Origin of the sequence: Corallococcus sp. AB018 (assembly GCF_003986945.1) — a bacterium.
In the GTDB taxonomy this organism is placed as follows: Bacteria; Myxococcota; Myxococcia; order Myxococcales; family Myxococcaceae; genus Corallococcus; species Corallococcus exiguus.
The window spans coordinates 1-55,520 of sequence record NZ_RAWR01000025.1 but is presented as its reverse complement, the minus strand read 5'-3'; the positions used below and the strand labels follow the sequence as shown (position 1 = coordinate 55,520).

Annotated in this window: 53 protein-coding genes, 1 other RNA gene and 1 pseudogene (1 of these 55 running past the window's edge); 26 read left to right on the top strand and 29 right to left on the bottom strand. The window is 68.1% G+C overall.

Translation table 11 applies throughout. From position 1 onward, the window contains the following. On the bottom strand, nucleotides 1–139 hold the start of the coding sequence (locus D7Y11_RS08390; protein ID WP_233607238.1) for a ferritin-like domain-containing protein. Its footprint begins 947 nt before the window's first position; only the first 139 of its 1,086 coding nucleotides appear in the window; its start codon is at nucleotides 137–139; its stop codon lies off the left edge, out of view. Between the two features lie 592 nt (nucleotides 140–731). Here D7Y11_RS08390 and D7Y11_RS08385 point away from each other — a divergent pair. Both D7Y11_RS08385 and D7Y11_RS08380 read left to right on the top strand, forming a co-directional pair. Further along, entirely contained in the window at nucleotides 732–2,243 is a 1,512-nt protein-coding gene (locus D7Y11_RS08385; protein ID WP_121751861.1) for an ABC transporter substrate-binding protein, read from the top strand. A gap of 249 nt (nucleotides 2,244–2,492) precedes the next feature. Then, the gene (locus tag D7Y11_RS08380) at nucleotides 2,493–4,634 is read left to right on the top strand and encodes a M28 family peptidase (protein ID WP_121751860.1); all 2,142 of its coding nucleotides are present in this window, start codon (nucleotides 2,493–2,495) and stop codon (nucleotides 4,632–4,634) included. Here D7Y11_RS08380 and D7Y11_RS08375 read toward each other — a convergent pair. Genes D7Y11_RS08375 through D7Y11_RS08365 form a run of 3 tightly spaced genes read right to left on the bottom strand, consistent with a single transcriptional unit; the run spans nucleotide 4,631 to nucleotide 8,704 of the window. Then, the gene (locus D7Y11_RS08375; protein ID WP_120574889.1) at nucleotides 4,631–6,829 is read right to left on the bottom strand and encodes a peptidase domain-containing ABC transporter; all 2,199 of its coding nucleotides are present in this window, start codon (nucleotides 6,827–6,829) and stop codon (nucleotides 4,631–4,633) included. The genes D7Y11_RS08380 and D7Y11_RS08375 overlap by 4 nt on opposite strands. Then, a complete protein-coding gene (locus D7Y11_RS08370; protein WP_126933416.1) occupies nucleotides 6,819–7,766 on the bottom strand; it encodes an HlyD family efflux transporter periplasmic adaptor subunit in 948 nt (315 codons plus the stop codon). The genes D7Y11_RS08375 and D7Y11_RS08370 overlap by 11 nt, the downstream gene beginning before the upstream one ends. Then, nucleotides 7,763–8,704 carry an efflux RND transporter periplasmic adaptor subunit gene (locus tag D7Y11_RS08365; RefSeq protein WP_126933415.1) on the bottom strand — a complete coding sequence of 314 codons (942 nt, stop codon included), beginning with the start codon at nucleotides 8,702–8,704 and terminating at the stop codon, nucleotides 7,763–7,765. Before D7Y11_RS08365 ends, D7Y11_RS08370 begins: the two co-directional genes overlap by 4 nt. A 402-nt stretch (nucleotides 8,705–9,106) precedes the next feature. Here D7Y11_RS08365 and D7Y11_RS08360 point away from each other — a divergent pair, with 402 nt between their 5' ends. Next, on the top strand, nucleotides 9,107–9,853 hold the full coding sequence (locus tag D7Y11_RS08360; protein ID WP_233607237.1) for a hypothetical protein: 747 nt from the start codon (nucleotides 9,107–9,109) through the stop codon (nucleotides 9,851–9,853). 19 nt (nucleotides 9,854–9,872) lie between these two features. Here the strand turns inward: D7Y11_RS08360 and D7Y11_RS08355 are convergent, their stop codons facing one another. Next, nucleotides 9,873–10,799 (bottom strand): RluA family pseudouridine synthase, encoded by a 927-nt coding sequence (locus D7Y11_RS08355; protein ID WP_126933413.1) that lies wholly within the window; start codon nucleotides 10,797–10,799, stop codon nucleotides 9,873–9,875. 104 nt (nucleotides 10,800–10,903) lie between these two features. On the opposite strand from D7Y11_RS08355, the gene D7Y11_RS08350 reads away from it, so the two are divergent. The 3 genes from D7Y11_RS08350 to D7Y11_RS08340 all read left to right on the top strand — a co-directional run bounded on the left by D7Y11_RS08350 (nucleotide 10,904) and on the right by D7Y11_RS08340 (nucleotide 15,212). Continuing rightward, a complete protein-coding gene (locus D7Y11_RS08350; protein ID WP_126933412.1) occupies nucleotides 10,904–11,467 on the top strand; it encodes a hypothetical protein in 564 nt (187 codons plus the stop codon). A 185-nt stretch (nucleotides 11,468–11,652) separates the two neighbouring features. Beyond that, on the top strand, nucleotides 11,653–11,880 hold the full coding sequence (locus tag D7Y11_RS08345; protein ID WP_199753706.1) for a mersacidin/lichenicidin family type 2 lantibiotic: 228 nt from the start codon (nucleotides 11,653–11,655) through the stop codon (nucleotides 11,878–11,880). Nucleotides 11,881–11,996: 116 nt separating this feature from the next. Further along, a complete protein-coding gene (locus tag D7Y11_RS08340) occupies nucleotides 11,997–15,212 on the top strand; it encodes a type 2 lanthipeptide synthetase LanM family protein (RefSeq protein ID WP_126933411.1) in 3,216 nt (1,071 codons plus the stop codon). Nucleotides 15,213–15,250: 38 nt separating this feature from the next. Here D7Y11_RS08340 and D7Y11_RS08335 read toward each other — a convergent pair whose 3' ends face one another. Then, nucleotides 15,251–15,568, bottom strand: coding sequence for a hypothetical protein (locus tag D7Y11_RS08335; RefSeq protein ID WP_121751856.1), 318 nt, complete (start codon nucleotides 15,566–15,568; stop codon nucleotides 15,251–15,253). A 78-nt stretch (nucleotides 15,569–15,646) separates the two neighbouring features. Further along, nucleotides 15,647–16,012, bottom strand: a complete 366-nt coding sequence (locus D7Y11_RS08330; protein ID WP_233607236.1) for a PaaI family thioesterase — start codon at nucleotides 16,010–16,012, stop codon at nucleotides 15,647–15,649. 83 nt (nucleotides 16,013–16,095) lie between these two features. On the opposite strand from D7Y11_RS08330, the gene D7Y11_RS44190 reads away from it, so the two are divergent. Further along, nucleotides 16,096–16,323, top strand: coding sequence for a helix-turn-helix domain-containing protein (locus D7Y11_RS44190; protein ID WP_233596667.1), 228 nt, complete (start codon nucleotides 16,096–16,098; stop codon nucleotides 16,321–16,323). Nucleotides 16,324–16,333: 10 nt separating this feature from the next. Here the strand turns inward: D7Y11_RS44190 and D7Y11_RS08320 are convergent, their stop codons facing one another. Together D7Y11_RS08320 and D7Y11_RS08315 are read right to left on the bottom strand one after the other, a co-directional pair. Next, nucleotides 16,334–16,690: a hypothetical protein gene (locus D7Y11_RS08320; RefSeq protein ID WP_121751854.1), complete on the bottom strand. Its 357-nt coding sequence runs from the start codon at nucleotides 16,688–16,690 to the stop codon at nucleotides 16,334–16,336. Continuing rightward, nucleotides 16,674–17,108 carry a hypothetical protein gene (locus D7Y11_RS08315; RefSeq protein ID WP_120574897.1) on the bottom strand — a complete coding sequence of 145 codons (435 nt, stop codon included), beginning with the start codon at nucleotides 17,106–17,108 and terminating at the stop codon, nucleotides 16,674–16,676. The genes D7Y11_RS08320 and D7Y11_RS08315 overlap by 17 nt, the downstream gene beginning before the upstream one ends. 125 nt (nucleotides 17,109–17,233) lie before the next feature. On the opposite strand from D7Y11_RS08315, the gene D7Y11_RS08310 reads away from it, so the two are divergent. The 5 genes from D7Y11_RS08310 (at nucleotide 17,234) to D7Y11_RS08290 (ending at nucleotide 23,498) form a co-directional block, all read left to right on the top strand. Further along, nucleotides 17,234–18,349, top strand: coding sequence for a sterol desaturase family protein (locus D7Y11_RS08310; protein ID WP_233596672.1), 1,116 nt, complete (start codon nucleotides 17,234–17,236; stop codon nucleotides 18,347–18,349). A 12-nt stretch (nucleotides 18,350–18,361) separates the two neighbouring features. Next, nucleotides 18,362–19,222: a hypothetical protein gene (locus D7Y11_RS08305; protein WP_120574899.1), complete on the top strand. Its 861-nt coding sequence runs from the start codon at nucleotides 18,362–18,364 to the stop codon at nucleotides 19,220–19,222. A 157-nt stretch (nucleotides 19,223–19,379) separates the two neighbouring features. Beyond that, nucleotides 19,380–20,531 (top strand): TIGR03118 family protein, encoded by a 1,152-nt coding sequence (locus D7Y11_RS08300; protein ID WP_121751852.1) that lies wholly within the window; start codon nucleotides 19,380–19,382, stop codon nucleotides 20,529–20,531. A gap of 104 nt (nucleotides 20,532–20,635) precedes the next feature. Next, nucleotides 20,636–22,492 (top strand): M9 family metallopeptidase, encoded by a 1,857-nt coding sequence (locus tag D7Y11_RS08295; RefSeq protein ID WP_120574901.1) that lies wholly within the window; start codon nucleotides 20,636–20,638, stop codon nucleotides 22,490–22,492. A 229-nt stretch (nucleotides 22,493–22,721) separates the two neighbouring features. After that, on the top strand, nucleotides 22,722–23,498 hold the full coding sequence (locus D7Y11_RS08290) for an endonuclease/exonuclease/phosphatase family protein (protein WP_120574902.1): 777 nt from the start codon (nucleotides 22,722–22,724) through the stop codon (nucleotides 23,496–23,498). Nucleotides 23,499–23,520: 22 nt separating this feature from the next. On the opposite strand, the gene D7Y11_RS08285 is transcribed toward D7Y11_RS08290, so the two are convergent. After that, the gene (locus tag D7Y11_RS08285; protein ID WP_126933410.1) at nucleotides 23,521–24,522 is read right to left on the bottom strand and encodes a GlxA family transcriptional regulator; all 1,002 of its coding nucleotides are present in this window, start codon (nucleotides 24,520–24,522) and stop codon (nucleotides 23,521–23,523) included. 75 nt (nucleotides 24,523–24,597) lie between these two features. On the opposite strand from D7Y11_RS08285, the gene D7Y11_RS08280 reads away from it, so the two are divergent. The 3 genes from D7Y11_RS08280 (at nucleotide 24,598) to D7Y11_RS08270 (ending at nucleotide 26,515) form a co-directional block, all read left to right on the top strand. Then, complete coding sequence (locus D7Y11_RS08280) at nucleotides 24,598–25,434, top strand: dienelactone hydrolase family protein (protein ID WP_120574904.1); 837 nt, start codon at nucleotides 24,598–24,600, stop codon at nucleotides 25,432–25,434. Nucleotides 25,435–25,569: 135 nt separating this feature from the next. Beyond that, nucleotides 25,570–25,980, top strand: a complete 411-nt coding sequence (locus D7Y11_RS08275) for a hypothetical protein (RefSeq protein WP_126933409.1) — start codon at nucleotides 25,570–25,572, stop codon at nucleotides 25,978–25,980. A gap of 73 nt (nucleotides 25,981–26,053) precedes the next feature. Then, on the top strand, nucleotides 26,054–26,515 hold the full coding sequence (locus D7Y11_RS08270; protein WP_120574906.1) for a nucleoside deaminase: 462 nt from the start codon (nucleotides 26,054–26,056) through the stop codon (nucleotides 26,513–26,515). Between the two features lie 96 nt (nucleotides 26,516–26,611). Here D7Y11_RS08270 and D7Y11_RS08265 read toward each other — a convergent pair whose 3' ends face one another. Beyond that, the gene (locus D7Y11_RS08265) at nucleotides 26,612–27,376 is read right to left on the bottom strand and encodes a hypothetical protein (RefSeq protein ID WP_126933408.1); all 765 of its coding nucleotides are present in this window, start codon (nucleotides 27,374–27,376) and stop codon (nucleotides 26,612–26,614) included. A 92-nt stretch (nucleotides 27,377–27,468) separates the two neighbouring features. Here D7Y11_RS08265 and D7Y11_RS08260 point away from each other — a divergent pair, with 92 nt between their 5' ends. Then, nucleotides 27,469–28,050 carry a hypothetical protein gene (locus D7Y11_RS08260; protein ID WP_126933407.1) on the top strand — a complete coding sequence of 194 codons (582 nt, stop codon included), beginning with the start codon at nucleotides 27,469–27,471 and terminating at the stop codon, nucleotides 28,048–28,050. A 126-nt stretch (nucleotides 28,051–28,176) separates the two neighbouring features. Here D7Y11_RS08260 and D7Y11_RS08255 read toward each other — a convergent pair whose 3' ends face one another. After that, on the bottom strand, nucleotides 28,177–28,932 hold the full coding sequence (locus D7Y11_RS08255) for a DNA alkylation repair protein (RefSeq protein ID WP_126933406.1): 756 nt from the start codon (nucleotides 28,930–28,932) through the stop codon (nucleotides 28,177–28,179). Nucleotides 28,933–29,056: 124 nt separating this feature from the next. Between D7Y11_RS08255 and D7Y11_RS08250 the strand changes: the two genes are divergently transcribed. Next, complete coding sequence (locus D7Y11_RS08250; RefSeq protein ID WP_233596668.1) at nucleotides 29,057–29,224, top strand: RtcB family protein; 168 nt, start codon at nucleotides 29,057–29,059, stop codon at nucleotides 29,222–29,224. 70 nt (nucleotides 29,225–29,294) lie between these two features. Here D7Y11_RS08250 and D7Y11_RS08245 read toward each other — a convergent pair whose 3' ends face one another. Continuing rightward, the gene (locus D7Y11_RS08245) at nucleotides 29,295–31,616 is read right to left on the bottom strand and encodes a kelch repeat-containing protein (protein ID WP_233596669.1); all 2,322 of its coding nucleotides are present in this window, start codon (nucleotides 31,614–31,616) and stop codon (nucleotides 29,295–29,297) included. A 452-nt stretch (nucleotides 31,617–32,068) separates the two neighbouring features. Further along, nucleotides 32,069–32,440, bottom strand: coding sequence for a hypothetical protein (locus D7Y11_RS08240; protein WP_120579498.1), 372 nt, complete (start codon nucleotides 32,438–32,440; stop codon nucleotides 32,069–32,071). A 308-nt stretch (nucleotides 32,441–32,748) separates the two neighbouring features. Here D7Y11_RS08240 and D7Y11_RS44180 point away from each other — a divergent pair, with 308 nt between their 5' ends. Next, complete coding sequence (locus tag D7Y11_RS44180; RefSeq protein ID WP_233597308.1) at nucleotides 32,749–32,937, top strand: DUF1615 family protein; 189 nt, start codon at nucleotides 32,749–32,751, stop codon at nucleotides 32,935–32,937. A 28-nt stretch (nucleotides 32,938–32,965) separates the two neighbouring features. On the opposite strand, the gene D7Y11_RS08230 is transcribed toward D7Y11_RS44180, so the two are convergent. Then, entirely contained in the window at nucleotides 32,966–34,606 is a 1,641-nt protein-coding gene (locus D7Y11_RS08230; protein ID WP_126933405.1) for a hypothetical protein, read from the bottom strand. A gap of 314 nt (nucleotides 34,607–34,920) precedes the next feature. Further along, entirely contained in the window at nucleotides 34,921–36,645 is a 1,725-nt protein-coding gene (locus D7Y11_RS08225; RefSeq protein ID WP_158624509.1) for an FG-GAP-like repeat-containing protein, read from the bottom strand. 222 nt (nucleotides 36,646–36,867) lie between these two features. Here D7Y11_RS08225 and D7Y11_RS44930 point away from each other — a divergent pair, with 222 nt between their 5' ends. From D7Y11_RS44930 to D7Y11_RS08215, 3 genes are all read left to right on the top strand, one after another. Beyond that, nucleotides 36,868–36,996: a hypothetical protein gene (locus D7Y11_RS44930; RefSeq protein WP_255431037.1), complete on the top strand. Its 129-nt coding sequence runs from the start codon at nucleotides 36,868–36,870 to the stop codon at nucleotides 36,994–36,996. A 1,065-nt stretch (nucleotides 36,997–38,061) separates the two neighbouring features. Then, nucleotides 38,062–38,391, top strand: a complete 330-nt coding sequence (locus D7Y11_RS08220; protein WP_233607234.1) for a hypothetical protein — start codon at nucleotides 38,062–38,064, stop codon at nucleotides 38,389–38,391. 97 nt (nucleotides 38,392–38,488) lie between these two features. Further along, nucleotides 38,489–38,857, top strand: coding sequence for a DUSAM domain-containing protein (locus tag D7Y11_RS08215; protein ID WP_120579501.1), 369 nt, complete (start codon nucleotides 38,489–38,491; stop codon nucleotides 38,855–38,857). Here the strand turns inward: D7Y11_RS08215 and D7Y11_RS08210 are convergent. From D7Y11_RS08210 to D7Y11_RS08195, 6 genes are all read right to left on the bottom strand, one after another. After that, nucleotides 38,815–39,144: a hypothetical protein gene (locus D7Y11_RS08210; RefSeq protein WP_233597302.1), complete on the bottom strand. Its 330-nt coding sequence runs from the start codon at nucleotides 39,142–39,144 to the stop codon at nucleotides 38,815–38,817. The genes D7Y11_RS08215 and D7Y11_RS08210 overlap by 43 nt on opposite strands. Beyond that, on the bottom strand, nucleotides 39,145–39,774 hold the full coding sequence (locus tag D7Y11_RS08205; RefSeq protein ID WP_120579502.1) for a hypothetical protein: 630 nt from the start codon (nucleotides 39,772–39,774) through the stop codon (nucleotides 39,145–39,147). It lies immediately after the preceding gene. Nucleotides 39,775–40,406: 632 nt separating this feature from the next. Further along, entirely contained in the window at nucleotides 40,407–40,544 is a 138-nt protein-coding gene (locus D7Y11_RS44175; protein ID WP_233604829.1) for a hypothetical protein, read from the bottom strand. Nucleotides 40,545–40,562: 18 nt separating this feature from the next. Continuing rightward, nucleotides 40,563–40,946, bottom strand: coding sequence for an NlpC/P60 family protein (locus D7Y11_RS44170; protein ID WP_233597304.1), 384 nt, complete (start codon nucleotides 40,944–40,946; stop codon nucleotides 40,563–40,565). A 548-nt stretch (nucleotides 40,947–41,494) separates the two neighbouring features. Next, complete coding sequence (locus D7Y11_RS43210) at nucleotides 41,495–41,641, bottom strand: hypothetical protein (RefSeq protein WP_158641905.1); 147 nt, start codon at nucleotides 41,639–41,641, stop codon at nucleotides 41,495–41,497. Between the two features lie 4 nt (nucleotides 41,642–41,645). Next, a complete protein-coding gene (locus D7Y11_RS08195) occupies nucleotides 41,646–42,095 on the bottom strand; it encodes a hypothetical protein (protein ID WP_233607233.1) in 450 nt (149 codons plus the stop codon). A 152-nt stretch (nucleotides 42,096–42,247) separates the two neighbouring features. Between D7Y11_RS08195 and D7Y11_RS08190 the strand changes: the two genes are divergently transcribed. Beyond that, complete coding sequence (locus tag D7Y11_RS08190; protein ID WP_158641904.1) at nucleotides 42,248–43,528, top strand: TcdA/TcdB catalytic glycosyltransferase domain-containing protein; 1,281 nt, start codon at nucleotides 42,248–42,250, stop codon at nucleotides 43,526–43,528. A gap of 381 nt (nucleotides 43,529–43,909) precedes the next feature. Here the strand turns inward: D7Y11_RS08190 and D7Y11_RS08185 are convergent, their stop codons facing one another. Beyond that, entirely contained in the window at nucleotides 43,910–44,539 is a 630-nt protein-coding gene (locus D7Y11_RS08185) for a hypothetical protein (protein WP_233604826.1), read from the bottom strand. Nucleotides 44,540–45,469: 930 nt separating this feature from the next. Here D7Y11_RS08185 and D7Y11_RS44165 point away from each other — a divergent pair. Next, nucleotides 45,470–45,766, top strand: coding sequence for a transposase (locus D7Y11_RS44165; protein WP_233607232.1), 297 nt, complete (start codon nucleotides 45,470–45,472; stop codon nucleotides 45,764–45,766). A gap of 1 nt (nucleotide 45,767) precedes the next feature. On the opposite strand, the gene D7Y11_RS08175 is transcribed toward D7Y11_RS44165, so the two are convergent. The 5 genes from D7Y11_RS08175 to ssrA form a co-directional block, all read right to left on the bottom strand. Further along, a complete protein-coding gene (locus tag D7Y11_RS08175; protein ID WP_121753737.1) occupies nucleotides 45,768–47,195 on the bottom strand; it encodes an NAD(P)/FAD-dependent oxidoreductase in 1,428 nt (475 codons plus the stop codon). Then, nucleotides 47,192–48,505, bottom strand: a complete 1,314-nt coding sequence (locus D7Y11_RS08170) for a Dyp-type peroxidase (protein ID WP_120579507.1) — start codon at nucleotides 48,503–48,505, stop codon at nucleotides 47,192–47,194. The genes D7Y11_RS08175 and D7Y11_RS08170 overlap by 4 nt, the downstream gene beginning before the upstream one ends. A 1-nt stretch (nucleotide 48,506) precedes the next feature. Beyond that, nucleotides 48,507–49,523, bottom strand: a complete 1,017-nt coding sequence (locus tag D7Y11_RS08165; protein WP_199733909.1) for a hypothetical protein — start codon at nucleotides 49,521–49,523, stop codon at nucleotides 48,507–48,509. Nucleotides 49,524–49,532: 9 nt separating this feature from the next. Then, a complete protein-coding gene (locus D7Y11_RS08160) occupies nucleotides 49,533–50,066 on the bottom strand; it encodes a hypothetical protein (RefSeq protein WP_120579509.1) in 534 nt (177 codons plus the stop codon). Nucleotides 50,067–50,600: 534 nt separating this feature from the next. After that, nucleotides 50,601–50,964: a transfer-messenger RNA gene (ssrA, locus tag D7Y11_RS08155) on the bottom strand. 158 nt (nucleotides 50,965–51,122) lie between these two features. Between ssrA and D7Y11_RS08150 the strand changes: the two genes are divergently transcribed. From D7Y11_RS08150 to D7Y11_RS08140, 3 genes are all read left to right on the top strand, one after another. Then, nucleotides 51,123–52,130 carry an NAD(P)-dependent alcohol dehydrogenase gene (locus D7Y11_RS08150; protein WP_126933401.1) on the top strand — a complete coding sequence of 336 codons (1,008 nt, stop codon included), beginning with the start codon at nucleotides 51,123–51,125 and terminating at the stop codon, nucleotides 52,128–52,130. A gap of 107 nt (nucleotides 52,131–52,237) precedes the next feature. Next, nucleotides 52,238–53,605, top strand: coding sequence for a pitrilysin family protein (locus D7Y11_RS08145; protein WP_126933400.1), 1,368 nt, complete (start codon nucleotides 52,238–52,240; stop codon nucleotides 53,603–53,605). Then, nucleotides 53,605–55,191, top strand: a complete 1,587-nt coding sequence (locus tag D7Y11_RS08140; protein ID WP_126933419.1) for a pitrilysin family protein — start codon at nucleotides 53,605–53,607, stop codon at nucleotides 55,189–55,191. The genes D7Y11_RS08145 and D7Y11_RS08140 overlap by 1 nt, the downstream gene beginning before the upstream one ends. 21 nt (nucleotides 55,192–55,212) lie before the next feature. Here D7Y11_RS08140 and D7Y11_RS08135 read toward each other — a convergent pair. Next, a pseudogene (locus D7Y11_RS08135) lies at nucleotides 55,213–55,520 on the bottom strand (DUF3616 domain-containing protein); the annotation flags it as partial.

Below are 55,520 nucleotides of genomic sequence, written 5' to 3'. Positions count from 1 at the left end.
TGAAACACACGAACACCGCGATGAGCTCGACCATGCCCTCCCTGGAGCAACGCATGTGCCAGCGCGTGCAACCGCCCCCCAGGGGAAGGACGAGCGCCCCGGTGTGCAGGAGGGCGCCCACCTGTGCATCGCGATGCACGCGGGGCTTCCGCCGCGGCGGTGGCCTTGCGCGGACTGGAGCGGCTCTTGACCGCCATGCTCGATGTCAGACAGCGGCGGATTCGGACCAGGCGTCGGCGAGCATGGTGAAGAGGTGACGCTCGAGGATGACGTCCTGATGGACGTGGTGGGCTTCCACAACGACCGCGTGATGCCCTTCTCTCCCCGTGCGGATGGGACTGAGCCGGCAGGACGTGAAACAGGCGGCCCAGGCGGACCCCTCGCTGGACCGCAGGCTGCATGACCGGGCCCGGCGTCAGGCCACCGTCGAGCACGTGATGAAGCGGGCGTTGCCCGGACTCGACCTTCGCCATTCTGACGGGGCGCAAGGCAGCGAGGCGCGGGGATGAGCGGACAGGGCCAAAGAAAAGTCCGCCAAGACTTTTTTCTCCTGCTCACGCAGAAACACCACCGATGGCCCGTTGCCGGAATCACCTGCCGACAAGCGCGTTTGTTTTCACGGCCCCGAGGGAAAATTGGAATCGAAGCGCGCCCGGAAATGTCAGACCGGCGCGGTATCTATCTCCCTGCGCGGCGCCATTCTGGGCGCCGCCGAAAGGGCTCCCTCCACAATGAATATGTCATTGGTTTCCCTCGGGCTTCTGGTCGGCATGACCGGCGTTGGATGCGCGGGTCTCGACGAGGCCGAGGCGGTGGACTCCGCCGTGTCCGCGGACACGACCTCCCAGCTCACCCAGGGATTGATCACCCAGGTCACCGGGACCAGCCCGGTCACCTTCGTCGCCACGTCGGGCAACGAGACGAAGCCGTACGACCAGTCCGCCACGTCGGTGGTGGCATACACGCGGGACTCCACCACCGGGGCGTTCACGGCCTACCCGGGCACGGGCTCCGCGGACGGCACCCTCTCCGTGCCGAACGTCCCTTCCGGCCGCATCTACCTGAAGCTGGGCTCGCGCTACCTGGTGAGCACCGGCCGCACGTTCGACCTGGGCTCCACGGAGTGGGGCCGTGATGGCACCTTCGTCTCGCTGCCCACTCCCGTGACGGTGTCCGCCACCGGCCTGTCTCCCTGGCAGCCGGGGGACTACCTGGAGGTGTATTCGTTGAACGCGGGCGCGTTCGGCTACGTCAACGGCGGCGTCACGGGGTTCCCCCTGGCGGGCGCCACGTCGCTCTCCGGGCTGAGCTTCGATTACTCCGACATGCTCAACCCGGTGCTGCTCGACAGCGGCCTCGGGGATGTGTTTTCGCTGGTACAGATGCGGTGGCAGACGAGCGCGAATGGAGTGCCCTACCGCGCGATGCACAAGGTGCTCGACGCGAGCATCACGCAGGTGGAGGGCCAGCCCGCCTCCGTCAGCGGAACCTTCACCCAGCCCACCGCGACAGGCACCTTCGCGGTGGACTGGAGACGCTCGGCCTTCGAAGCCATGCGCACCCAGGTGAACCCGGGCGCGGTCAGCACGTACAACGAGATCTGGATGTCCGCCCGGCCGGCCGCGCTGGGCACGGCGCTCGCGTCCATCAGCGGGCAGCCACTGCTCGTGAAGCTCAATCCTGATACGCAGCGGACCGACATCGTCACGGGGAGCATGACGTACAACAACGCGCTCCCGGCGACGTGGCAGAAGGTGGCGCTCGCCGCCGCGGGCTTCACGAAGAGCTACGCGCTGGGAACCGCGACGCCCTACACCATGGGCGTGGACATCCGCGTGGATCAGGAGGCAAGCGCATTCACCGCCGCGCCCGTGCAGCCCCTCGTCGGACCGGTGCAGGCGCCCCTGGTGAATACGCGAGGTGCGTTCCAGAACCTCACGGGCGTGGGGACTGACGCCTCGCTGCGCTGGTCGAAGCCGCTGGTAGGCACGGCCACGAACTACGTGGTGAACATCTTCCGGCTGGGCACGAGCAACGGTTCCACCACCGCGACGCGCGTGGCGGCGCTGCACACGGATCTCCAGAGCGTGTACCTGCCCCCGGGCGTGTTGCTGTCGGGCCAGACGTACTTCGCTGAAATCCAGAGCTGGTACCAGCCCGGCTCGGACCTCGCGACGAGCCCGTTCAAGCGCGCCCTGCCCCGAGCCCGCGCCAGCGTGCTGACTGGCACGTTCAGCCCGTAGCCACTGAAGTCCAGGGAAGGAGGGAGCCCGCTCCCTCCTTCCCCACGAGCCAATGAGCCGCGGGCCCCAGTGGCGGAAGTCGAATCAGAACTCGTAGCCACTGAGGGTCACGCTCGCGTTCCAACCCGAGCCGTATGCACCGATCTTCTCTCCCGCTTCGAAGCGGATGGAACGCAAGGGTTGTCGGTTGAGGCTGAATCCGGGGACGTGACTCCGTGGAGCTGGTGCTAGTTTTTCCCGAGACACCCCATGACATTCCGCCCATTGCCCTTCGCCCTCCTCGCGCTGTCTGTCTCACTCAGCGCCTCCGCCCAGACTCCCGCGTCCCCGTTGGGGCCCATCTCTCCCACCACCGGACTGGTGCTTCGGGACGACGTGGTGCGCGCCCTCATCCAGGAGAGTTCGGGCGACCGGATCCATGACGGCGTGCAGCGGCTGTCCCTCATCGCGAGGGACAGCCTCGATGGCTACTCGGAGGCAGCCGCCTGGACGAAGACCGCCGCCGAGGCCGCGGGGCTCCAGGCCGTCCGTTTGGAGGCCATGAAGGACGGCCCCCAGTGGCGGGCCACGCGCGGCGAGCTGTGGGTGGCCGGTCGCCACCGGTACCGCGTGACGTCCTACGCCGACCTGCCCATGGCCCTGGCGACCGGCAGCGGCAGCTTCGAGGGCACGGACCTGGAGCTGGTCGACGTGGGCACGGGCACCCAGGACGCGGAGTACGCGGGCAAGGACCTGAAGGGCAAGGTGGTGCTCACCCGGGGGCACCCCACGTCCGCGCTGCGTAACGCCGTGGTGAAGCTGGGCGCAGTGGGCGTGGTCTCGTCCTACTCGACGCCGCCGTGGAACGCGCCCCACCGCATGGACGGTGACTTCCCGGATCAGGTGGGCTGGGCCGCTGTCCCCCGGAGCCTGATGCCGCAGGGCGCGCGGACGCCCTTCCTGTTCATGGTGTCCGACCGGCAGGGGCGTGAGCTGCGCGCCCAGCTGCGGGAGGGGCCGGTGAAGGTGGACGTGAGCGTCGCCACGCAAGCGCCCATGGGACACCTCAGCATCGTCAGCGGCGTCATTCCCGGGACGCTCGCGGGAGAGGAGGTCGTCCTCACCGCCCACCTGGACCACTACAAGCCCGGGGCCGACGACAACGCCTCCGGCTCCGCCACGGTGCTGGAGCTGGTGCGCACGTACACCACGCTCATCCGCAAGGGCGTGCTGCCCCAGCCGGTGCGAACCCTGCGCGTGCTGTGGCTGCCGGAGTTCGAGGGCACCCGCGACTGGTTCTCACACCACGGCGCGGATCCGGTGCGGCGGGTGGCGCAGTTCAACTTCGACATGCTCGGCGCCAGCATGACCCGCGTCCACTCGCGCTTCCAGGTCTCCTATACGCCGGACTGGAATGGCAGCTTCGTGAACGCGGTGTCTGAGTCCACGGTCGCCTTCATGAACCGCTTCAACGGGGTGGCCTACCCGCCGAGGAAGGACTTCCGCATCGGTTCGGTGACCGGCTCGCAGGACCCGATGGATGCGCACATGGAGCGCTACGGCCGGGGTTCGGATCACCAGCTCTTCAACGACCACGGCATCCCGGGCGTCGCCTACTCCACGTGGCCCGATGACGCCTACCACACCAGCGGCGACCGGCCGGAGAACGTGGACCCTACCCAGCTGCACCGCGCGGCGTTCGCGGGCCTGGCCGGCATCACCGTGGCCGCGTGGGCCGAAGGCATGGGCGCCCTGGAGCTCTCGCGCCTGGTGGCGGTGCACGGCGCGAAGCGCGTGGCGGAGGACGAGTTCCGGGCCCGCCGCGAGCTGGCCTCGACGCCCGCCGCGCAGGTGCCCGGCTTCGCCCGTCTGGCCCGAGCAGGGGTGCGCGCGGGCTACCAGCGCGAACGCGACGCCCTGCGCTCCTGCCTGGCCCTGGGCGCGCCCGCCGAACCGGTGAAGGCGATGGTCCAGGCGCTGGAGACCGCTGAATCCCAGGCCCTGAAGCGCCTGGATGCGGACGGGAAGGCGCGCGGCGTGTCCCTGAAGGAGCCCTCACCTGGCGAAGCCGAGCGCAAGGCACGGGCCTTCGTTCCGCGTCGCGTGAAGGGCCAGGAGCTCGCGTCGTTCGATGACCTGGAGCGCAGCGCGCCCCCCGAATCCAAGGCCCGGGTGGAAACTGTGAAGGCAGCCATGAACACCGCGTCCACGGCCCTGCGCGAACAGGGGGAGAGCGAGCTGCGCTTCTACCAACTGGCGGATGCGCTCGCGAGCTACGCCGACGGCAAGCGCTCCGTGGCGGACATCCGCGACGCGGCCCATGCCGAGTATGGCTATGTCTTTCCCGTGGAGTCCCTGCTGGAGTTGTTCGGGCTGCTGGAGCAGGGCGGCATCATGACGCGCGGACGCTAGAGCTGGGCTGACACCAGCCGGGCGTAGGCGCCATCCCCTTGCACGAGCGTCTCATGGCGCCCCTGCTCGACGATGCGCCCGTCCTCCATCACCAGGATGAGGTCCGCCTTGCGGATGGTGCTCAACCGGTGCGCGATGACGATGCGCGTGCAGTTCAGTGAAGCCAGCGCGTCCTGGACCCGGTGCTCCGTGACGGAGTCCAGGGCGCTGGTCGCTTCATCCAGGAGGAGGATTTTCGGGTCGCGCACCAGGGCGCGGGCCAGGGCCAGCCGCTGCCGCTGGCCTCCGGACAGGGACATTCCCCTGTCCGCCAGCGGCGTGTCGTACTGGAGCGGCATGGCCATGATTTCATCGTGGATCTGCGCCTGCTTCGCCGCGCCGACGATGCGCTCCGGGGGCGCTGAAGGGTCGCCGAGCGCGATGTTCGCGCGCAGCGTCGCTCCGAAGAAGGAGGGCTCCTGCAGGACGATTCCCACCTGCTCCCGCACCGCGCTCAAGGACAGCTGCTCCAGGTCGACTCCGTCGTAGAGCACCCGTCCTCCCGTGGGCAGGTAGAGCCCCAGCAGCAGGTTCGCGAGCGTGCTCTTCCCCGCGCCGGAGCGCCCGACAATCGCCACCAACTGCCCGGGCTCGATGCGCACGGACATGTCCTGGACGATCATCGGCGCCAGGGTGCCGAAGCGGAACGAGACGCGCTCCATTTCAATCCGTCCCTGCAGCTCCGCGCTCGCCTCCGGCCGCGCCGGATCGCGCTCCACCGGGGTGTCCAGCACGTCATCGATCCGCTCGATGTAGCTGCCCACCAGCTGCAGCTGCCCCATCGTGGCCACCAGGTTCGCCAGGGGCGTGAGCAGGGCCACGGCCAGCGCGTTGAGGCTCAACATCGTCCCCAGGCTCATCCGACCCTCCAGGACCTGGAGCGCGCCCATGCAGAGCAGCAGCAGCGGCGCGCTCAACTTCAGCGTGCCGGAGAGCGCGTCCACCCAGGCGGTCAGCCGGCCTCGGGCCAGGGAGACGTTGAGCACGTCCACGAAGAGGCTGGAGTAGTGCTGCACGGCGCGGTGCTCCGCGCCGAAGGCCTTCAGCGTCTGCATCCCCGTCAGCATTTCAATCTGGTAGCTCTGGTTGCGCGCCTCCAGCTCCAGGTTGCGCGCGAGCAGGCTGCGCTGCTGGCGCCGGGACACCTCGAACACCAGCACCTGCAACGCGCCCAGGGCGCCCACCAGCAGGGCCGTTCCGGGGCTCGCCACGGTCAGGATGACGAAGTAGAGCACCACCAGCAGGCCATCCAGCAGCGTGGACACGAGGCTGGAGGAGAGCACCTCGCGCACGGTGGCGGTGACGTTGAGGCGCGCCATCAGGTCGCCCGCGGCGCGCGCCTGGAAGAAGGGATACGCCAGCGACACCAGGTGCTCGAGGAACCCGAGCGTCATGTCCGAATCCACCCGCGTGCGCAGCTCCAGCAACAGGTGGCTGCGCACCAGCGAGGTCAGCAGGTGGAAGCACACCAGCGCGCCCAGCCCCACGCCCAGGACCAGCAGCAGGTGGTAGTCGCCCCGGGGAACGACGCGGTCCACCACCAGGCCGGTCAGCAGGGGGATGGAGAGCGTCAGGACCTGCAACATCAACGACAGGACGAACACCCGCGTGAGCGTCTGGGATTGGCGCGCGAACTTCTCCACGTAGCGCGACCTGCGCTTGGGTTTGCCCGGGGCTCGCACGAAGCCTTCGCCGGGTTCGAAGAGCAGCGCCACGCCGGTGAAGAACTGCCGGAACTGCTCCAGGGTCACGAAGCGCCGGCCCTGCGCCGGGTCGACGATGTGCACGCCGTCGGAGGCCCACCGCTCCAGGACGACATAGTGGGTGAACTTCCAGTGGAGGACCGACGCCTCGGGCAGGAAGGGCACTCCGTCCAGGTCGACGGAGACGCCCCGCCCCCTCAGGCCGAAGGCGCGTCCCGCCGTCAGCAGGTGCGCCGCCGCGAGCCCGTCCTGGGAGGTGCCCATCACGCGCCGCAGCTCGTCCAGTCCCACGCTCCGGCCATGGAAGCCCAGCACCATGGCCAGACAGGCGAGGCCGCACTCCGCCGGCGTCATCTGCCGCACTTCCGGGATGCGCTGCCCGCGCGCCGCCGCCTGGAGCCTCCGCAGCGCGGGGAAGCGCTCCACGAGCCCCCGTCCGGATTCATCCGCCATGGGGCAGCAGCTCCTTCAGTCCGGGAACGAGCGTGAGCAGGATGCTCTCCGACTTCACCCGCGCCTCTGCCCGCGCCGGCATGCCGTCGTAGTAGTTGAAGGTCCGTCCCTCGCGGACGAACGTCCGCAGCGGCAGCCGCGCGCGCACGAGCACCAGCGCTCCCTCCAAGGGAATGGCGTCCCCCAGCTCCGAGCCCAGGAAGCGCCGCGCCTCCGCGGGCCCGATGATCTGATCCCCCACGGACTCGATGACGAGGTCGCGGTACTCGTAGGCGAAGCCCTGCAGCTCCAGGCGCAGGTCCATGCCCGGCACGAGCAGCGGACGGTACTGCCCCGGCAGGAAGCCCATCACCACCACCGTCGCGTCGTCCCCCAGGAGCGACAGCGCGCGCATGCCAGAGGAGATGTACTGGCCGGGCTGCAACCGCAGATCCCCGACGACGCCCGCGTGGGGTGCTCGCAGCGTGCGCTCCTCCAGCCGGGCCTGGGCCAGTTCGCGCTCGGCCCTGAGGCCCGTGAGCGCCTGGCGTGCCCCTTCATCCGAGGGGTCGCGCAGGTAGCGGACGAGTTGCAGTTCGAACTCGCGGGAGATGCGCGCCAGGGTCCCCTGCTCCTGTTCGGACGCGAAGTGCACCAGCGGCTGGCCCGCGACGACGCGCTGGCCGGGCTGCACGTCCACCGTCAGCACCACGCCGGAGAACGCGACCGTCAGGTCCGTCTTGCCCTCCACGCGGATGAGCGCGGGGCCCGCCGCGTATTCGAAGAGCGTGCCCACGCAGAAGAAGAGCAGCGAACAGGCCAGCGCGCCCACCAGCACCCAGTAGGCCCACCGGGTCCACGCGGGGCTGATCCGCAAGAGGTCGCCCCCGGACTCCGCGTGGGCCCGCTGCCGGTACTCCAGCGCCTCCTTGCGATACGGGCTCGGCCTGGACGTCATGGCGTGACCGCCTGGGAAGCGGCGTCCTTCTGGACGAACACCCGCACCACGACACCCGAGGGCACCGGAGCATGGCCCTCGCGCGGCACGCTCGCGATGGCCAGGAGCATGCGCGAGGCCGCGTCTACTTCCGGTGCCAGGTTCTCCACCCTCCCCTCCAGGACCTGCCCCAGGGACGGCACCTCCACGGACAGCCGCGTGCCCACCGAAAGGCTCGCCGCCTGGTCCTCCGGAATGGCGAAGCGCACCTGCTGTGCTCCGGAGCGGATGAGGTGGAAGACGGCGCGGCCGGGAGCCACCATCGCCCCGGTGTCGAGGTAGCGGTTCGCGACCTGCCCGTCGAAAGGCGCGAGGACGGAGGCATCGGAGATCTTCTGGGCAATCTGCGCCACGCGCGCCTTGCGCTCCGCCACCATCGCCTCCGCGGCGCGCAAACGGGCCACGGCGGTCTGCTCCTGGAAGCGCGCGGTGGCCAGCTCCTCCTCGGAGAGGGCCCCCAGGGCGCGCTGCTGCGGGTCGGAGCGGCGCTGGAGCCGCTCCTGCATCTCCGTGAGCGCGATGGAGGCGATGTGCTGCTCCGCCTCCCCTGCCTGGAGCGAGGCCTGCGCCACCGCCAGCTCGCGCTGGAGGGCCCGCGTGTCCAGCTGGGCGAGGACCGCGCCCTGGCGCACGGTGTCTCCGACCTGCGCGTTCACGCGTTCGAGGGTGCCTTCCAGCCTGGCGGCCACGTCCACGCTGCCGCTGGCGACGATGACGCCCAGGAAGCCCTCACGGCGGGACGCAGGCTCCATCACGCGGGGCACGAGTTCCAGTGAGACAGCCGCTCCCGGCCGGGCCACGGCCGAGGATCCACGGCCGCCGTGCCACCGGATGAGCAGGAGCCCCCCCAGGAAGACCAGGGCGCCCAGGCCCATCATCCATGTCGTGCGTCGTGACATCACACAGAAGTCATGCGGGGGGCGGCTCGCACGGGCTCAAAGGGGCAGGATCGAAGGACGGGGAGGCGAGTCGTAACCAGTGCCGCATTGTACTTCGGCGGGGCGCGACGCCACTTTCCATCTCCAGGGGGCGGGCGGCCAGGAGCCGGGCCAGCGCTCCCCTTCCCAACAGCGCTCCCATTTCTCCTATGTTTCATTGCGCTCCCCCCACCGCGCATCCAGGTCCTCCCCATGCTCCGCCCGAGACTCGTAGCCCTTGCCTTGCTCCCACTCGTCTCCGCCTGCTCCGCCCCAGAGTGCACGGACACAGCGGACTGTGCGTCCCGGGGCCCCGACATCGTCTGCGTTGAGGAACGCTGCGTTCAGGCGTCCTCGCCAGATGCAGGTGCGGATGACTCGGGCGTGGACGCAGGCACGTCCGACGACGCGGGTTCGGGGGACGCGGGCTCCGGCGACGCGGGCTCCGGCGACGCGGGCGCTCCGGATGCCGGGGACTCGGATACGGGCACCCTGGATGGCGGTGAGCCTCCGCCGGAAGCCTCGCTTCGCATCACCGAGATCAACCCAGACGCCCCGCAGGACCTCATCGAACTGGTGGCCGTCACTGGCGGGACGCTGACCGGTATCTCCCTCCAGGAGCTCACCAACGCCGACTTCGCCTTCACCTTCCCCCAGGGATACACGGTGGAGACGGGCGCCGTGCTGGTGCTTCACCTCGGCGGCACCTGCACCGACGCTCCCAGCAACGCGGCCTCTTGTGGACAGACCGCGCCCTTCAGCGCCAGTGCCTGGGACTTCAGCATGCCTGGCACGCTGAGCTATTCCGGCAAGGCGTTCGAGCTGCTGTCGTCGAAGGGCGTGCCTGTCGATGGCGTTCCCTTCGTCCGAGCCTCCGGGGAGATGCCCTTGAGCATCGTCACCGCCGTCCAGCGCCTGCAAGCGGACCGCGTCTGGGATGCCACCCCCTGCATCCACGACATGACCACCGGTTTCGCGAAAGACCGCTACTGCCGCAACATCGCCGCGGACTGGTCCAGCCTCAACGAGAACTCCAGCATCATGCGCATCAGTGGCACCGCGCCGTTGACGACTCCGGGGCTCAAGACGCAATGGAGCGGGCCGCTTCCCTCGCGCTGGGGCTCCTACTGAGGCCATTGCGTGTCGGGGCTCAGGACTCCGACGCCATCCTCAACGCGGCCGGAGGTGGGGCGTACAGTCGCAGGCGCTCCGCCGTCATGGGGTGCGTGAACGCGAGCGTCTCCGCGTGGAGCAGGTAGCCTCCATCTCCGGGCAGGCCGGGCGCGTGCTCGCGGGGCAGACCTCCCGAGGCGAACATCGGATCCCCCGTGAGCGGATGGCCGATGGCCGCCAGGTGGATGCGGATCTGCTCGGGGCGGCCCGTGTGGATGCGCACCTCGAAGAGGGTCTGCCCTTCACGCCGCTCCAGGACCTCCGCGCGGCTGTGTGACGGCTTGCCCTTCGCGGTCGCCCCGTGCACCGCCCCCAGCACGGGGTGCGGCACCAGCCCGATGGGCGTGTGGATGTCATAGGACTCCTGCGCCGCGACCCCGTCCGAGAGCGCCCGGTAGCGCTTCTCCACGTCGCCCTCGCGCCAGTTGCCTGAGAGCTTCGCGGCGGCTTCATGCGTGCGAGAGAAGAGCACCAGCCCCGAGGTCGCGCGCCCCAGCCGGTGCAGCGCGGACGCCTCCGGCCAGCGCAGCCGTACGAGCGAGAGCAGCGTCCGCTTGAGGAAGCCGCCGGAGGGCAGCGTCGGCAGCCCGCTCGGCTTGATGACCGCGAGCAGCGAAGCGTCCTCGTACACCAACTCGAAGCTTTCGGGCGCCTCCGGCTCCCGCCAGGGCGGCCGGTGCCAGCAGAGCTCCTGGTGGGCCCGCAGCACCTCGTCGCCGGTCGCGATGAGGCCGTCCAGTCGCACCTCGCCACGCACGAAGCGCGCACGCCATTCCTCCTCGGTGGAGTGCCGGTACTTGTCCGACAGGTGGGCGAGCGTGGTGCACCCCACGGAGGCGGCGCCAATCCGCTCGCGGTACACGTAGCCGTCATTCAGGCCGGAGGAGTCGTCAGGCTGGGACATCACCCGTGCACTCTACGTCAGTGCTGCTGACACCAGGACCTCGTGGTCCTTCCATGGGACGCGATATCAAAATAGAGAGAAGGCACACGCCCCAAGGAGGACAGATGTCGCCGCGTCATCTCGCGCCGTGGTTGTTGCTGGTGACCCTTGTTACTGCCTGCGCATCGTCCCCGCCGGTGGAGCAGCGAAGGCAGCCGCCCCCGAGGATCCTCTTCGAGTCACCCCTCGCGTTGCTGCTCGAGAACTATCAGGAGCTGGGGCTGAGCACCGACCAGTTGATCAAGATAGGCCAGCGGGACGAAGCGCTGACCGTGACCAACAGGCCCCTGCGTGAAGAGCTCCGGGCCATCTGGACGCCCCCCATGGGAGGCAATCCGCCGCCGGGAGCCATGCCTGTCAGGGTCGGCCCCGCGGGCCGCGGAGGCCGGCCTCCGTACAGGCCGCCAGCCCAACCTCCCGAACCCGTGAGCGAAGAAGCACTGAAGCGGCAACAGCTCCTGCTCCAGGCGATGGAGGCCAACGAGACAGCGGCGTACGGCGAGGTCGAAGCACTCCTGGAGGAACCGCAGAAGGAGAAGGCGCGAGCGCTGGTCGAGAAGCAGCGCGAGGAGCGGGTTCGCGCACGTGAGTCGATGCAGAAAGCCCCCGAAGCCCCACCCGAGACGTAGTCCTGGAGGGGTCTCGCGCATGGCTCTTCACCACGCGTGATTTCCCTCCCACGCGCCATGGGAAATGGGGCGCCCGCGACTCACACCGGCATCACCCGGTGATACATGAAAAGGCCGCGGACGTTTGAAGCAGCCGGAGTTCGCGGGCTAGCCTGGGTGGGCCGTCAAAAAGGAGGCGGCCCAACATGATGACCCCCGACATGATCATCCGCGCCTGGAAGGACCCGTCGTTCCGCGAGAGCCTCACCGCCGAGCAGCGCACCCAGCTGCCCGCGAACCCCTCCGGCGCGACGCTGAACGAGCTGAGCGAGACCGAGCTGATGGACGTGGTCGGCGGCAGGATCGACATCGGTTTCACCGCCACCAACTCCTGTGAGTACATCTGCACCAACCTGACGTTCTCCCTGTGCTGATGGACGGTGTGTGACGGGCGGCTCCCACGAGGAGTCGTCCCGTTTCACTCGAGGCGCGGGGGCTCCGGTCCTCGCGCCTGTCTTTTTCCAAGTCCAGACGGACGTGCAGGGCGCGCATGCGAGAGGGCTCGAAGATGGGTGCGTGGGAGCGGGCTGCCTTCCTCCATGAGCGGGAGGCCGCGGGAGAGGACCCTTCCGCCCCGTCGCTCCCGCAAGCCGAGTCGCGCCTCCAGGCGTGGCGGCGCAGCACGCTGGGGGATGAGGCGTCCTTCGACGAGCGGCTTCGCGGCGTTGGGCTGGACGCGGCGTCCTTCGTGCGCAGGCTCGCGGGAAGCACGACGCGGCCGGAAGCCCTGACGTGGCTGCCGCTCCTGGAAGAGGTGCTGTCGGACCGCGCGGCCGACGTCGCCCTCCCCTCCCCCGTGGATCCGAGCCCACGGATGCGCGTACCCGCACTGACGCGCCGGTTCCTCCAACTGGGACTGCGCCGGCTGCGGGCTGGCGTTGATGCGCTGGCCGCCCGGAGCGTCCTGGCCGCCGATGCATTGCTGGACGCGCGCGCCGAAGCCTGGCTCGTGGACGCGCTGGAGCAGCGGCTGATGCAGACCGCGACCCGGTCGCTGGTGCTGGAGCTCAACGTGGCCCGGCTGCGCGGCGAACTGCGGGGCGAAACACCCCAGGCGCGCTTCGAGCACTTCGCCCTGCACCACCTGGAGGCCCCGGGCCGGCTCGCCGCGTTCCTGGAGGAGTACCCGGTGCTGGCGCGGCTCCTGGTGACGGCCCTGGAGCGGTGGATCCAGACGAGCCTGGAGCTGCTGACACACCTGGCGGAGGACCGGGAGGCCCTGGTGGCCGTGCTCGGTGCGGACGTGGATCCAGGGCCGCTCGTGGAGGCGTGCACGGGCGCGGGAGACCTGCACCGCGAGGGCCGCAGCGTGGCGCTGCTGACGTTTCGCTCCGGCCTGCGGGTCGTCTACAAGCCGCGGTCGCTGGAGGTCGAGGCCCGCTACCAGGACCTGCTGGAACAGTTGGAGCGCTGGGGCCTGCGCCATCCGCACCGCAGGCTGAAGGTGCTGACGCGCGAGTCGCATGGCTGGGTGGAGCACGTCGAGACCGGCGGGTGCGCCGACCGCGACGCCGTGGCGCGCTTCTATTGGCGGCAGGGCAGCCACCTGGCGCTGCTGTATCTGCTGCGCGGGGTGGATCTGCACTCCGGAAATCTCCTCGCCGCCGGGGAGTTCCCCGTCCTGGTGGACCTGGAGGGGCTCTTCCACCAACTGCCCGCCCCGCGCGCTGACGACACGGCGGTGTCCCGCGCCGCGCGCTTCCTGGAGCGGTCCGTGCTCAGCAGCGGCCTGCTGCCCACGCTCATGTTCGGCAGGGAGGGCCGGGCCGGCGTGGAGCTGAGCGGCCTGGGCGGCGAGGCCGGCCAGCTCTTCCCCCACGCCGCGCCCACGCTGGAGGACCGCGCCCGGGACACCCTGCACGTCGTCCGTCGGCAGCCGACCACGGCGGCGGCCCACAACCGCCCGCTGCTCGAGGGCCAGCCCGTGGACGTCACTGCGTTCGGGGCGTGCATCGAGGAGGGCTTCCAGGAGACCTACGCGTTGCTTCTCCAGCATCGCGAGGAGGTAGCGCGGACACTCGAGGGGTTCCGCGACGTGGAGGTGCGCCACATCGCGCGGGCGACGATGCGCTACGGCTTCCTCCTCCAGGAGGGCCTGCACCCGGACTTCCTGCGCGACGCGCTCGACCGGGATCAGCTGCTCGACAAGCTGTGGGCGGAGGTCCGCGTGCGCCCTTCGCTGGCGACGTTGACGCCCTCCGAGCACGAAGACCTCCGGCTGGGGGACGTGCCCGTCTTCACCGCGCGACCGGGTTCCCGCCACGTCTGGGACAGCCGGGGGCGCTGCATCCCGGACCACCTGCCGCACGCCGGCCTGGAAGGCTCGCGCCAGTTGCTGGAGGACCTGGGCCCCAAGGACTGCGCCGATCAGGTGGCGCTGATCCGCCAGTCGCTGGTGACGCTCGAGCGCGAGCAGGAGACCGTGGCGCCCCGAGCGTCGTGCACTGCCGCCGTGGATGCCCTGCCCCCGCCCGCCACGGCCGAGGCGTGCCTGGCCGGCGCGGTGCAGTTGGGCGAGCTGCTGGCGGCCCGAGCCATCCAGGGCGCCCACGACGTCGGCTGGATTGGCGTGGGCATCCAGGACCTGGAGCGCCGTCGCTGGGGGCTCACACCCCTGCGCACGGACCTCTTCGACGGCGTGGGGGGCGTGGCGCTCTTCTACGGCTACCTGGCGGCGGTGACAGGCCGGGAGGACTTCGCGGCGCTGGCGCGCAGGGCGTCCGTGCCAGTACGCGAGCAGTGGCGCGCGCCCGCGTCCCAGGACCCTTCCGGCGTGGGGGTGTTCACGGGGCGCGCGGCGAACATCTACGTCCTCAGCCATCTGGCCGTGGCGCTGGGCGACACCGCGATGCTGGACGAGGTCCACGCGGGCCTGGGTTCGCTGGAGGCGAAGATCGACGCGGACACGGCGCTGGATCTGGTCGCGGGCGTCGCGGGGACCGCGCTGGCGCTGACGCGGCTCCACCAACAGACCGGCAGCGAGGAGGCGCTCCGGCTGGCGCGCAAGTGCGGGAAGCGGATGCTCCAGACAGCGAGCGACTCCGAACACGGTGGACGCGCGTGGGTGGTGCCCGCGGCCGGGCGCGCGCTCACGGGTCTGGCCCACGGCGCGGCCGGCTTCGTCTGGGCCCTGCTGGAATTGGCCACGCTCACCGGCGACGAGCGCTACCGGGAGGCCGCACGCCAGGGATTGGCCTTCGAACGGGCCCTGTTCGTCCCGGAGCGCGGCAACTGGAAGGATTTGCGCACGTCGAAGGAAGGCGAGCCGCTGGTGCCCGGTGGCTTCATGACGGCCTGGTGCAACGGAGCCGCGGGCGGAGCACTGGCCCGGCTGCTGTCGCTGCGCCACCTGGACGATGCGCGGCTGCGCGACGAGCTTCGCGCGGGGCTCGCCACAGTGCAGCGGGAAGGCTTCGGCGGCAGCCACAGCCTGTGCCACGGGGACGTGGGCAACCTGGAGGTGCTGCACCTGGCGGGAGAGGTGCTGGGCGACGAGGCCTGGAAAGAGACCGCGCGCTCGCGCGCCGCGCGGGTGCTGGCTCAGGGCCGGGACGGAGCGTGGCGTTGCGGCCTGCCGAGGTTCACCGAGGCGCCAGGATTGATGCTGGGACTTGCCGGCATCGGGATGGGGCTCCTGCGCCTGGCCGCGCCCGACTTCGTGCCGTCCGTGCTGGCGTTGCAGCCTCCACGCGCCCAGGCGAGGTAGGCCAAACGCTCCCGCGCTGTGCAGCGGGAGCGAGGGCCTCAGGGACAATGCGTGCAGTAGAAGTAGTCGCTATAGACGGGATAGGCGCTCTCCACGCCCCAGCAGGTGGGATAGCAGGACGCATCCAGCTCGCACTCACCGACCTGCCCATCGGCTTGCATGGGGAGTGAGGTCCAATAGGTGGTGAGCCTGGGGATGTAATGCTGGGTGCAGGCGCTCGCCGTCACGGAACCGCCTGAATCCGAGACCACCGAAGGCTGCCGGACTTCGTTCCCGGTGCCTTCCAGCCTGGAATCGCCTCCGCACGCAACCAGACCCGACGCCAGGAACGCAGCCACTGCCAGCAGTTGCTTCATGGGGTCCTCACCTCGTGAAAGGAGTTCCGGATGAATCTCGCACGTTCGTTCATCCCAACTCCAGCCGGGGTCACCTCTTCACCTCAGATACGCAGTCGCCTGGAAGGCCGCGACCTGCCGCTCCCCGGAGTCGAGCACGCGCACTTCATACGTGGCCAGCTTCCTGCCGCGTGAAAGCTCGCGGGCTGTCGCCTCCAGGGGACTGTCATTCGCCGCGGTCAGGTACGTGATGTTGGCCTGGATGCCGATGGCTGTCTGGCCATGCGAGTTGCAAGCCGTGGCGAAAGCGATGTCGGCCAGCGCGAAGATCAAGGCGCCGTGCGGCGTCCCAAGCCCGTTCAACCGGCGAGAGGACACCGGGAGGCGGACGCGAGCGGTCCCTGGACCGCGCTCCACCAGCTCGCGGAGACAGGCCTGCTCCATGGCCATACGGCCACGACCCACTGGGCCAGCCTGGACGCTGCCGGCATCAGTATCCCGGGGTCGACTGGACGAGCGACCTGCGCATCTCTGTCACGGGTAGGCTCGTGACCGCGCGAGACATGGAAGCGACAGGGCGAACGCTGTTGGCGTACCTCACGGAGGTCCGTCTGGCTCGGGCGCGGGAGTTGCTGAACGCCAGCGACGAAGCCGTCTCACAGGTTGCTCACCGGGTGGGCTACGAGGACGCCGCCACGTTCACCGCGCTCTTCAGGCGGCACCACGAGCAGACGCCGGCCGCCTACCGCGAGTCATCCAGGGGCTCCGCTGGCTGACCGGCAGCGCTCAAAGCGCCAGCAGCACATCCACTTGCGCCTGGAGCGTCCGGGCCTCTTCATGCTTGCCAAGTCGGGTGTAGAGCGCCACCGCGTCGCGACGCTCCTGGATTTCACGCTGGACGAGCGCATCCACCGCCTCCGGCGACAACAGCAACCGGGCCACCTCTCCACTGCCGAGCCCACTCACGCCACCGGCGATGCCGCCAGAGACCGGAGCAGGAGCGACGCTCACGTCGGGCGCCTCGGCATTGTCGATGGCGGCGAGCGTTTCCCGAAGCACCGCCGAAGCGGGCGCGTTCCGGTTGCGCAGGGCCTCCTTCATCGCGGCCCGCAGCGTTGCCTTCCATTCATCCACGGTCTTCATGCGTCCACGATAGCAGGCAGCAGGGGCCTACGACGTCTGCAAGAAGAGGGTGCCGTAGCGGCCACTGCAATCCAGCGCATACAACTGCTCGTTGCCAGTCGACAGGAGCTTGCAGGCAGTGACTTCGGCGGACCTCCTGGACAATCACCGCGGCCACGAAATGCGCGAAGCCTTGAAAGCGCTCCACCGGGTATGCGTCGATGGAAAACGAGGCATCACCATACAGGGTGATTCCCGCCTGCTTCGCCTCTGACAGGGACATGTAGCTGATCTCCTGCCTGATTCCGTGGAGGTCCGGAAAGCGGGCCTGGACTCCGGCGCCCTGCGACTGCCAATCCACGCTGACGTCACCCAGACCCGTGATGTTCATGTCGGGCGAAAGGAGCCTGTTCACTTCGTCCCGCAGCGTGAGGTCCATGCCGCCCCTCTTGACGCATTGGGATGCGAACAGCAACGCGCGAGTCCGCCGGAGGGCCTGCGCCGCCACCCGGGTGGTGTAGGCTCATGCCTCGCCGCACTCCTTCTGGACGGTCTTCCTTGGAAATGCTTCTTGCTCCCGCCCGGCGCATCGACCTGGGCAAACGCGCCGGTGTCACCGGCGGGTTGTTGGGCGTGCTCTGCGTGGTCGCTGAGTTCTGCTTCCTGTTCCCTCACGTGCTCGTGTCCAACGATGGCCGGGCCTTCTACGTGGAGCACCTGGAGATCTTCCGGGGCATCCTCCAGGTGTCCATCATCGCCACCTTCCTGCTGGGCACCTTCAGCGTGATGACCCTGCGCTCCAAGGCGCACGGCGGCATCGCCATGGTGCTGGCGCTGGTGGCGTTGCTTCTGGGAGGCAGCGAGGCGGAGCCCCTGACTCACACGCAGCGCTCGATGAGCGCGGGCCTGGACTTCTTCGCGTTGGACCTGCTGGTGCTGGGGCTGGTGTTCATCCCCATGGAGCGACTGTGGGCGCTGAACGAACAGAAGATCTTCCGCGTCGGCTGGCAGACCGACCTCAAGCACTTCTTCGTCAGCCACGTGGGCGTGCAGCTCATCTCCTTCGCGGTGCTCATCCCCGTGCAGGTGTTCCTGTCCTGGGCCGTGAAGCTCGACTTCCAGGCGCACGTCGCCGCGCAGCCCATCTGGTTGCAGTTCTTCGAAATCCTGCTGGTCATCGACCTGGTGAGCTACTGGGTGCACCGGGCCTTCCACACCGTCGGGTGGATGTGGAGCTTCCACGCCATCCACCACTCGACGCTGCAGATGGACTGGCTGGCCAGCTCGCGCAGCCACCTGGTGGACATCCTGGTCAACCGCTTCGCGGGCTTCGTGCCGGTGTTCCTGCTGGGCTTCCACCCGTCCGCCATCTACGGCTACCTCGTGTTCGTGTCCTTCCACGCGGTGTACATCCACGCCAACGTCAACCACCGCTGGCCGTACCTGCGCTGGATCTTCGCGACGCCGGAGTTCCACCACTGGCACCACACGTCCGATGACGAAGGCATCGACAAGAACTTCGCTGTCTTCCTGTCATTCATCGACGTCATCTTCGGCACCGCGCACATGCCGTCCCACTGGCCCTCGAAGTACGGCACCACGAAGTTCCAGCCGCCGGAGACCTACCTGGGCCAGCTGGCGTACCCGTTCAAGCGCCATGAAGAGACGCCCTACGGGTAGCCCACGACCACCATGGGAAAATACAAGCTGATCTCCAAGCCGTTTCCCGCGCTCACGGCAGGGGACGTCAAGCACGGCGGGACCGGCCTCATCGAGGACGCACGACACGTCGTGTCTCCGTTGAGCGTGGGCAACAGTCACGCGAGCACGCCTCTTGAGTTCCTGTTCAAGAAGTTCGCGGTGCACGTCATGTCCTTCGAGATCGAGGGTGCCGAGGCGCCGAACTGGTTTGGCGTGAGCTTTCGCAAGGGCATCCAGTCCTTCGATTCCGTGAACATCTTCTGTCACCCCAGCCCGGGGACCGCCGGGATGACGGACCGGGACTACCCGACGCGCGCGGGTTCGTGGCCGCGCCTGTTCCGCTACGCGCAGATGATGGGGGCCCAGTTCGCCATCGCCGGCTCCGACCAGGTCGCGATCGTCCCCTTCTTCAACAACGCGTCGTACTCGAGCACGGGCCTCTTCGGTGCGAACTGGAAGGACATCGTCCTGGACATCCTGACGGAGGTGAGGGCGGAAGCGCTGCAACGCACCGACCCCTTTCCCGTGGTGCTGAAGGACGTCGTGCTCTCCGACTTCAGCTTTGGCCGTGGCCTGATGCGGAACATCCGGGCACGAGCCCCCGGCCTGTCCCGGTACCTGCGGGAGATCTGGGACTTCGACGGTGTCGGCGGGGCGCCTCCCTACGGAGCGGGAGAGGTGGGCGCCATCCTCTACGACCAGTCCACCGGCGGCGACCCGCGCATCTTCCATGTGCCGCCGACCCGGTGGCAGCAGTTCCACGGCAAGATTGCTTCAAGCGTCCACAGCAACATCCCGGACCTGCTCGCGTGTCACGCGGCCACGGTGAGCAACGTAGGCCGCGGCGGATAGCACCCGGCCCGGGGTCGGATGACGCGTTGGAAGCCGGGCAATAAGCACTGGCGGTCATTTCCCTGCTCAAAAGGGCCTGTTGCGGCGGAGTGCCCCTCTTCTCAGGTTTCAGCCAGACGAGAAGGTCACAGCAGCGCGATAGCTCAAGGGGGGAATCATGAAGACAACGTCGATTCGCGAACTGGGGCGGCGGTGTGGGGGATATGTGCTTGGATTGTCGCTTGCCGTGGTGGCGCTGCCTGGAGCGGCCATCGCCCAGGCACCGGGCGGGCTTCCCAACACGTACACCCAGAGGAACCTTGTCTCCGATGGCAGCGTGGCCGCGGAGCATCCGGATCCCAATCTGATCAACAGCTGGGGGCTTGCCTTCAACCCGTTCGGCGCCGCCTGGGTCGCCGACAACGGAACAGGGGTGTCAACCCTCTATGACGGCGATGGGAACGCGCAGTCGCTCGTGGTCACCATCCCGGTGCCCACGGGAGCCACGGCTCCGTCGAGCCCCACGGGCGTCGTCTTCAACGGCTCCGAGGGCTTCGTGGTCACCTCGGGAAGCGCCAGTGGGGCTGCTCGCTTCATCTTCGTGACGGAGCAGGGCGTCGTGGCTGGCTGGTCTCCGCTGGCGGCCCCAGCCAATGCCATCCTCACGGTGGACAACTCCGGCAGCAACGCGATCTACAAGGGCGTCGCCCTGGCGAACAATGGCACCGCCGCCTATCTCTACGCGACCGACTTCCACAACGGAAAGGTGGACGTCTTCGACAGCAATTTCGCGCCCGCCACGCTGAGCGGGAACTTCACGGACCCGAACCTGCCTGCCGGCTTCGCGCCGTTCGGCATCCAGAACATCAACGGCGACCTCTACGTGAGCTATGCGCAGCAGGACGATGAGCGCAAGGACGACGTGCACGGCGCGGGCCTGGGCTACGTCAACGTCTTCGATTCAAACGGGAACCTGATCCGCCGGCTCATCTCCGCGGGCAGCCTGAACGCGCCGTGGGGCATGGCCGTGGCGCCGGCCAGCTTCGGGCGGTTCGCCGGGCGCCTGCTGGTGGGCAACTTTGGCGACGGCACCATCAACGCCTTCGACACCGTGACGGGCACCCTGGATGCCCAGCTCCAGGGCACCAACGGGAAGCCGATCGTCATCGACGGCCTCTGGGCGCTCGCGTTCGGCAACGGCCTCATGAACCAGCCCACCCGCACGCTGTTCTTCACCGCGGGTCCGGCGGAGGAGAGCCAGGGCCTGTACGGCCGGCTGGACGTGGCCACCCCGGGCGCGACCCGCGTCCCCTCCCGTCCCACGCGCTGAGCCGCGCGCGGTTGAAGCAGGGAACACTCCAGGGATGCGCTCGGGGAAGTCTGCCCCGGGCGCGTCCCTTTTTCTTTCGCATCAACGGGGCCCCCATCCCTCGGATGGTCACCATCGCCAACGCGCTCACCGTCAGCGCCCAGCAGTACGCGGGCAACAACTCCGCGCAGACACTCCAGCTCATCCTGTTCCTGCGCGCTGGCTACTACGTCCAGTTCTACCAGTCAGGCACGGTGGGCAGCTACGGCGCCTCGCTGCGCGACGCCATCCGTCCGGCCCTCGCGGCCTTCGTCGCCAATACCCATTTCACGGACGTCAACGACGCACACGGCGCGGTGCTGCGGGAGTTCGTCATCCTCATCGACAGCGCGGTGGAGGCAGCCCAGCACCTGGGCACGCTCCGGGGCCTGCTGGACCGCTTCAACGCCTCCACCGAGGCGTCCTATTACATGAGCGGCGCCACCAACAGCGTCTACCAGGTCCTCTACCGGAGCCATTCCAACGCGGCCTTCCTGGCGGCCGTGCAGGCGGACACGTCCATCCTCCAGTCGCTCGAGTCCTTCATCACCCGCACCGAACACCTGCTGGGCACCTCCAACCAGTACCTCACCGTCAACGCGGCGCGCGAACTGGCCCGCTTCCTCAGACACTCCGGACCGCTCCAGACCCTGACGCGCCCCAAGGTGAAGGCGGTCATCGACAACCACTCGATGACAGGTCCCTCGGCGGGCCTCTGGGTGGGCGCGGCGGAGATGGTCGACTTCTACGACAAAGCCAATTGCGCGTACTACGGCACCTGCGACTTCCGCCGGACGGTGGAACAGACGGTGCTCGGCATCACCCACACCTGTGGAGCCACCCTGCGCATGCGCGCGCAGCACATGACGGCGACACAGCTCACGCAGAGCTGCGACCAGCTCGCCACGCAGGAGACGTACTTCCACGACACGCTGAAGACGAACCGCGTGCCGGTGGCCAACGACAACAACACGTCCCTGGAGGTGATCATCTTCGACAGCAGCCTCGACTATCAGAACTACGCTGGCGTGCTGTTTGGCATCAATACCAACAATGGCGGCATGTACCTGGAAGGGGACCCCGCCGCCTCCGGCAACCAGGCCCGCTTCATCTCCTACGAGGCGGAGTGGCTGCGGCCCACCTTCGAAGTCTGGAACCTGCGCCACGAATACGTCCATTACCTGGATGGCCGCTACAACATGAAGGGTGACTTCAACACGAGCACCAGCCAGCCCACCGTCTGGTGGATCGAGGGCCTGGCCGAATACATCTCCAAGAAGAACGACAACGCCAGCGCGGTGACGCTGGGCAAGAGCAAGGCCTTCCAGCTCAGCGAGGTCCTGCGCAACAACTACAGCAGCAGCGCCGACCGCGTGTACTCGTGGGGCTATCTGTCCACGCGGTTCATGTTCGAGCGGCACGCGGATCAGGTGGACACCTTCCTCAACCAGTTCCGCGCGGGCAATTACACCCACTATCGCCAGTCCCTGGATGCGCTGGGCACGGCGAACGACACGGAGTTCCACCAGTGGATTGACTGCGTCGCGAGGGCCGCGGACCCGAGTGTCTGCGTGCCCCCTGGCTCCGGCCCCGGGCCGACTCCTGCCTGCACGGCGTCCAACCCCCAGCAGCTCGACAACAACTGCTACCGGGGCCCGTTGGCCTCCACCGGCACGCTGCTCTACTTCTATCTCTATGTGCCTCCCGGCGCGCGCAACCTGCGCTTCGTGGCAAGCGGCGGCACGGGCAACGCGGACCTGTATGTCCGCGGCGGCACCTGGCCCTCGCAGACCGTGTATGACTACCGGCCCTATCTCCCAGGCAATGACGAGACGGTGGAAGTCCCCTCCCCCACCACTGGCGCCTACTACTACCTCATGCTCGTGGCCTGCACGCCCTACTCGGACGTGAAGCTGGAGGCCCACTTCGACAGGACGCCCTGACGTGACCGGGCGGGCTCCCGGTTGGACTCAAGGCCACCCGGGAGCCATCCACGGGGTGAGCCGTTGCGCGAGGGGGTAATCTGAACGCCATGAATCGATTGAGGAGTGCCACCCTTGCGCTCGTCTTTATCGGCTGCGGCTGCGCCGCCGACGATGCGCCCCCTTCGTCGCGCTGGCGAGCGAGGCTTCGGCCCCGGCCGAGTCCCGCGAGGCGCAGGAGTCGGCTGCGTTGGTCAACCCCGGCTACATCGTCGCGATCAGCCACAACATCGCGGGAGAGCTCGCCTACGGGGGCGGCACGGGCGCCATCGACCTGGTGAACTCCTTGATGGGCGGCGCCAATCAACCCGACGTGGTCGCCCTCCAGGAGGTCTGCCAGACGCAGGCAAGTGCGTTCTGGAACGCCAACCATCCCCGGGGCTATTGGGCCGCGTTCTACCCCACCAAGTACAAGGCGGCTTGTGGGGGCGTCGGCGGGGCGCTCAACCACGGCAACCTGATCGCCGTGCGGACGGAGTACGGCCCCTCCGTGCAATACAACCTCGACCTCCCCGGGAACTCAGGCCACGGGATGATCTGCATCGACTTCACCAAGCAGGGCCGGGCCTTCCGGGCTTGCAGCACCCATCTCATCGCTGGCTCGGGCCCGGACGACAACACGCGGCTGGCTCAAGCCAATACAATCCGCTCCTGGGCGACCAGCTGGATGAACTCGGGTTACCGGGTCATCGTCGGCGGAGACTTCAACGCGGCGCCCAGCTCGCACGTCATCCAGACGTTGAACCACCTGGGCAACGGTGACCCGTTCATCGACGCGGACTTCAAGGCGCCCCGCGAGACCAAACGTCAGTACAGCCCGGCCTGCAACCAGCCGTGGAACTCGAAGCTCGACTACGTGTTCTTCTCGTACAACTGGACGGGGAGGAACAACATCGAGGCCACCCTGCGCGGAGAGACGTGCTCCGATCACCGCGCGCTCATGGGCACGGCCAAGGTGACGAACTGAGCCGGATTCACTGGCTCGGAGCTCATCCCTGACGGGAGCCCCTCGGCCGTCTGCCGCGGGGGCTCTCGCCGGCGTACCGCCGGTACACGCGTCGAAAGGCAGCCGCGTCGGCGTAGCCCACCCGGGCGGCGACGTCATCGACCGAGTCCCGGGTCGTCTCCAGGAGGTGGGAGGCATGCGCCACGCGGACCCGCTGCACGAACTCGAGCGGCGTCATGCCCAGGCCAGCCTGGACCCGCCGCGCGAGCGTGCGCGGTGACGTGGCGGCGGCGCGTGCGAGCTCCGCCAGCGTCAACTGCCGGCCGAGGTTCGCGGTGATGAACCGTTCGACCGAGCGCAGCACCGGGTCCGAGACGCGCAGATGCTCCATCACCATGTATCGGGCCTGCGAAACGCGCTCGTCGAGCACGAGGTAGCGAGCCACCAGGTGCGCCAGTGACGGGCTGGCGACGCGCGCGACGATGGCCAGCATCAAGTCGGCGTGCGCGAAGGCCGATCCCGCGGTGAGGACGCCATCACTCTCAATGACCATCCGGTCCGCGCGGACGGTGACCTGGGGGAAGCGGCGCGCGAACGCGGGCACCAGCCACCAGGTCGTCGTCGCGTCCCGTCCCGCGAGGAGCCCGGCCGCCGCCAGGACGAAGGTCGCCGAGCACGAAGCAGCGACCATCGCCCCCTTCGCCGCCGCTCGCGCGAGCAGCTCCATGCCGCGCGCGGTGTCGGCGCGGGAGAGCAACTGTTCGACGGCGCGCTCGGTGGCCGCGGAGAGTCCGGGCACCAGCAGCACATCTCCCGCCTTCACGCTTCGCAGGCTGAGCGCACCGTCCACGCAGACGGAGCGTCCCGTGCCGGAGCGGACCGGGCGGCCATCCAGCGACACCACGCGTTGACGCAGTGGGTTCGCTCCTCGTGGAGCGCTTGGGACAAGGCCTGACTCCAGCAGGCGCGCGGCCGTGTTGACCACGTCGAGGCCGACACCCAGCGGGCCCTCGGCCACGCCATCCAGCACGACATGCCAAATCATTCCTGGCAAGGGTAGACCGAAAGCTGTCAACGTCGCCACTGGCTCACCGGAGAGGGTTTCCCGCATCGTCCGGGCATGACTCCTCCCGCCCCCGAGCCCACCGCCGACGATCCCCTGGATGACTTCGAGCGGCGCGCCATCACGCTTCAGGCGACCCCGCGCACCGTCTACGTCGCCGGTCGAGGTCCCGCGGTCATCGTCATGGCCGAGATGCCTGGCATCAGCCCTCACGTCGCGCGCTTCGCACGTTGGGTCCGGGATGCCGGCTTCACGGTCTACATGCCGTCGTTGTTCGGGAGGGATGGGGCCTATCCGCAGGCGGAGGCGGGGCTCGCCGTGATGAAGAAGGCCTGCGTGAGCGCGGAGTTCCGCGCGTTCGCGGCGAATGCGTCAAGCCCTGTGACGCAGTGGCTGCGTGCGCTCGCGAGCCTCGCGCACCAGGAATGTGGAGGCCCCGGCGTCGGCGCCATCGGAATGTGCTTCACCGGCAACTTCGCGCTCAGCCTGATGCTCGAGCCCGCGGTGCTGGCGCCCGTCCTGTGCCAGCCCTCGCTGCCGCTCGACACTCCGGGAGCGATTCAAATCGCCCCCGAAGAAGCCGCGGCCGTGAAGGAGCGGCTCGAGCGTGAAGACCTGACGGTGCTCGCGTACCGCTTCGACGGCGATCGCTTCTGCACGGCCCAGCGCTTCGCCGCCTACGCCGAAGCGCTTGGGCCCCGCTTCCACCCCAGGGTGCTGCCGTCGTCGGCCGCGAACTCCAGGCCCCCACCCTTCTTCGAGCGCATCGTCGGCGGTGCGCACAGCGTCGTGACCGCGCACCTCATCGACGCGGCCGGAGAGCCGACCCTCGCGGCGCGAGATGAGATCCTGTCCTTCTTCGCGCGGAGGCTTCGCCAGGAGGCAGCTCCGTGAGGACCGGCTGAAGGGCGGGGTCGCCCGTTCTTGCGCAGCACGTCGTGGAGCGTGGCACGGCGATGAGGGTGCGAAGGAAGCCACGGCGCTGGAAGACGCGATATCCTGGCGAGGCCGTACAACCAGGGAGACGTCATGCGAGGATTTTTCGGGACGGTTCTGTTGGCCGGGCTGCTGGCCGCATGCGGTGGCTCGGAGCCGGAGTCGGCGGCGGACGCCAGAGGGGTGCAGGAAGCGTCGTGCCTGAGCGAGTGCCAGGCGGAGTACCACCAGTGCATGGTGGAGAACGCTGGCAACGGCCCCGGCAAGGTTCTGTGTGGCTACGCGCTCAACGCGTGCAAGGCGAACTGTCCTCCGGGGGGCGCGCCCGCGGCGGAGCATGTATCGCAAGCCGAAGCGTCCATCGTCATCCCGGACTGCACCGTGTTCGAGGGCTACGCGTGCGCGCCCCCGCGTGCACGGAAGAGCTGCTACCACAACCAGTCGGGCCAGCAGATTCCTGGCCTGTGCATCTGCGGGACTGCGGGCACCTGGTCCTGCGGGTGAATGAGGGCAGAGGCCCTCGCTGAACCGAAATCACGTGCCACGGTGTGCTGCTCGTCGCAGCCGGAGGTCTCTGATGGAGCCGTCCACCGAAGAATTCATGCGCGAGGCCATCGCCCTGGCTCGCGCCAATGTTGAGTCGGGTGGCCGTCCGTTCGGGGCCGTGCTCGTGCGCGACGGTCGGGTGATCTCGCGCGCGGTCAACGAGGTCATTCAAACGAAGGATCCCACCGCCCACGCCGAGCTTCTGGCCATTCGCAATGCAAGCCAGAGCCTCGGCAGCGCCGGCCTGAGTGGCTGCATCATCTACGCCAGCGGTCATCCCTGTCCGATGTGTCTGGCCGCCATGCACCTGTGCGGTATCCAGGGCGCCTACTTCGCCTACTCCAACGAGGAGGGCGAAGCCTTCGGCCTCTCCACGGCGCCAATCTACGCGCAGTTGGCTCGCGGGCCCCAAGCCCAGTCCCTCCCGCTGCGGGCGCTGCGCCCGGCGGACGAGCATGGACTGTACGACGAGTGGAAGCGCCAGCAGGACTGACCCATCAGGAACTTCAGGAGGGAGAAGCTCGCCATGCCCCCATGAGCCATCCGCATCAAGACGCCCCATGCCTGTCTTGACGCATCTCCAAACTCATCACCCCTCGACAATGAACGTGGTGGAGTCCACTCCGGTGTTGCCGGTGACGGGGTCGTACGCAGTCACCGTGACTTCGTATGCGCCCTGCTGCTGGACGGAGAGCTCTGCCTCGAAGGTGCTGGTCTTCCCGGCGTACTTCAGGGGGAGCTGGGTGAGCGGCTTTCCATTGTGCTTCACCGTGGCCTGCAACTCATACCGAGTGGAATCCCAGAGCCCCTGGGGCTCTGTCGGGCAGCCACACATGAGGACGAGGTTGGCGCGAAGAGGCAGGGTGAGCTTCTTGTCTTTCGCGAGCTTGACGAACTCGTGAGCGGAGGGCGTCAGCACATCCACCACGAAGCCAGGCAGCTCCAGGATGAGGCCATCGCCCTCGATGTGCTTGCCGGGCAGCAGCCAGAGCTGGGTCGTGCTGGTCGCGAGCGCCTGCCGCTGAGCAAGAGGCCCGGACACCTCCACCGTCACCAGCCGCGGCTCGGCGAGGTCCAGGGTGGCCGTGAACTTCGCGGAGGCCTCATCCGCGAGCGGTGCGCCCCGCACCTGGGGCTGCTTCATCAGCGTCTGCGTGTTGCCTGTCGAGCCGGCGGTGACGCCGCTGGCCAGCATCTGGCCGGTTTGACCATCCCGGAGCACCACGCGCACGCCCCCCATGGACGTCCCGATGAACTTGCCGTCCCGGGCGCGAGCCCTCACGACCAGCCGCGTCTCCGCGGCAAGGGCCGTCGCGGAGAACAACACCAGGACCCAGGGGATGAGGCTTTGCATGACTCGCTCCGTATCGGAAGGGAAGGTCTGAAGCGAAGCCACCTACCACGGCTTGCTCCCCGCGAAGGCGCGCACTGCTAGGATGTCGCGCCATGAGTCAGAAAGCTGCTTCGAAGTCGGGTGGGGCCAGGATCCTCCTCATGCTCGGCTGCGTGGTACTGGCGATGGGTGGCGGCGTCTTCGCGGCGTTGAAGCTGCTCGGCAACGGCGCGGGCAAGACCGACGTCGGAAACCGGAAGGCGCTCGCTTCGGTGCAGGCCCAACTGCGCACGGTCGATGCGTGTGTCATCGAATACAACCAGTGGACCCGATCCCATCACCGGCAGATGCACCGGCGAAACGTCTTCATCACGTCCTGCGATGCGAAGGGCCTCGTTCCCAGGAGCGCGAAGGTGGTGCTCCCCGAGCAGTGGTCGCATGACGCACTCTCGTTCAAGGCGGAACGCTCATCGGTGAAGGACGAATGGTCCATCCTGGTGGACACGGAAGCGGTGCCCTTCCCGGTCCTGGTCGCGGGACTGGAAGAGCTCGCGCCCATCGTCGCGCGTGACGCCTCCGAGGCCCTGGAGAAGAGCCGAGCCGCCGAAGCGGAGAGCAATGCGAAGTATGAGGAGCAGCAGCGCCAGCAGGAGCAGCAGCGGCGGCAGAACCAGGAAAGCTATCCCTCACGGTGACGCGGGCACGCTCCTGCAACCGCAGACAGCCCCTGGCTCGGTCAAGGGAAGTATCAGCAGCCGGACCTTGTCCGGACCGTTCAGGCAGTCACGCACCTGCCGAGGCATCGAGGACGCGCCGCGAGTTCAGGATGTCTTGTACTCCAGCGCCAGCAGCGCCTTCCGTTGCTCCGGCTCCAGCCGTTCAATGGCATAGCGCAGGGTGTCCCGCTGCATCCTGGAGATGTTCTCCTGGATGAACGCCACCACCGCCTCCCGGTGGTGGTCCGCCGCGGCCTTCAGCAGCCACCCCACGCTCTTCTGCACATACGGCTCTGGGTCCGATAGCAACCGGTGTGCATTTCCGAGAATCACTTCGAGGGGCAGCATGTACCTGGAGGATCGAATCCTGCGGCTCACGAACTTCACGAGCGCGACGTTCGCCGCCCTCCGACACCAGGGGGAACGGGAGCTGGTCCAGTGCTGGATTCGGGTAAGCGCGGGCGTCCGGGTGAGGAAGAACGGATAGAGCACCGTCAGACACAGGTCGTCGCACTGGGCCCAATTCCAGACGGAGTGCTCCAACCAGTACCGGAAGCGGTCCAGCAGCGACTCGTCGAACGAGCGCCCGACCACCTTGCGGACCACGGCGAACCCCAGGAGCACCTCCTCGTGATGGGTCGCCCGGGCGAGCAGCGCCTCGGTCACCGCCAGGCGGTCCTCGGGCGACAGGCCCCTCTCCTGGATGAACGCATCAGCGATGCGCCGCACCTCCGCGTTGCGGACCCCAAGGGCACGGATGTCCGTGGGGAAGTAGCGGCGCGTCGCCTCGGCGAGGCGAGGGTCACTCCGCGCCTTCAGGGTGCGTCTGAGCTCTTCGGTCACGGCATGGGTCGCGCGCATCTGCCGCCACTCCAGGCCGCGAGGTGTTGAAGGTCAAGCCGCCAGGGCCAAGAGGGCCAGGCCCCTGCCGCGTCCCGCCTGGGAAGGCGGCTGGGCGGGGCTGGCGTGTGTCTGCTTGAGATGCATGGCTACCGAGTCGGGCATCCTCCTCAACACGCGGGTGACGCCGCTGGACGAGTCGGGGCCCTGCTACAAGAATCTCGACGACGTGCTGGAGACAGTGGAGATGGCGAACCTGGCGAAAGGGGCCAGGCGCCTCAAGCCCGTGGCCTGCATCAAGGGCGCGGACTGACGCCCCTCGCCCTCCAGTGAGCGGCGGGGAAAGCCCCGCCGCCACCTCAGGCACCCGAGCCGGTTGGGATTCAGGGGGTATACAGGTCCGCCGCCCGCAGCTCGGCATTGGTTTCGAGGGCGGAGAATCCCCCCAGGACGAGCACCTTGCCATTGGCCAGCAGCGTCGCCGTGTGCTCGAGGCGCCGTTGGACCATGGAGCCGGTGGCGCTCCAGGTGCCCGTGGCCGGGTCATACAGCTCCGCCGTCGCCAGGCCGGCGCCACTGGTGCAGCATCCCCCCGTGGCGAGCACCTTGCCATTGGCCAGCAGCGTCGTCGTGTGGGAGTTGCGCGGCGCGGACATGGAGCCGGTGACGCTCCAGGTGCCCGTGGCCGGGTCATACAGCTCCGCCGTCGCCAGGACACTACTGCCCGCGCCCCCCGTGACGAGCACCTTGCCATTGGGCAGCAGCGTCGCCGCGTGATAGCCGCGCGCCGAGGTCATGGAGCCGGTGGCGCTCCAGGTGCCCGTGGCAGGGTCATACAGCTCCGCCGTCGCCTGGTAGCTGACGTTGTTGCTCCCCCCCGCGACGAGCACCTTGCCATTGGAGAGCAGCGTCGCCGTATGGACATCGCGCGAGACGACCATGAAGCCGCTCGAGGCCCAGGTGCCCGTGGCCGGGTCGTACAGCTCCGTCGCCGACGTAAGGCCACTGGAGTTCCATCCCCCCGCGGCGAGCACCTTGCCATTGGAGAGCACCGTCGCCGTGTGCTGGTAGCGCGGGGAGAACATGGAGCCGGAGGTGCTCCAACTGCTCGTGGCCGGGTCGTACAGCATCGACGCCGCCGGATAGCCCGTGCTGTTGCTTCCCCCCGAGACGAGCACCTTGCCATTGCCCAGCAGGACCGCCGCATGTCGGGAGCGATCCGAAGGCATGGGGCTGACAGAGCTCCAGGTGCCCGCGGTCGGGTCGTACAGCTCCGAGTTCGCCATGTGGCCCAAGATGTTGTTGCGTCCCCCCGGGACGAGCACCTTGCCATTGCCCAGCAGGACCGCCACGTGTCCGGTGCGGGCGTTGAACATGGAGTTCGCCGCGGCCCAGAAGGCCGAGGGGCACGCCGGCAGTCCCGTCACCGTGAAGCTCTGGGTCGCCTTCAGGCCCAGGGTGTTGCCCACCGTGGCGACGAGAGTCGGGGTGACGCCCGTGTTGAGACACGAGGGCGCCGTCCAGGTGAGGATGCTGCCGCTGGCCCCCGTGCTCGGGGTGCCGCTCGTGCCCACGTTGGCCGCCCAGGTGAAGCTCAGGGCCAGGCCCGCGGGATCCGTGGCGTTCACCTCGAAGGTGAGCACCTGGCCGGCCGTGGCCGTCTGGCTCGACTGAGTGGCGCGGGTAATGGTCGGCGGTGCACGCACGACGGCGTCCTTGGACACGCACAGCATCAAGCTGCCCGTGTTCTGTCCCCCGCGGCCGTCCTTCACCACCACGTTCAGCTGGCAGTTGTTGCACGCCCCCGTGGGCTGGGCCGAGGGCGTGAAGGTCGCGGTGGCGGTGCTCGCGCCCGTGAAGCTGCCCGCGCAGGTGGCGCTCCACTGATAGCTGAGCGGGTCACCGTCCGCGTCGGTGGCCAAGGTGGACAGCGCCGTCTGCACGCCCACGTTCAGATAGGACTGGGTGGACGTCAGGGTCACCACCTTGGGCGCGACGTTGAAATCCGCCTTCACGGTGCTCGCGCCACTGCCCGCGGAGACATTCAAGGTCAGGTTCACCGACAGGGTCGCGCCGCGCGAGTCGCTCACCGTGAGCACCAGGGTCACCGGGCCCTGCAGGGTGGGTGCCGTCCAGGTGGTATTGGCCGAGGTGGGCGCGGAGAAGCTGCCCGAGGGAGCCGCCCAGGAGAAGCTCACGGTGTCACCCGCGTTGGGATCATGCGCCGTGGCCGTCAGGGTGACGCTGCCCCCCGGGGCCACGGTGGTGGGCGTGGCCAACAGGGAGTCGAGGATGGGCGCCTCGTTGGTGAAGGGCGGTGGGGCGGAGACATCCTGCAGGGTGAGGGTCACCAGCCCCGTGGCGCCGGCGGTGACGGTGACGTCCTCGACGCGCCCCTCGTAGCGCAGGGTGTTGGACGAGGTGAAGGCCTGCGCCACGAAGGTGCGCTGGAGACCCGCGGGAATGTCACTGATGACTCCGCTCCACGCTCCGCTGGTGAGCACCAGGTCCTTGGAGAGCGACACCATGTCCGCGCCGGAGACGGTGACGGTGACGCGCGAGACGTCCCCGGGCACGACCGCGGCGGTGTAGACGGTCAGCTGCATCGCACCCGACCCGGACACGCTGGTGGGGGGCTCGGAGTCACAGCCGGCGAGCAACGCCAGCATGAGCGGGAGGACTGCGGACAAACGCAGTGAAGACACGGGATTTCCTTGTCTGACGGCAGAAGGCTGCACGCGGCATGAAGCGGCGGGCACTGTAGCGCAACGGTGTGACAGCACCTCCCGGGTTGACTCCAGGTAGGAGCCCCTCCGCCCGGGGTACGGGACTGGCGTGTGTCTGCTCGAGATGAATGGCTTCCGCGCCGGCCCGGAGTGCGGCTCATGGGCTCCCCGTCAGCGTCCCTCACCTCCCGCCCTGCTCCCGCCCGCTACGCCCAAGAGGGCGCCTGTCCTTCCCATGCTCTCGTCGAAGCCAGTGAGCGAGGCGCGCGGAGGGCATCGTCAGCTCGGCGCGTAACCCCGAGGCGACAACTTTCCTGACATTGGGGGCTGACGTGCCCACCCGCGACCACTTCCCATCACTCTGCCGGTCCGAAACGAGGCCGGTCCCCCGCGCGGCTACTCGTCAGTGGAGCGCGATAGCCCGTCCGCCGTCAGTTGCCGCGGTAGGTAGTGTTGAGGATGCCGATGCCCGCGCCTTCCACGTACAGGCTGACGGACGTGCCCTGGGTGGCGGCCTGGGTGGCGCGCTCGAACAGGCCCAGGCGCTCGGCCTCGCTGTACTGGTAGCCGGCGGCCGAGGCGCCCGAGCCCAGGTAGTAGTAGTTGCCGACGAAGCTCCCTGTGCAGTTCGCCCCGGTGTTCACCTGCACGACCACGTAGCCCTGGCCGTAGGTGACGTTGGGTTGCCGGGTGTACGTCGCCGCGCAGACGTAGCCATTCACGGTGATGGGGGCCGCCAGGGCCGTGCTGGCAAATCCGACCGACATCATCACCGCCGAAACAACGATGGACGCTCGCTTCATTGTGTTGTCCCCTTTTGCCGTTGGCTGAGGCCTCCGCGCCCAGGATGGGCGTGGGGCTCCGGAAAGCGTTTCTGCATTTCCGCTCGAAGTAACGTGCGGGACGGCATTTCCTCCTCACCTCTATTTCAAGTCCGAGTGCTTCTCGGAAACAGCAACCACAACCAGGTCGCGGGCTCTCACGCGAATGAGTCCCTTGCCACACCGGGCGTTCCGACGTGGTTCGCCCATGCCCCTGAGTGTGCCTTGCATTGCCACCCAAAAGACGTTCGTGCTGGAGGTGTGGAGGCAGGCGACGGGTGTTGGCGTACGTGAAGCGAGTGCGCACCTGGCCCCTGCGCGAGGGGCGCCCCAGAGCGCGGATGCTCTTCGCGGACTCCAACAGCGATGTCTACAGCTCACGCAACGCCGCGCTGCAAGCCCAGGTCAGCAAGCTCACCGGGTCCGTGGACGTGCGCCACCCGCAGTGCCTCACCCGCCACCGCCAGACAGCGCGGTAGCGGGCGGGCCCGCCCGGGACTCCGCGGGCTACGGCGTGGTGAACGCGGCGCTGAACGTGGACGCGCTGGAGCCGGGCAGCCGCTCCATGCTGATGGAGGGCGCACGCCAGGGCTCGAAGCCCGGCGAGCCATCCGCCGTCACACGCAGGAAGTACGTGGAGGCGGGCTCCAGCGCGTTGGGAGGCAGGCGCAGGTACGTCCTGTCACCGGGCACGTAGAAGCGCTTCGCGGGCGGCGTGACGGAGCTATCGGTGAGCTTGGTGAGCGTCACGCTGTAGGCCTGGGGCGTGCCCAGGACCGGCTGCCGCCAGCTCACCACCGGCTGGGTGGTGCCCACCGACCGCGACACGTAGGCATCCAGGCCGTCGATGCGCACCTCCCGCGGCGGTGAGATCTTCGGCACGATGGGACCCGCGATGAAGTGCTCCAACCGGTCGACGACGGTGATGGAGCCAGTGGGGTAGTGCCCCCTGGCCCCCACGACGACCGGGGCCCCCGCGCGGAACGTATAGGTCGCGTACCCCAGCACGCCCCACGAGGCGGGATAGGGATTGCCGAAGGCCATCCGGCGCGTGATGACGCCGTTCTCACCGCGCGGCAGGGTCAGATTGAGCAGCTCTCCCTGGTAGCCCACCCAGCCATCCTCCAGGCCGTGCGGCACGGGCAGCACCTGGAAGATGGGCAGGCTGAGCGTCGAGTCCGGGTTCACGTCCGCGCGCCAGCGGGTGAACTCGGACAGGCGCCACTCCATGGAGAACTCGCTCCGGGGCGTGGGCTGCAGGCTGCTCGTCAGCGACAGGGGCGTGGTGCCATCCGGCGTGAACGCGAAGGACGGCAGGTGCTGGCTGCTCGTCACCGTGGTGTAGGCCATGGGCGCGCCGCTCGGCAGGGTCCCGGACGGCACGGCATTGAGCTGGTTGACGTACACCCGGTCGCCCTTCGCCGGATCCAGGACGGGCAGCGGGTAGCCGGTGAAGCCTGTCAGGAACGCGTCCGGGTCTTGATGGGACGTGGTGCCGGCCGAGGGCCACGCCGTGAAGTCGAGCGACGCGGCCAGGTCCACGTCGCCGCTGACCACCTGGAAGAGCGTGCCCGGCGAGCTGATGGACTCGTAGTCCTGCCAGGGATCCATCTGGGACAGGTCCGCCGTCACGGGCGTGTAGGTGACCGGCGAATAGACGGCATCCGGACGCCCCACGCGGTTGACGCCCAGGTCGAAGCGCCGCTCCCGGGTCAGGTAGTAGAGGTGGTTGGAGCGGACGAAGAACTCCCCGTCCGGGATGTTCTCGAAGCGCATACCGCCCGGCACGGGCGTGCCCGAGCGCCGGTCGAAGCCCACCCCGCTCGGGTCGGGCACGAGGAGCTCCAGGTCGCGGGTGGACAGGTCCTGGGGAACCACCGTCACGCCGGTGCTCGCATGGAAGCGGGAGTCGGCCGTCACCAGCACGGAGGTGTCGGGTACGCCCGCGTCCGGCTCCACCGGCCCCGCGTCGGGTTCGCCACAGCCCGGCAGCAGGTCCCCGTCGCTGACCGTCGCGGTGCCTTCGCGGGGGTCGCTCCACACGACGTCCGGACCCTTCACCTCATCCGAGGGAGGCCCTGCTTCCGCGCAGCCCAGCCAGGCCGCGCAAGAGGGAACGAGCAACAACGACAGACGGCGCAATGACATGACGGTCCCGGGAGGCATGCAATGGATTGACGGCCGGGCCTCAGCCCAGACCCGGCCCTCCTATACGCAGTGGGCGTTTTTCCCTGGCTCATTGAATTTCCCGGGATTTTCCAGCAGCTCCCTGCGCGCTGACCGCGTCCGGATGGACCGCGCCGCGGTGGACGGTGAACGCGGAGAGGAGCCAATCTGGCGTGTGTCTCACGCTGCTCCCGCCCGCTACGCCCAAGAGGGCTCCTGTCCTTCCCATGCTCCGCGAGTGCTGCCCGGAGCGGCGTCCTCGCGAGGACGGCGCCGCTCCGGTGACTCCGAGGGGGCTACGGCGCGAGGGCGTTCGCGTCGAACGTCTTGCCCAGGAATACCTGGGTGCCCTGCGGGCGGCTTCCCACCAGGTCGACCTTCCCGTCGTGGTCCACGTCTCCGATGAAGCGAGGGAAGGCGGCCTGCCAGCTTCCGCCGGTGACGGTGAAGTTCTTCAGGACCCGCTGCGCCGGGAGAAACGTCGTGCCGGTGGAGAACGAGACCCAGACGTAGTCATGGCCGAACCCGATGATGTCCGCGCGGCCATCCGCGTTGAGGTCGCCCAGGTACCGCGGGTAATCCGCCGTGGCCCAGCTTCCCACGCTGGGGTCCGCTCCGTAGTCGGCGACCCAGAGGGCCGGCGGCGCGAAGGAGGCGGTGGTCGCGGTGGAGGTGGACAGCGCCACGATGACGCCCCACTCCGAGAAGCCCACGATGTCCGCCTTGCCGTCGCCATTCACGTCGGCGACCCGGCGGGGGTGGCGCACTCCGTCCCAGCCGCCCTGCGCGACGGAGCTGCCGAAGGCGGCCAGGGCCACCACGGGGGCCGCGAACTGCGTGCTCGCGGCGCACAGGGCTCCCGTGCACTGCGACAGAGAGACCACGGTGCCGCTGCCGTTGAAGCCGATGATGTCGTCGGCGCCGTCGCCATTGACGTCCGCGAGCATGCGCGGCGCGGCCAGGGCGCTCGGCCAGTTCGGGCTGGCGTGGTGGAAGCCGACGAAGCTGAAGGCGCCCGGCGTGAAGCTGAAGCCCGTGGAGTAGGAGAGCGAGACGCCGTTCTCGCCGAAGCCGACGATGTCGGCCAGGCCGTCTCCGTTGACGTCGCCGACGGAGCGGGGATGCAGGGTGCCGCTCCAACCCGCGCTGGTTCCGAAGTCCGCCAGCCAGACCTGGGCCACCTGGAAGGTCCGCTGCGAGGCGTTCGCCGCGGCCACGCGCACGCCGTTGCCGTGGAAGTAGATGAGCTCGTCGTCTCCGTCCCCATCCACGTCCGCCAACTGGCGCAGGATCTCCCCGGGGGTCTCACCCTGGGTCCCGAACTGGTCGGTCCAGCGCCTCGGGCCATACACGCTGGCCACGCCCACCTTGTCGAACGCGCTCAGGTCCTCGGACATATTGCTGTTGCAGGCGTTCATGGACTGCATGAGCGAGTCGCGGTCGTAGCGGGTGTACGCCTGGCCGAGGTTCACATTCGCGCTGCACGGGGACTGGGCGTCGTCGCGGTGCTGCTCGTGGTTGAAGCCCATCACGTGCCCGAGCTCGTGGGAGGCGAGATATTGCAGGCGGCTGAGCCGGCCCGAGAAGTTGGTCCCGGGCAGGTCGATGTAGCCCGACCTGCCCTGCGATGGCAGGCGAAAGGCCCCCGCCATCCCCACGCTCACCATGCCTCCTCCGCTATCCGGGGGCGCGCTCGGTATCAACTCGAGGCGGACGTACTTCGCGGTGCCCGTGGTGGGGCACCCCTCAGTCCAGGTGAATTGGACCTGGGATTCGAACTCCCAGGTGCGCGCGAGGGACTCCTTCATGAGCTGCTTGTCCACGTCGTAGCCGGGCGTCAGCCAGCAGACCGGGATGACCGGGTCCGTGAGCGACCAGAGTTGGACTCCGTTCTCGGAGTAGAGCGCATCCGACTTCACGGAGAGGTCCGGCTCCCGCACGGGCGCCTGGACTTCTCCACCACATCCATTGATGACAACTCCAGACACCGCGAGCCACAGGACACGTCGAAGCAACGCCACGAAGGTTCTCCCCAAGGGGTTGGAATGGAAGACGGAACCCCTTTCGAGTGGGGCGGAGTCTACCGTCCGGGCCTGGAAGCGCTCCAAATGACGGACGTGCTGCTTGCCAATCCGCGCGGCGGTCGCTCGCGCGAGTCTGGGGGGGACTTCAGGGGGCCGGGTGTCAGGCCAGCCAGGTCTCCACATCCTTCAGTTGCGACTGCGCGTCCGCGAGGAGGAACCATGACGGAGACACTGGAAGTCGTCCCACGGGAGCGAGAGGAAGGCGCGGCGGTCTTCCTGCGTTCCTGGCAGCTGACGAGGGCGCTGCTGCAGGAGCTGTCCCCCAGGGACCTGCGCACGGGGCGCTGATTCACCCAACTGCTGTCCATCGACCTGCGGCTGGCGTGCGACCTGGCCAGCGCCTTCCACATCCGCTTCGACCCGGAGGACCCCGCGGATGTCTCGCGACTCTACGCCCTCCTCCCTGGGCAGAGGGCACCTGGAAATGCTGGTGCGTCGCTACCGAGAGGAGGGCGTGGCCCACGCGCCCAAGGCCCCGGCCGCCGTGCCACGCGCATACCCGGCGGCGCGGGAACAGGAGACGCCAGCGCGCATCCACTGAGGTCCCCTCCCCTCCAGGCCCTGAAGAAGGAGCTCTGTCGTTTCAGGAGTTCCGCCGGACCTGCACGGTGATCGCGCGGCGCCCGAGCTGCCACGTTGTCGCTGGGGGCATCCATGACATCACCCGGTAGGCCCTCGCCTGGCGTTGCTGTCGGAGGTAGTTTGCAGGAGGGCTGGTTGCACCCGAGTTTGCCGGCTCGGGGATGGCCTCGAAGAGCCAGGAGTGGTGCCTCTAGCGCTCCTGGCCCTTCGCTTCCCCGACCACATCCTCTGGGTGGCAGGCGCGACGGAAGCCATCAGCCAGGGAGGTCGGTAGAACCGATACCCTCGGCGCTCGTGCCCGCGCGTGCGTGGAGAGCACCCGTCGGGGCGCGTTGTCGTCGATGGGGGTGGCCACCACGGACTCCGTCGCCATCCCGCGTGCAGCCACCGTGAAGGGGGCGGCAAAGAAAAAGCCTGGCAACCCGTACTGGATTGCCAGGCTCTTTCACTGTGGAGGCGGAGGGAATCGAACCCTCCGACCTGGGCTTGGAGAATCGCGCACTTCCCTTCACGGCCCCTCTGGGAAAGGTGAGAGCAGCGGCGCCAGAGCGCTGAACGACGCCAAGCAGCGTAACAACGTTACGCCCGTCTCCCCTGGCGCATCCGAGGTCGCTGCCTACCGCGAGAAGGTGCTGCCGGCCGACGGGCTGCCCGCGCTCATCGCGTAGAGGCGGCGTGCTCCGGGGCCGGCCTTCATGCGCGGCTCCGGCTCCCTCCTGAGAAGGATTGAAGCACAAGAAAAACGAAACTAAACAGCTATGCATGCGCAGTTTGAACACCCGATTCTTGGGCATGCTCGTGGCGGCGCTCGCGCTGGTGGGGGCGGGCTGTGGTGGCGGTGCCCATGCGCGGGCGAGCGACACCGAGCCCAGCGCCACTGCGGTGTACCTGGCCCAGGCGCAGTGCGGCCCCCAGGACTCCACGGTGAGCTGCTGCGTAAAGACGCACCCGGGCAACCCCACGCGCTGCGGGGCCACGGACTTCGAGGCAGAGGAAATCCTCTTCGGCGCCAGGGTCGCCAAGGAGCTGGCCCGCGAGGACCTGCCGGAGTGGAAGCGCTACTGCATGAACGAGTACGAGAAGTGCCAGAATCAGGACTGAATAGGCTCTTGCTACGACTGCTTCCGCCTCTGTGAGGGCCAGCAGGGGGAATGGCCGCACGACCGATGCTTCCGGCAACGGAAGGGCCGGTAGCGGCATGAGCCAGGACATCAACTGGGACGAGGTGCGTGCGCTCGCTGCGCGCATCGAGGCCGGCGAAGCACTGGCGCTCACTCCAGACGTGCGGGAGTTGCTGCTGCGTACTGCGCGCGAGGTGGCCATCCCTGAGCCGGATGCACAGGCCGCCGTCCAAGACGCGGCTACTGCGACCGCGCTTCTGCGCGAGGCTCGCTCGCGGATCCGCGAGGGCTCCATGCGCTTGGCGCGCACGAGGATGCTGGCTGGGGACCTCGCGAAGGCGGGCGATAAAGCCGGGGCCCGGAAGCTGCTGGAGGACCTGCTCGCCGTGGAGGTGGTGCCTCTCTACCGGCAGCAGGCGGAGCTGGAGTTGGAGGACCTGGACTGACCGGCGCTCACGCGCACCGCGGGCACAGCACCAGCCACTTCTTCTGGAAGCTGGTCCCGCGAGTCGTCTCCTTCAGCACGAGCGAACCCTCGCGAGGGGCCACCTGGGCGCCGCAACCGGCAGAGCCCAGCGCGGAGGTTGGGGCGCCTGCCCTGCTCGGCGCTCGCGCACACCAGGTGCCGCGTGCCGGTGGCGGCGGAGTACTCCACGTACTCGCCCTTGAGGATGCGCCCGCTGCACCCGGCCGCCGTGCACGTGCCCGCCTTCGCCGCGATGATGGTGGGCACCTACGCGCCCCACGCCGACGGGCGGCGGGACTCCACTGCGGGGAGCGCGAGCCCCATCTGAGCGCCCTGCCCCACCGGGCGCGGCCGCACATCCCGAGGCGCGGCCGCGCGGCGCTGGCGCAGTTTCCCGGAGACGCGCGCGGGCAGCTCCGGCCCGAGCCCCTTGGCGTCGAGTGCCTCGCGCATCCGCTTCAGCGCCTGTCGGTGGAGCCGCAGCACCTCGTCCTCCGACAGGCGCAGCTCCTGGGCCACAGTCCGCGCCGCGGGCTCAGCGCCCGGGCCCCGCTCGTAGCCCGCCAGCTTCTGGGCCACCACGCGCTGCAGGCGAGGCATCTGGTACAGCTCGGTGAGGGCCGCCTCGCGCTCGGCCACCAGTCGGTGACGCGCGGCCGTCGTGTTGATGGTCTCGGCGACCGCGAGCCAGCCGGCGCGCACCAGTGTGGAGCACTTCTCGAACGGGCGCAGCTCGGCGCCCGTCACCGCGGAGCGTCCTCCGGTGACGCTGCCGTAGCAGTGGTACAGCATCAGGGCGAGGGCGAGCTTGCTGGGGCTGGCCTGGGCCAGTGCCTTCTCGGCACTGGCGATGAGCTCGGGCGGAGGCGTGTACGGCGCGGGGGTGGGCGTGGACATGGGCGCTTTTCCTGGTGCGGCGGATGAGCTGCACCACGAAGAAGGGGCGCCTCGCGGGGGGCTCGCCTCTTGGTGGCTTCGGTCCTGCCTCCGCCTGAGGTCACTTGCGATATGCCAACATGGCCATCAGCCGACGGCGCTTCGCCCCCGCTGAATGGCCAAGCAACTGAAGGAGCGGATCATGCGAACAGCCCCAATCCTGCTGGCTGTCCTAGGTATCCTTGCATTTCAGCCGTCGACCCCAAATTACGGAGCGCCAACGGAGGCCGGCCAGAAGGAAAGCGCCTCGTCCGGCCAAGTAGTAGGGGGGGCCTGCACGCCCATCTCATACGCATGCGCACCAGGCAGTGGTGGGTGGCTGGTCTGTAACGCCCAGGGGGCGTGGGTATATGGGGGGGATTGTCCTCCAGGCACGAGCTGTTGGTTCTATCAGCCCGCCCTGAGCCCATATTGCGTTCCCCAAGGCTTCACACTGCCCTGATTGCAGTAAGCGCTCATGCTGCGCGTTGTTGAGTGCGGGTGGACTGCACGGCACTAGCAGGAAGGGGCGGCTCAGCGGCGTGGCAGCCAGCGCGGGTGGTCGCACTGGCCCAGGCGCCTGCCGCACAGGCGGCATCGAGGTGGCGAGCCCATCAGGAGGTGAAGGGCAGCCGGCGGAAGCCCAGGACGTCGCTCCGGTAGGCGATGCGCGGGTGCGTCTTCACGCGCGCCCCAGCCGCAGCCGCAGCCGCCAGGGTGAGCGTCGTGCTCCCGCCTCCGGAGGCTCCCATCACCACGCCCGCTCCGACTTACACCATGACGTGGTTCGGGTCGTCACGCGTCACCGGGCGCCCCTGAAGCGTCGTGTGGCCCGCGCGCCCGTACAGCACGAGGTCGCCTGGCAGCAGCTCCGCCTCCGTCGCCACGGGCGCGCAGATGTCCCAGAGGCGGTCCGTGTTGTGCGTGGCCCGCCAGTCCGGGCCGCCCACCTGGTTGAGCGCCCACGTCACGAGTCCGGAGCAGTCGAAGAGGCGCGGGCCATCCGCTGGCACGCGCTGCCCCTTTGCGCCCCACCGGTAGGGCGAATGCATCTGGGCGAGGACGAGGGCGAGGAAGGCGGCGCGCTGCGAGGTGATGATGGGCACGGTGGACTCCGGGGACTGCGACGTGTTCCCCGGAGAAGGGGTGCCCATTGGCTCACCGCGAATGGCAGCGCCATCCTGGCGAGGCAGCACCAACCCTCAAACCAGGAGAAACGGATGCGAGTGGCAATCATTGCCGGGCTGATGACTGTGGGGCTGATACTCGGCTGCGGCGGCCCTGAAGCAGAGGGAACGGCAGAAGCCAGCGATGGGCGAGCGGATAGTGCTTCAGCTCAATCAGCGTCCGCCGACTGCTACGATGCGTGCAGCGAAAAGCTGAGGATTTGTTATCGAAAAGGGGGCGGCATAAACGAATGTTTTGCCGCATTCGAAGCATGCGAGGCGAAGTGCGAGCTGGCGGGAGCTGCCCCCTCCCGCCAGGACGAGAGCGCAAAGGTTCTCGCGGCAGGCCTCCCACCCGACAACACCTGCCACGTCTGGTGTGACGTCGGCCCTCGCGCGGGCTATCGAACGTCCGCCTACGCCGGCAGCATCGCGGCATGCTTTGCCTTCGCCCGTGATGAGTGTGGAGAATCGGGCACGTACACGTACAACGGCCAAGCCTGGGCCTTTTGATCTGCCACGGCAAGGGATGAGGCTCAAGGGTGGCCAGGGCTTGCGTCCTTGGCCACCACGTTGGCGGCATGCTGCATCTGCCGAGAGGTGCGCTCCCCCATCAGCAGCGTGACGTGGTTCACCGCCTGGTGCAGCCGCGGCCGCGCGGCGCCCATCCAGTCCTGAGCCATCCCCTCATATGAAGCCAAGCGCTTCTTTGAAGACAGGGTGACAATGGAGGAGTTCGGCGAAGCGCTCGACGAGAGGCCGCAATCGTTCCTCCTTCATCATGGGAATGGCTTGGTAATACATGCAGCCCTGCCGGAAGAGCGAGTAGGTGCGCGTCTTGGCTGTGTTGGCCTTCAAGCCCTTTTCCATCCCCAGACTCTCCCCAGCGGCGCCCAGCAGCGTCAGCAGCACCTGGGCCAAGGCACTCACCAGCAGCAGCCTGCCTCTGCGCTCGGGACTCTTCACACGCACCGAGGACAGTCCCATCCCGAATCTCAAGTCCTTGACGTCCCGGAATGTCTCCTCGCACGAGAAGCGTCGGGCATAGAGGTCCACCACCTGGCGTGCGCTGACAGCCCCCAGGCTGGGGGCCAGACACCACGGCTCCTTCATTCCCTTCTGGCGCACCAGCACCACCGCGGGCACCGGAAGGTCGGCTGGAGCGCTACGGACAGCTTTCGCTATACTCACCCTCCTCCTAGGAAAACGCCGGGGGTGTGAACATGGGCATCAGGGGCAAGTGCTTCAACAAGCGATACAACGAACCGCCCAGGCCGTGTCCGTTATTCATGCAACAGCAGGATACAGATGATGGTCTGTGCGCCACCTGCCGCGAAGCGCTGAAGGCTCCAACCGCGCCCAAGTTCGAAGCCCCCAAGACGCCCTACCTCAAGAAGAAACCCACGCCCTCAGGGGTCGTCGAAAAGAAGAGCACCGCCCCGAGGCAGGTGTCCTCCACGTCCACCAGCCTGCCGCCCGTCGAGATGATCTCGGCCCGGGAGCTCACGAAGCCCGCGAACCTTCCTCTCAGGGATGCAATGCATGTGGAAGTGAAGGGGCGTGGAAAGCTCTTCGGCCAGCTCGCCAGCCCGTCGGATGCGCCTACGCTGAAGGTGCGCGTGGGTGGCACCACGAACCAGCATGTCTGGGTCAACGCCCAGGACGTGGTCCCGCACCCCACCCTCCAGGCCATGCGCGAGAACGAGGTCTCACGCGAGGCCTTCTCCCAGGCGCTCTGCCGGCTGACCTGCGACGAGCAGCCGCGGCTTCACATCATCTGGTTCGGGAGCGCGCTGCCCGAGGCCCGGATGAAGGCCCTGGACACCTGGATCAGCGCATTCGACCCCGGCCTCCAGGTGTATGTCTGGGCGGACTCACGTGTTCGCGGCTGGGACGCCATCAAGTCGCAGTTCTTCGGCAAGTCCCGATGCAAGGTGTTCGATGCCAGCGTGGCGCTGGCCGCGGCCTGTCAGGCGATGTGGACCGATGCCTATGAGAAGGAAATCGGGCTCAGGCCCCGCATGGAGGGCGCCGAGTGCTTTGTCGCGTCCGCGGCTGCTTCGGATGTGCTGCGCCTGGTGGTTGTCTACCTGTACGGGGGCCTCTACCTGGACATGGACATGCCCATGGCCCGGGATTGGAAGAAGAGGAACATCTCCTTCCCGCTGAACGAGCACGGCTTCGCGCTTCTGCGGTGGCAGAACGGGCATCCCGTCAACGCGGGCATGGCCGCCCGTCCGAATTCTCCCAAGCTGGCCAAGGTCATCCATGCGTACGTGGAGGCGATGGCGAACTACCTGTCGTTGTACCTCTCCGACAAGGACCTCCAGCTCATCACCCAGACGATGCGCGGAAACCACGACAAGTGGACGGAGGAGATGCCGGTGTTTCTCACGGCGAAGAATTTCACGATGTTCAGGACAGGTCCCGACGTCCTCAATGAGGCCGTCACACTGGTCCTCGGCGCGCCAATGATCACCTGGGAAAGAAATTATCAGTTCGCCGTGGAAGGCATGCATTACGGCAATGAACTCTCGTGGCTATCCCCCAGGGCCATGTGGTTCCCGTAGGGAGCCCTCTGCGCAAAAGTGGCGAAACCCCGGGTCCAGCGCCATGCGCGAGGCCAACTCGTCCGACAGCCCCCGAGCTCGGCCCAAAGAAAAAGCCTGACAACCCGTACTGGATTGCCAGGCTCCTTCACTGTGGAGGCGGAGGGAATCGACCCCTCGGGCAGTTACCCCCTATCACGGCCTCTGGGCGCTCGCGTTCGGCAACGGCCTCATGAACCAGCCACCCGTACGCTGTTCTTCACCGCGGATCCGGAGATGGAGTCCCAGGCGCTGAGCCTCTCGCGGTCGAAGCAGGAAACATTCCAGGGATGCGCCCGGGGAAGCCTGCCCCGGGCGCATCCAGCTTCCTGTCGGTGACCGCCCCCCGCTGGGAGCTTGTCGCTACCAGATGCAGCTGAGGAATCCGCCGGGGGTGAACACCGGGATGGAGCTCAGCGCGCCATCCGGAACCTCACCGTGCGCGGTGGCGGCCACGGGCGACCGATACATACCGGGGAGAGAGGAGTTGATATACCCCAGACTATACACGGTGCTGCTCGAGCGCTCGCGCAAGAGAGCGCCGCACCAGGGCTCGTGCGTGTTGTTGGCAAGCGTTCCCAAGGGGACGATCTTCACGCTGGACGCGCCCCCGTAGTAGGCGAGGTCCGACGCATTGGTGATGGGGTACTTGGCGCCCGCGATCCAGAGATAGACTTGGCTCCCCGTGCGCTCCTGGACCAGGACCTTGTAGGAGTAGTTGAAGAACGTATCACTCCAGCCGGCGTTCGGGATGTTGTTGACGGTCCTCCAGTCATCCCAGTAGTCCAACTCCGTGGGACTCGGAATCCACCAGAACATCTCTCCCACCACGACATAAATCGCAGAGAAGCCAATCTGGCGGAGCAGCGTGCCCTCCTGGGGAATCTCCGCATAGGAATCGATGGTGGCCTGGGACAGCACCACCGTGCTGGCGGAGGAATAATTGCTCCACTGCGCGGGAGGGATGAAGAACCGCGCGCCACCCGCCACCACGTATCGGTTTGTCGTGTCCGTGCTGAGGAGAACGTAACCGTCCGGGATGGGCGCGTAGCCCGCGAGGGCCTGAGCACCAAAGAGACTCAGCCCCAGAGCGAGCCAACGAGGAAATATTGCGAGAAACGAGACAACGCGCACGGATTCATCTCCATTCAAGGGTGGGTGCTGCCGAGCGGACCGGGTATCCGGGGACAAGGCGATTCCGCTGACAGCCGCTGGGGGCGGACAATGATTCGCACTCCCAGGAACTGACGTCGCCCGGGCCGGTGGCGACGCATTGAAAGGTAGAGCAAAGCAAACCAATGGAGCAACAAGTGTTTGCCTTGTGAACGCTATCGCCAGGATTTGCAGCTTCACCAGGAAGCGAATTGCAACAGGACTGGAGAAGTCCAGAGCAGGTGCCGGAACCGGGCCCGCCCAAGGCCCCTGGCCATGAAGGCTCCCAAGACCAGAGGTGAGAGGCCATTCGCGCGCAGGGCTCGTTGAACCCGTAATGCCATGCACGGGAGCCTCCGCGGCCACACCGCCCACCATGCTCCAGCCGCAAAGCAAGAGGCCAGCCCAGGCGGAGCAAGGACTCCTCACTGGTTTTCATCGGAGAATCCCCCACTTCGAGTGGAGTTGGATTCCCACCATGATCTGGTGGGTCATGCGATGGAGTAGGGGCAGCTCTGATCAGGCAGGAGCGGCCTCGAACCTCGCGAGCCCCGCCTCCGCACCGGCCTCATCCATGGCCCGGGTGTAGCCGCGGGTGACGGGCTCCCTACCGGCAGTGGACGCTGTCCTTTCCGCATCGGGTGCGGTGGGTGCTGCTCAAGGACGTGGGGCTACTCTCGGACGTCCTCACCCTCTTCCTGCGCGCGGTGTTCGCCCTGCAGCGCCGGAAGGCCACGACGGCATGGCCTACGTGGTGGGCAGGTCGGGGCCGTGTCGTTCATCCAGTTCTTCGGCTCCGCCTTGCAGGTGACTCCTCATTTCCACTCGCTGGTGCCGGACGGCGTCTTCGTGCCGCGGGAGGGCGGCGTGCGCTTCGAGCCGTTGCCTCCGCCCACGCAAGCAGAGGTGGAGCGACTGCTGCGGGTGGCGCGTCACCGGGTGCTACGCCTGCTGGAGAAAAGAGGGGCCCTGCCCGCGCAAGGGCCCGAGGACGCGCTGCAGACATACCAGGCGCACTCCCTGCAGCAGCGGCTGCGCCCGTTCGTGCTGGCCGAACGGCCACGCTGAGTCAAAGCAGCTCCGCGAGGCGAGCCCGGTCCACGTCGACCTGGAGCTGGCGGGCGGCGATGGCCGCCGCACGACCCAGGACGCCGGTATAGGTGGGGAACGAGAGCGGAACTCGAGCCAGTTCCTCCACCCGCATCCCCGCGGCGATGGCGATCGCCGCGGTCTGGACCAGATCGACCGCCCGCTCACCCACCACGTGGCAGCCGAGGAGCTTCCGCGTGGCGCGGTCGACGATGAGCTTGCAGAACCCGGTCGTTCGACCATCGATGAGGGTCCGCGTCGTCGAGTCGAAGCGGACCACCGCCACCACGACGTCGTGCGCTTGACGTGCCTTCGCTTCGGTCAGGCCCGCCTGCGCGTACTCGGGATCGGTGAAGCTGCCAATCGGACACACCTCGTCCGTGACGGAGATCATCGGTGCTCGTGCCGCGTTGGAGCCCGCGACGAACCCGTCCTGCAACGCCTGGGGGACCAGCATCCGGCGCCCTGTCACGTCTCCGGCGGCGAAGATGTGCGGCACGGAGGTGCGCAGCTGGGCATCGACGCGTACGAAACCCCGCGAGTCGGTCTCGACGCCCGCGGCCGCGAGGTTGAGCGCGGAGGTGTCAGCCCTCCAGCCCACGGCGACGACGACGAGCGCGGCCTCGGCGCTGTCTCGCACGCCGTCCCTGGAGAAGACCATCCGCACGCCCCCTGGCATCGTTTCGAAGCGTTCAATCGTGCCGAAGGCCTCGCGCACCACAATACCGGCCTGACGGAAGGACTCCGCGACGGCGGCGGACACGTCTTCGTCCTCGGTCGGCAGGATGCGTGCTCCCGCCTCGAAGAGCTGAACCTGTGTGCCGAACGCGGCGAAGACCGACGCCACCTGGACTCCCGTGGCGCCACTGCCGACGACCACCATCGACGGCGGAACGGTGGTCAGGCTCCACGCATCGCTGTGGGTCTTCGTGAGCTCGAATCCCGGGATGGGGAGGCGCCGGCTCACGCCACCGGTGCAGAGGATGAACTTCTCCGCTCGAAACCGGAGCCCGCGCTGGGTTTCGAGGGTGTGCGGGTCCACGAAGCGCGCGGCGCCGACGTGCTCGTGCACGGTGACCCCCGCCGCGGCGATCTGCTCACGCAGGGCCGCGTGAGTGCGAACGTCGCCGGCCACTTCGCGCACGCGCTTGAGCAGCCGCTCGTAGTCCAGCACGGGCTCTGTCACCGCGATGCCATAGCGCCCCAGTTGCCGGGCGTCGCGGAGCAACCGCGCCGCCTGCGCCAGCGTCCTCACCGGAACCGGTCCGTCGTGGGCCGCCATGCCGCCGAACGCGTCGCGGGTGACCAGGGCGGTCCGGGCGCCCAGGTCGCCAGCGCGGAGCGCCGCGAGCAGTCCCGCGGGTCCGGCACCGATGACCACGACGTCCATGGGCGCTGAACCATTCATGTCCGGAGCTCCGCCAGCCACCGCAGCGCGCGCAGCCCGGGCATGAAGCAGTACTCGCCTCCGCGCGTGACCACGAACCGCGGAAGGCCCTGCAGACGCCTGGGGATGGGCCGGTTCGGGAAGGAGAAGGCGCCCGCTCCGTCGTGCGCGCCAGCGACGGGGTCCTTCGCGTCGCCCAGCCCCAGGAAGTCACCGCCGTTGGCCCACTCCGCTTGCACGAACTCGAACTGCCGTCCGAGGTGCGCGCCGATGAAGGCGAACATCAACCCTCGCTCGGCGCCATCGTCCTCGAGGACTCCGTCGGGCAGCTCGGGGCCGTAGGCGGTTCCGCGCCGGATCATCCGATGGAGCCTGACCACGCCAGCGACAGACGCGTCGCGGGGGTTCGTTCGCCGGATGTGCGACCCGCGAGGCGTCTTGTATCCGGTCGGGTCATCTGAATAGTGGAAGTCATTGTTGCGCGACGCATCGGCGCCCAGGCCGGGAGCGTTATGGTAGGGGCACAGCGCCAGCGGCGCGCCGCTCCGCCACCTCCCCATCATCTTCGCTGCCAGGACCTCCTCGTCCTCCGGGCTGTTCGCGGCGTTCTTCAGGTACTGCCTGAACGCGGCCACCCGCTGATGAAGCTTGCGGAAGGCGACGTACGTTCCATTGCGCCCCAGGACGTCAGGCCGGGGCATCGGAGGTACGCCGCCCGTCTCATCAGGGTAGCCGAGGACGAATTCGCCCGACCTGAGCGGCGCCTCATGGGGATTGCTCCCTGGAATGCCGCTCCCCTCGACGGCCGGATGGCTGATGCCGTCCCTGAACCCGAACGGCTCCTTGCCCGTGCTCAGTGCGTGGCAATCCTGACGCCAGATGGCCTGGATGCCGCCAAGCTCCCGCAGAGCCGTGTGCGCGCGGTCCAGCGCGGCTTCGAGCCGGGCCTGATCCGGCGAAAGCGCTGTCAACACGACGTGAACCTCGCTCGTTCCCAGCGGAGGTTCCCAGTGTTCGGGGCTGCTCTCACCGTCGTCGTACAGGGCCTTCGCCCGGGCGGCCATGCCCTGCCGGAACTCCCACGCGAAGCTGTCCAGGGAGTCCTGCGGTACACCCAGCGCCTCAAGCCCGTGATACGTGAGCGCGACGCCGAGCCCGCCGTCACTCATCGGGCTGCTCGGATGGCCGGCCGTGGTCACCACCGAGCCGAGCCGCCTCATCAACTCCCGTCCCGCGCTCCGTTCGTCGATGCGCAAGAGGATGTAGGTCGCGACGTACGGAGACGGCCGGGGCCGCAGCACTCCGCTCTGGATGTCGTCCAGTTCGAGCATCTCAATGGGCCGTGGCGAGGTTCTTCCAGAAGCGCACGAGGCTCTCGTCCGCCCCGAACAAGGTGCTGAAGATGGTGGAATCAGCCACCAGTACATCGCCGGCCCTGCCGTCGCCCGGCGGCATCCACACCAGCGCATTGAACTCGGTGTTTCCCGCGTTCGTGAACGGATGGGGCCGGGTCCGGTCGATGGGCTGCTTCGCCAGGACGCGAGCCGAACGGGAATCCTCCTGGGTGACCGCGTAGTGCGGCAGGTGCATGTGGAAGTTGAAGTTCTGGACCCCGGTAAGCCAGCCGCGCGTGTCCAGGTCCGACATCACCGTCAGCGGGACGCTCCGGTTCGTTCCTTCAACGACGGCGGGACGGAGACCCCAGCGATTCTCCACGGGGATTCCCAGCCCTTTCATCAATGAGCGCGTATAGCCGCCGAAGCGTTGCTGACGCGGCACCAGCGCGTCGCCGTGGTGGGCGTATTCCAGGGCGCGCTCGTCCAGGTCCGGTGAGTGCCCGACGTCGTGGTGCGGGCCCATCACCAGACAGGTGCCTTCGCGCTCGAGGAATGCGCGGACCGCTTCTATCTCCTCCGGGGCGGCCACCTGTTCGGTGACATCGTGGTCCAGCCCGAAGACGAGCAGCGTGTCCGCATCCGCGAGGACCCGCTCGTCGAGCGGCAGGGGGAAGCCCGCCTGGTCGACCCGCTGGAACATGGGCACCTTGTGCCCGGTGACCTCTTCGATGACCTGCTGGAACTTCACCCACGCCCAGAAGAAGAGCTCCAGGGAGCCCGCGATTCCCTGCTGGAACCTCCGCGGATCCGCCCACTGCGGGGACTCATAGTTGGGCCAGAGCACCCGGCGGACCTCGGTCATCGTCGAGAACCGATTGTCCATCTCGGCGGGGTTGCGATTGGCTTCTCCGGGGTAGCTCCAGGACGTGTAGACGCTGACCCGCCGATGGCTCCTCGAGTATTTCCTCGGCGCGTGGTTCTGGTTGTAGGTCCGCCCGGATGGCTCGCTCATGACAGGTCCCTACTGCATCTGCTCGAGCATCTCGGTGAACGAGGCCTTGAGCTTCAGGGCCTTCTTGATCTCATCGCTCGTGAAGTACGGATACTCGCCGTATTCGAGAAAGCTGGTGCACTGATGGTCCCGGAGGAACTTGACGAACGCAGGCGCGTTGGTCTTCCAGTCCAGGGGAAACCCCTCGAGGTTCTCGAAGGCGGTATTGATGCCTGACTTCGTGAAGAGAACGACCGCGTCCTCGGTGTATTTGTCGAAGTCGGTATCGAAGATGCCCTGATACATGAACCGGGTGTCGTCATCGAAGAGCACCCAGCGGAGGTAGTGGAGCTTGAGCGGTGCGAGAAGGTCAGGGGCGCCCTTGAGCGCTTCGGCCAGACTCTGGCCGTAGCCGCGCAGCGTATCGGCGCGCCCCGGCTTGACGTTGGCGACGATCGTGAAGCCATAACAGGCGGGGGTCTTCGGGAAGATGGGACCGTACTTTCCCTTCTCGAGGTGGTCCGTCGACCTGGGTATCGCCATGGCCTGGGGTTTGATCTCCATCGCCCGTCTCCCTTTGCTCGTGCACTTCAAGCTCGGGGTGGGGATCCGCACCTGCAAGTACGGCATCGCCTTCGAGCGGGAGAGCACAGGCTGTCCCGTCGTCTCGGCACGCAGGGCCGCGAAGGCATGCCGCGGCCGGCAGCGCGTGCTTCGGTGCGAGGGACGCCATGCCATCCCTGCCAGGCAGAGGAGGGGGCCGCTGCCCGGTACCCCACGCGGAGCCCACGGGCCCGCGACACCGGTCAGCCAACGTACGCCGCGAGGTGCTTGCCGGTCAGGGTTGAAGGCTTCGCGACCAGCTGGGCCGGGGTGCCTTCGAACACGATCCGCCCGCCGGCGTGGCCTGCGCCTGGCCCCAGGTCGATGATCCAGTCCGCGTGCGCCTCAACCCCTCACAGGAAGTGCAGGAACTAAAGCGCATCGGCTGAACCCTTTCACGCGACAACTACATTGACGCTCACCGCTGAGGGCCCATGCGGAAACGCAGCCAAAGAAAAAGCCTGGCAACCCGTACTGGATTGCCAGGCTCTTTCACTGTGGAGGCGGAGGGAATCGAACCCTCGTCCGAAAGCCGTCGGCTCTTCGACCCTACGTGCGTAGTCCGCGATTTGCTACGTCACCAGGGCTCCCACGGACGGGATACCTGATGCCGGTCCTGGAAAGATCTCGTCACCTCGGGCCCAGGCACCCTTGGCGACCAGTCCGCATTATGACGGCCCATCCCCACCCCACGGACCGAGAGCAGGGGGACCGCGCACTAAAGACTGCTAATTAGGCAGCCAGCGCGAGCTCAACGTTGTCGTTGGCTTTTGTGATGTTGTCGGCAGTTTTACGAGCACCCAACAAGCTCGGCACGCGTCTCGAACGTCATTGCCCCCGTCGAAGCCAGGTCGCCCCCGGTTCGATGTACGTCATGCGGCCCCAGCTGCTCCGCACCCGTCCTACATTAACCGCTGAACGCCCTCCGTCAATCCTCCTGAAGGCACGGCGGTCACTCCTGCGACATTCCCTCCCCTGCCTGCCCCACAGGCAGCCCCTTCCTTCCGGAGTCCCCCCATGCAGGCGTACGAGCTCCACACCCCCACCGGCTCCTCCAGTTGGACCCTCGTGGACGCGCCCCAGCCCCAACCGGGCCCCGGCCAGGCGCTCGTCCGCATCCACGCTGTCTCCCTCAACTACCGCGACCTCATCATCGCCCGCGGCACCTACCCCGGCCTCAAGCTCCCCCTCATCCCCTGCTCCGACGGCGCCGGCCAGGTCGTCGCCGTGGGATCCGGCGTCACCCGCGTGAAGGTCGGCGACCGCGTCGCCCCCACCTTCTTCCAGGTCTGGACCGACGGCGAACGCACCCCGGAGAAGGTCGCCCACGCGCTCGGTGGCGGCGTCCCCGGCGTCCTCGCTGAATACGTCTGCGTGGACGCCGAAGGGCTGGTGCTCCTCCCGGACTGGCTCTCCTATGAGGAGGGCGCCACCCTCCCCTGCGCCGCCGTCACCGCCTGGAACGCGCTCGTCCCCCAGGGCGGCCTCAAGCGCGGTCAGACCGTGCTCGCGCAGGGCACCGGCGGCGTGTCCATCTTCGCCCTCCAGTTCGCCCGCATCCTTGGTGCCCGCGTCCTCATCACATCCAGCCAGGACGACAAGCTCCAGCGCGCGAAGCAGCTGGGCGCGCAGGGGCTCATCAACTACCGCCAGACTCCGGACTGGGAGGAGGCCGTGCTCACCCTCACCGGCAACCAGGGCGTGGACCATGTGCTGGAGGTCGGTGGCGCGGGCACGCTGCCCCGCTCCATCGCGGCCACCAAGGAGGGCGGCCACATCGCGCTCATCGGCCTGCTCACCGGCGCCCCCGGCAAGCCGGACACCACCGCCACCAGCGCCAAACACCTGCGTGTCGTCAGCACCTACGTGGGCAGCCGCGAGATGTTCGAGGACATGCTCAAGGCCATGTCCCAGGAACAGACCCGGCCCGTCATCGACCGCGTCTTCCCCTTCGCCCAGGCTCGCGAAGCGCTCCAGTACATGGAGTCCGGCGGCCACTTCGGGAAGATCGTCATCACCCTGTGAGGCGTGGCTCTGGCGCACAGGTGACATGCGCCGACAGAAAGCCACCCACCCCCGCCCTACCTCCGGCGTAACGTCCCGCGCGTTCCCAGCACCGAAAGGGTCCGCGCATGCGCCGCTTGTTGCCCCTCCTGCTGCTGCTCCTGATGATGCCGGCGCTGCCGGCGTCCGCGCAGCAGCCTCCAGACGCCTCCCGCTTCTTCCCCTACACGCTGAACACCACGCGCCTGCCCAACGGGCTCACCGTGGTGCGCGTGCCGTTCAACTCTCCCGGCATCGTCGCGTACGTCACCGCCGTGCGCGTGGGTTCGCGCAACGAGGTGGAGCCCGGCCGCACCGGCTTCGCCCACTTCTTCGAACACATGATGTTCAAGGGGACCAAGGCGAACCCGGAGGGCCAGCGCGAGCGAATCCTCGGCGGCTTCGGCTTCGACGACAACGCGTTCACCACCGACGACCTCACCGTGTACCAGGTGTACGGCCCCACCGCCGGCCTGGAGAAACTCATCGCGCTGGAGGCCGACCGCTTCCAGAACCTGGAGTACTCCGAGCCGGCCTTCCAGACGGAGGCGCTCGCCGTCCTGGGCGAGTACCACAAGAACGCCGCGGGCCCGGACCTCAAGCTGGAGGAGGCCCTGGCGAAGACGGCCTTCACCCGCCACACGTACCAGCACACCACGCTCGGCTTCTACGAGGACATCCAGGCGATGCCCAAGGCGTACGCGTACAGCCGCTCGTTCTTCGAGCGCTGGTACACGCCCGCCAACACCACCCTCTTCATCGTGGGTGACTTCAACGACGCGCAGGTCGTCTCGCAGGTGACCAAGGCCTACGGCGGATGGCAGCGCCAGCCCACCAGCGTCATCATCCCCACCGAGCCCCCGCAGACGAGTCAGCGCACCGTCCACGTGGACTGGCCGCAGCCCACGCAGCCGCGCCACGTGCTCGCATGGCACACGCCCGCCGCCCGCGCGGACACGGCCGACGCCGCCATCCAGACCATCCTCGCCGAGTACCTCGTGGGCGACACCAGCCCCGCGTACAAGGAACTGGTGCTGGAGAAGCAGTACGTCGAGTCGCTGAACGTCTACACGACGCCGCACCGCGACCCGTACCTGTTCCCCATCGACGCCACGTTGCAGGACGAGAAGTTCCGCGCCGACGTGGACGCCGTGCTGCGCCGCGAGGTGACGGCCGTGGCCGGCGCCCCGGTGGACGGCGTGCGCTTGAAGGCCATCCAGGACCACCTGCGCTATGGCCTGCTGATGGACCTGGAGACGCCGCGCGACGTGGCCATCGACCTGGCCCTCTACGCGGGCGTGATGGGCCGCCCCGACGCGCTCGCCAGCTATCTGAAGCAGCTGGGCAGCGTGACACCCCAGCAGATCACCCTGTTCGCGAGGAAGTACCTCGAGGACAAGAACCTCACCGTCCTCACCCTCACCCCCAAGGCCGTCGCCGCCGGAGGGACGCCGTGATGAAGACCCGCGCCATCGTGTCGCTCGTCCTGGCCGCCGCGCTGTCACTCGCCGGCTGCGCCCACCACAAGCCTCCCGAGGAACCGCCCCCGACTCCGACTCCCACGCCGCCTCCCGAACCGGGCTCCGTGCCCGCGGTGCCGCTGAATGAGCCGCCGCCGATGCACCTCGTGGTGCAGGCCCGTGCGGACACGCCCATCGTCAGCCTGCGGCTCGTCTTCCACACGGGCTCCATCGACGACCCGAAGGGCAAGGAGGGCCTCACCGCCCTCACCGCGAAGCTGATGGCGGAGGGCGGCACGCAGCGGCTCACCGCCGCGCAGCTGCTGGAAGCGCTCTACCCCATGGCCGCCGAGCTCAAGGTCTTCACCGACAAGGAGATGACCACCCTCTCCGGCCGCGTCCACCAGGACTTCCTGCCCGCGTTCCTGCTGCTCTTCACGGACACGCTGCTCCAGCCCCGCTTCGACCCCGCGGAGTTCGAGCGCCTGCGCGCCAACGCGCTCAATGCCGTGCGCAACGGCCTGCGCAGTGAAGACGACGAGACGCTCGGCAAGGTGGGCCTGGACGCGCTCATCTACGCGGGGCACCCGTACGCCCACTACACCGGCGGCACCGTGCAGGGGCTCCAGTCCCTCACGCTGGAGGACGTGAAGGCGCACGCGCGCCGCGTCTTCACGCAGGACCGGCTCGTGATTGGGCTCGCGGGCCCGGTGGACGCGAACCTCCAGCAGACCATGACGTCGCGCCTGAGCGCGCTGCCCGCCAAGGGCGCGCCCCGGGTGGAGCTGCCCACCGTGAAGTCCTCCGCGGGGCGCACGCTCATCCTCCAGAAGCCCACGCTCTCCACCGCCGTGAGCATGGGCTTCGTCACGCCGATGCGCCGGGGTGACCCGGACTTCTTCCCGGTGGCCTTCGCGCTGTCGAACCTGGGCGAGCACCGCCAGTTCATCGGCGTGCTCTTCAACGAGCTTCGCGAGCAGCGCGGCCTCAACTACGGCGACTACGCCTACGCCGAGCACTTCATCGAGGACCGGGGCAACGGCACCTTCAACCGCACCAACCTGGTGCGCACCCAGCAGGACGTGTCCATCTGGCTGCGCCCCGTGGTGCCCGCCAACGGCGTGTTCGCCACGCGCAGCGCGGTGTTCTTCCTGGAGCGCATGTCGAAGGAGCCCCTCACCCCGGATCGCTTCAACCTGGTGCGCGGCTTCCTCCAGGGCTACACGCGCCTGTGGGAGCAGACCGACCAGCGGCGGCTGGGCTTCGCCATCGACTCGCTCTACTACGGCACGCCTGACTTCCTGAACGCCTACCGCTCCGCGCTGACAACGATGACGCCGGAGTCCGTGCAGGCCGCCGTCAAACGGCAGCTGGCGCCGGAGAAGCTGGCGCTCGTGTACGTCACGGAGGATGCGCAGGGGCTGGCGGAGAAGCTGAAGTCCGGCGCGCCTTCGCCCATCACCTACGCGTCGCCCAAGCCGCCGGAGCTGCTCAAGCTGGATGAACTCATCATCCAGCAGAAGCTGCCGGTGCGTCCGGACGCCGTGCAGATTGTCCCGGCGTCTGGGTTCATGGAGCGCTGACGTCCGCGCGCCTTCCGGCGCTCAGGGGTTTTCCGGCAACGCCGTCCACACGCCGCGGAAGCGCTTGAGCGCCGGATCCTTCTGGCGCTTGCACTCCACGCCGTCCACCTGCACGGTGCCGTCGTCGCTGAGCAGCAGGATGTCCTCCGACGTGTCGGGCGTGAAGAACGCCTCCGGGTTCACGCCGGACAGGTCCACCGACGTCACCGGCACCGGCGCGTCGTCTCCGCCCTTCCAGGTGAACAGGCGCGACTTCGCCTCGGAGGCGGTGGCCCCCGCCATGATGAGGTAGCGCCCCCGCCACGACGACAGCGAGCGGATGCCCAGCC

Coding starts and splice junctions, on each gene's coding strand:
- D7Y11_RS08385 (WP_121751861.1), top strand. CDS start 732: ATGAATATGTCATTGGTTTCCCTCGGGCTTCTGGTCGGCATGACCGGC.
- D7Y11_RS08380 (WP_121751860.1), top strand. CDS start 2,493: ATGACATTCCGCCCATTGCCCTTCGCCCTCCTCGCGCTGTCTGTCTCA.
- D7Y11_RS08375 (WP_120574889.1), bottom strand. CDS start 6,829: ATGGCGGATGAATCCGGACGGGGGCTCGTGGAGCGCTTCCCCGCGCTG.
- D7Y11_RS08370 (WP_126933416.1), bottom strand. CDS start 7,766: ATGACGTCCAGGCCGAGCCCGTATCGCAAGGAGGCGCTGGAGTACCGG.
- D7Y11_RS08365 (WP_126933415.1), bottom strand. CDS start 8,704: ATGTCACGACGCACGACATGGATGATGGGCCTGGGCGCCCTGGTCTTC.
- D7Y11_RS08355 (WP_126933413.1), bottom strand. CDS start 10,799: ATGTCCCAGCCTGACGACTCCTCCGGCCTGAATGACGGCTACGTGTAC.
- D7Y11_RS08350 (WP_126933412.1), top strand. CDS start 10,904: ATGTCGCCGCGTCATCTCGCGCCGTGGTTGTTGCTGGTGACCCTTGTT.
- D7Y11_RS08345 (WP_199753706.1), top strand. CDS start 11,653: ATGATGACCCCCGACATGATCATCCGCGCCTGGAAGGACCCGTCGTTC.
- D7Y11_RS08340 (WP_126933411.1), top strand. CDS start 11,997: ATGCGAGAGGGCTCGAAGATGGGTGCGTGGGAGCGGGCTGCCTTCCTC.
- D7Y11_RS08335 (WP_121751856.1), bottom strand. CDS start 15,568: ATGAAGCAACTGCTGGCAGTGGCTGCGTTCCTGGCGTCGGGTCTGGTT.
- D7Y11_RS08320 (WP_121751854.1), bottom strand. CDS start 16,690: ATGAAGACCGTGGATGAATGGAAGGCAACGCTGCGGGCCGCGATGAAG.
- D7Y11_RS08315 (WP_120574897.1), bottom strand. CDS start 17,108: ATGGACCTCACGCTGCGGGACGAAGTGAACAGGCTCCTTTCGCCCGAC.
- D7Y11_RS08310 (WP_233596672.1), top strand. CDS start 17,234: ATGCTTCTTGCTCCCGCCCGGCGCATCGACCTGGGCAAACGCGCCGGT.
- D7Y11_RS08305 (WP_120574899.1), top strand. CDS start 18,362: ATGGGAAAATACAAGCTGATCTCCAAGCCGTTTCCCGCGCTCACGGCA.
- D7Y11_RS08300 (WP_121751852.1), top strand. CDS start 19,380: ATGAAGACAACGTCGATTCGCGAACTGGGGCGGCGGTGTGGGGGATAT.
- D7Y11_RS08295 (WP_120574901.1), top strand. CDS start 20,636: ATGGTCACCATCGCCAACGCGCTCACCGTCAGCGCCCAGCAGTACGCG.
- D7Y11_RS08285 (WP_126933410.1), bottom strand. CDS start 24,522: ATGATTTGGCATGTCGTGCTGGATGGCGTGGCCGAGGGCCCGCTGGGT.
- D7Y11_RS08280 (WP_120574904.1), top strand. CDS start 24,598: ATGACTCCTCCCGCCCCCGAGCCCACCGCCGACGATCCCCTGGATGAC.
- D7Y11_RS08275 (WP_126933409.1), top strand. CDS start 25,570: ATGCGAGGATTTTTCGGGACGGTTCTGTTGGCCGGGCTGCTGGCCGCA.
- D7Y11_RS08270 (WP_120574906.1), top strand. CDS start 26,054: ATGGAGCCGTCCACCGAAGAATTCATGCGCGAGGCCATCGCCCTGGCT.
- D7Y11_RS08265 (WP_126933408.1), bottom strand. CDS start 27,376: ATGCAAAGCCTCATCCCCTGGGTCCTGGTGTTGTTCTCCGCGACGGCC.
- D7Y11_RS08260 (WP_126933407.1), top strand. CDS start 27,469: ATGAGTCAGAAAGCTGCTTCGAAGTCGGGTGGGGCCAGGATCCTCCTC.
- D7Y11_RS08255 (WP_126933406.1), bottom strand. CDS start 28,932: ATGCGCGCGACCCATGCCGTGACCGAAGAGCTCAGACGCACCCTGAAG.
- D7Y11_RS08250 (WP_233596668.1), top strand. CDS start 29,057: ATGGCTACCGAGTCGGGCATCCTCCTCAACACGCGGGTGACGCCGCTG.
- D7Y11_RS08240 (WP_120579498.1), bottom strand. CDS start 32,440: ATGAAGCGAGCGTCCATCGTTGTTTCGGCGGTGATGATGTCGGTCGGA.
- D7Y11_RS08230 (WP_126933405.1), bottom strand. CDS start 34,606: ATGTCATTGCGCCGTCTGTCGTTGTTGCTCGTTCCCTCTTGCGCGGCC.
- D7Y11_RS44930 (WP_255431037.1), top strand. CDS start 36,868: ATGACGGAGACACTGGAAGTCGTCCCACGGGAGCGAGAGGAAGGCGCG.
- D7Y11_RS08215 (WP_120579501.1), top strand. CDS start 38,489: ATGAGCCAGGACATCAACTGGGACGAGGTGCGTGCGCTCGCTGCGCGC.
- D7Y11_RS08205 (WP_120579502.1), bottom strand. CDS start 39,774: ATGTCCACGCCCACCCCCGCGCCGTACACGCCTCCGCCCGAGCTCATC.
- D7Y11_RS44175 (WP_233604829.1), bottom strand. CDS start 40,544: ATGGGAGCCTCCGGAGGCGGGAGCACGACGCTCACCCTGGCGGCTGCG.
- D7Y11_RS44170 (WP_233597304.1), bottom strand. CDS start 40,946: ATGGGCACCCCTTCTCCGGGGAACACGTCGCAGTCCCCGGAGTCCACC.
- D7Y11_RS43210 (WP_158641905.1), bottom strand. CDS start 41,641: ATGGCTCAGGACTGGATGGGCGCCGCGCGGCCGCGGCTGCACCAGGCG.
- D7Y11_RS08190 (WP_158641904.1), top strand. CDS start 42,248: ATGCAACAGCAGGATACAGATGATGGTCTGTGCGCCACCTGCCGCGAA.
- D7Y11_RS08175 (WP_121753737.1), bottom strand. CDS start 47,195: ATGAATGGTTCAGCGCCCATGGACGTCGTGGTCATCGGTGCCGGACCC.
- D7Y11_RS08170 (WP_120579507.1), bottom strand. CDS start 48,505: ATGCTCGAACTGGACGACATCCAGAGCGGAGTGCTGCGGCCCCGGCCG.
- D7Y11_RS08165 (WP_199733909.1), bottom strand. CDS start 49,523: ATGAGCGAGCCATCCGGGCGGACCTACAACCAGAACCACGCGCCGAGG.
- D7Y11_RS08160 (WP_120579509.1), bottom strand. CDS start 50,066: ATGGAGATCAAACCCCAGGCCATGGCGATACCCAGGTCGACGGACCAC.
- D7Y11_RS08150 (WP_126933401.1), top strand. CDS start 51,123: ATGCAGGCGTACGAGCTCCACACCCCCACCGGCTCCTCCAGTTGGACC.
- D7Y11_RS08145 (WP_126933400.1), top strand. CDS start 52,238: ATGCGCCGCTTGTTGCCCCTCCTGCTGCTGCTCCTGATGATGCCGGCG.
- D7Y11_RS08140 (WP_126933419.1), top strand. CDS start 53,605: ATGAAGACCCGCGCCATCGTGTCGCTCGTCCTGGCCGCCGCGCTGTCA.